The organism is Gilliamella sp. B2969, from assembly GCF_026536195.1.
In the GTDB taxonomy this organism is placed as follows: Bacteria; Pseudomonadota; Gammaproteobacteria; order Enterobacterales; family Orbaceae; genus Gilliamella.
In genome coordinates this window covers 170,101-227,771 of sequence record NZ_JAFNOP010000004.1, presented here as the reverse complement: position 1 = coordinate 227,771, position 57,671 = coordinate 170,101, and the positions used below count along the sequence as shown (strand labels likewise).

51 protein-coding genes (2 of these 51 only partly in view) are annotated in these 57,671 nt (G+C 34.8%); 36 read left to right on the top strand and 15 right to left on the bottom strand.

Annotated features, from left to right (window positions below; genetic code table 11):
• On the bottom strand, window positions 1–287 hold the 5' portion of the coding sequence (locus J3U66_RS05335; protein ID WP_267348279.1) for a DUF4865 family protein. The gene continues 241 nt to the left of window position 1, outside the view; only the first 287 of its 528 coding nucleotides appear in the window; the start codon lies at window positions 285–287; its stop codon lies beyond the left edge, outside the window.
• A 107-nt stretch (window positions 288–394) separates the two neighbouring features.
• Between J3U66_RS05335 and J3U66_RS05330 the strand changes: the two genes are divergently transcribed.
• Window positions 395–1,132, top strand: a complete 738-nt coding sequence (locus tag J3U66_RS05330; RefSeq protein ID WP_267348277.1) for a LysR family transcriptional regulator — start codon at window positions 395–397, stop codon at window positions 1,130–1,132.
• 17 nt (window positions 1,133–1,149) lie between these two features.
• Here the strand turns inward: J3U66_RS05330 and J3U66_RS05325 are convergent, their stop codons facing one another.
• Window positions 1,150–1,968 carry a helix-turn-helix transcriptional regulator gene (locus tag J3U66_RS05325; RefSeq protein ID WP_267348275.1) on the bottom strand — a complete coding sequence of 273 codons (819 nt, stop codon included), beginning with the start codon at window positions 1,966–1,968 and terminating at the stop codon, window positions 1,150–1,152.
• A 303-nt stretch (window positions 1,969–2,271) separates the two neighbouring features.
• On the opposite strand from J3U66_RS05325, the gene fsa reads away from it, so the two are divergent.
• From fsa to J3U66_RS05310, 3 genes are all read left to right on the top strand, one after another.
• Window positions 2,272–2,934, top strand: a complete 663-nt coding sequence (fsa, locus tag J3U66_RS05320) for a fructose-6-phosphate aldolase (RefSeq protein ID WP_267332479.1) — start codon at window positions 2,272–2,274, stop codon at window positions 2,932–2,934.
• 151 nt (window positions 2,935–3,085) lie between these two features.
• Window positions 3,086–3,874, top strand: a complete 789-nt coding sequence (locus J3U66_RS05315) for a siderophore-interacting protein (protein WP_267348274.1) — start codon at window positions 3,086–3,088, stop codon at window positions 3,872–3,874.
• Window positions 3,875–3,891: 17 nt separating this feature from the next.
• On the top strand, window positions 3,892–4,503 hold the full coding sequence (locus J3U66_RS05310) for an ACP phosphodiesterase (RefSeq protein WP_267332481.1): 612 nt from the start codon (window positions 3,892–3,894) through the stop codon (window positions 4,501–4,503).
• A gap of 36 nt (window positions 4,504–4,539) precedes the next feature.
• Here the strand turns inward: J3U66_RS05310 and J3U66_RS05305 are convergent, their stop codons facing one another.
• Entirely contained in the window at window positions 4,540–6,621 is a 2,082-nt protein-coding gene (locus J3U66_RS05305) for a 3-hydroxybutyrate oligomer hydrolase family protein (RefSeq protein WP_267348273.1), read from the bottom strand.
• A 113-nt stretch (window positions 6,622–6,734) separates the two neighbouring features.
• Complete coding sequence (ilvY, locus tag J3U66_RS05300) at window positions 6,735–7,640, bottom strand: HTH-type transcriptional activator IlvY (protein ID WP_267332483.1); 906 nt, start codon at window positions 7,638–7,640, stop codon at window positions 6,735–6,737.
• Between the two features lie 188 nt (window positions 7,641–7,828).
• Between ilvY and prfC the strand changes: the two genes are divergently transcribed.
• The 12 genes from prfC to J3U66_RS05240 all read left to right on the top strand — a co-directional run bounded on the left by prfC (window position 7,829) and on the right by J3U66_RS05240 (window position 23,392).
• Window positions 7,829–9,421, top strand: coding sequence for a peptide chain release factor 3 (gene prfC, locus J3U66_RS05295; RefSeq protein WP_267344851.1), 1,593 nt, complete (start codon window positions 7,829–7,831; stop codon window positions 9,419–9,421).
• A 590-nt stretch (window positions 9,422–10,011) separates the two neighbouring features.
• Complete coding sequence (gene ptrA / locus J3U66_RS05290) at window positions 10,012–12,885, top strand: pitrilysin (RefSeq protein WP_267344852.1); 2,874 nt, start codon at window positions 10,012–10,014, stop codon at window positions 12,883–12,885.
• Between the two features lie 100 nt (window positions 12,886–12,985).
• The gene (locus J3U66_RS05285) at window positions 12,986–13,858 is read left to right on the top strand and encodes a helix-turn-helix domain-containing protein (protein WP_267332486.1); all 873 of its coding nucleotides are present in this window, start codon (window positions 12,986–12,988) and stop codon (window positions 13,856–13,858) included.
• 19 nt (window positions 13,859–13,877) lie between these two features.
• Window positions 13,878–15,161 (top strand): 3-phosphoshikimate 1-carboxyvinyltransferase, encoded by a 1,284-nt coding sequence (gene aroA / locus J3U66_RS05280; RefSeq protein WP_416379533.1) that lies wholly within the window; start codon window positions 13,878–13,880, stop codon window positions 15,159–15,161.
• Window position 15,162: 1 nt separating this feature from the next.
• Window positions 15,163–15,843 carry a (d)CMP kinase gene (gene cmk, locus J3U66_RS05275; protein WP_267332488.1) on the top strand — a complete coding sequence of 227 codons (681 nt, stop codon included), beginning with the start codon at window positions 15,163–15,165 and terminating at the stop codon, window positions 15,841–15,843.
• A 110-nt stretch (window positions 15,844–15,953) separates the two neighbouring features.
• Window positions 15,954–17,636 (top strand): 30S ribosomal protein S1, encoded by a 1,683-nt coding sequence (rpsA, locus tag J3U66_RS05270; RefSeq protein WP_065634839.1) that lies wholly within the window; start codon window positions 15,954–15,956, stop codon window positions 17,634–17,636.
• A gap of 99 nt (window positions 17,637–17,735) precedes the next feature.
• Complete coding sequence (ihfB, locus tag J3U66_RS05265) at window positions 17,736–18,026, top strand: integration host factor subunit beta (RefSeq protein ID WP_065634838.1); 291 nt, start codon at window positions 17,736–17,738, stop codon at window positions 18,024–18,026.
• A gap of 364 nt (window positions 18,027–18,390) precedes the next feature.
• Window positions 18,391–20,634 carry a DNA internalization-related competence protein ComEC/Rec2 gene (locus tag J3U66_RS05260; RefSeq protein ID WP_267348271.1) on the top strand — a complete coding sequence of 748 codons (2,244 nt, stop codon included), beginning with the start codon at window positions 18,391–18,393 and terminating at the stop codon, window positions 20,632–20,634.
• A gap of 82 nt (window positions 20,635–20,716) precedes the next feature.
• The gene (lpxK, locus tag J3U66_RS05255) at window positions 20,717–21,724 is read left to right on the top strand and encodes a tetraacyldisaccharide 4'-kinase (RefSeq protein WP_416379534.1); all 1,008 of its coding nucleotides are present in this window, start codon (window positions 20,717–20,719) and stop codon (window positions 21,722–21,724) included.
• Between the two features lie 3 nt (window positions 21,725–21,727).
• Window positions 21,728–21,913: a Trm112 family protein gene (locus tag J3U66_RS05250; RefSeq protein ID WP_267332491.1), complete on the top strand. Its 186-nt coding sequence runs from the start codon at window positions 21,728–21,730 to the stop codon at window positions 21,911–21,913.
• A gap of 19 nt (window positions 21,914–21,932) precedes the next feature.
• Window positions 21,933–22,700: a 3-deoxy-manno-octulosonate cytidylyltransferase gene (kdsB, locus tag J3U66_RS05245; protein WP_065634835.1), complete on the top strand. Its 768-nt coding sequence runs from the start codon at window positions 21,933–21,935 to the stop codon at window positions 22,698–22,700.
• On the top strand, window positions 22,700–23,392 hold the full coding sequence (locus J3U66_RS05240) for a DUF2461 domain-containing protein (RefSeq protein ID WP_267332492.1): 693 nt from the start codon (window positions 22,700–22,702) through the stop codon (window positions 23,390–23,392). Before kdsB ends, J3U66_RS05240 begins: the two co-directional genes overlap by 1 nt.
• 88 nt (window positions 23,393–23,480) lie before the next feature.
• Here J3U66_RS05240 and J3U66_RS05235 read toward each other — a convergent pair whose 3' ends face one another.
• Both J3U66_RS05235 and J3U66_RS05230 read right to left on the bottom strand, forming a co-directional pair.
• Window positions 23,481–24,143, bottom strand: a complete 663-nt coding sequence (locus tag J3U66_RS05235) for a MarC family NAAT transporter (RefSeq protein ID WP_267332493.1) — start codon at window positions 24,141–24,143, stop codon at window positions 23,481–23,483.
• Between the two features lie 103 nt (window positions 24,144–24,246).
• Window positions 24,247–24,765 carry a single-stranded DNA-binding protein gene (locus J3U66_RS05230; RefSeq protein WP_267332494.1) on the bottom strand — a complete coding sequence of 173 codons (519 nt, stop codon included), beginning with the start codon at window positions 24,763–24,765 and terminating at the stop codon, window positions 24,247–24,249.
• 212 nt (window positions 24,766–24,977) lie between these two features.
• Here J3U66_RS05230 and corA point away from each other — a divergent pair, with 212 nt between their 5' ends.
• From corA to J3U66_RS05210, 4 genes are all read left to right on the top strand, one after another.
• Window positions 24,978–25,919, top strand: coding sequence for a magnesium/cobalt transporter CorA (gene corA, locus J3U66_RS05225; RefSeq protein ID WP_065634831.1), 942 nt, complete (start codon window positions 24,978–24,980; stop codon window positions 25,917–25,919).
• A 556-nt stretch (window positions 25,920–26,475) separates the two neighbouring features.
• Complete coding sequence (locus tag J3U66_RS05220) at window positions 26,476–27,447, top strand: glucokinase (RefSeq protein ID WP_267332495.1); 972 nt, start codon at window positions 26,476–26,478, stop codon at window positions 27,445–27,447.
• Window positions 27,448–27,458: 11 nt separating this feature from the next.
• Complete coding sequence (locus J3U66_RS05215; RefSeq protein ID WP_267348270.1) at window positions 27,459–27,707, top strand: YcgL domain-containing protein; 249 nt, start codon at window positions 27,459–27,461, stop codon at window positions 27,705–27,707.
• Window positions 27,704–28,126 carry a YcgN family cysteine cluster protein gene (locus J3U66_RS05210; RefSeq protein WP_267332496.1) on the top strand — a complete coding sequence of 141 codons (423 nt, stop codon included), beginning with the start codon at window positions 27,704–27,706 and terminating at the stop codon, window positions 28,124–28,126. The genes J3U66_RS05215 and J3U66_RS05210 overlap by 4 nt, the downstream gene beginning before the upstream one ends.
• A 30-nt stretch (window positions 28,127–28,156) precedes the next feature.
• Here the strand turns inward: J3U66_RS05210 and J3U66_RS05205 are convergent, their stop codons facing one another.
• Together J3U66_RS05205 and J3U66_RS05200 are read right to left on the bottom strand one after the other, a co-directional pair.
• Window positions 28,157–28,714: a YggT family protein gene (locus J3U66_RS05205; protein ID WP_267332497.1), complete on the bottom strand. Its 558-nt coding sequence runs from the start codon at window positions 28,712–28,714 to the stop codon at window positions 28,157–28,159.
• A gap of 36 nt (window positions 28,715–28,750) precedes the next feature.
• Entirely contained in the window at window positions 28,751–29,452 is a 702-nt protein-coding gene (locus J3U66_RS05200; protein WP_267344858.1) for a YggS family pyridoxal phosphate-dependent enzyme, read from the bottom strand.
• Window positions 29,453–29,487: 35 nt separating this feature from the next.
• Between J3U66_RS05200 and J3U66_RS05195 the strand changes: the two genes are divergently transcribed.
• The 6 genes from J3U66_RS05195 to J3U66_RS05170 all read left to right on the top strand — a co-directional run bounded on the left by J3U66_RS05195 (window position 29,488) and on the right by J3U66_RS05170 (window position 35,013).
• Window positions 29,488–30,435 carry a type IV pilus twitching motility protein PilT gene (locus J3U66_RS05195; protein WP_267348269.1) on the top strand — a complete coding sequence of 316 codons (948 nt, stop codon included), beginning with the start codon at window positions 29,488–29,490 and terminating at the stop codon, window positions 30,433–30,435.
• 267 nt (window positions 30,436–30,702) lie between these two features.
• On the top strand, window positions 30,703–32,394 hold the full coding sequence (locus J3U66_RS05190) for a hypothetical protein (RefSeq protein WP_267348267.1): 1,692 nt from the start codon (window positions 30,703–30,705) through the stop codon (window positions 32,392–32,394).
• Window positions 32,395–32,627: 233 nt separating this feature from the next.
• Entirely contained in the window at window positions 32,628–33,170 is a 543-nt protein-coding gene (locus J3U66_RS05185; RefSeq protein WP_267348265.1) for a hypothetical protein, read from the top strand.
• Window positions 33,171–33,275: 105 nt separating this feature from the next.
• Window positions 33,276–34,085 carry a pyrroline-5-carboxylate reductase gene (gene proC, locus J3U66_RS05180; RefSeq protein ID WP_267332501.1) on the top strand — a complete coding sequence of 270 codons (810 nt, stop codon included), beginning with the start codon at window positions 33,276–33,278 and terminating at the stop codon, window positions 34,083–34,085.
• A gap of 308 nt (window positions 34,086–34,393) precedes the next feature.
• Window positions 34,394–34,603 carry a cold shock domain-containing protein gene (locus J3U66_RS05175; RefSeq protein WP_267332502.1) on the top strand — a complete coding sequence of 70 codons (210 nt, stop codon included), beginning with the start codon at window positions 34,394–34,396 and terminating at the stop codon, window positions 34,601–34,603.
• A 128-nt stretch (window positions 34,604–34,731) separates the two neighbouring features.
• Window positions 34,732–35,013: a DUF5339 domain-containing protein gene (locus J3U66_RS05170; protein ID WP_267344861.1), complete on the top strand. Its 282-nt coding sequence runs from the start codon at window positions 34,732–34,734 to the stop codon at window positions 35,011–35,013.
• A 15-nt stretch (window positions 35,014–35,028) separates the two neighbouring features.
• On the opposite strand, the gene J3U66_RS05165 is transcribed toward J3U66_RS05170, so the two are convergent.
• The 3 genes from J3U66_RS05165 to J3U66_RS05155 form a co-directional block, all read right to left on the bottom strand.
• Window positions 35,029–35,514: a thermonuclease family protein gene (locus J3U66_RS05165; protein WP_267332504.1), complete on the bottom strand. Its 486-nt coding sequence runs from the start codon at window positions 35,512–35,514 to the stop codon at window positions 35,029–35,031.
• A 240-nt stretch (window positions 35,515–35,754) separates the two neighbouring features.
• Entirely contained in the window at window positions 35,755–36,276 is a 522-nt protein-coding gene (gene fabA / locus J3U66_RS05160) for a bifunctional 3-hydroxydecanoyl-ACP dehydratase/trans-2-decenoyl-ACP isomerase (protein WP_065634819.1), read from the bottom strand.
• Between the two features lie 146 nt (window positions 36,277–36,422).
• The gene (locus J3U66_RS05155; protein WP_416379535.1) at window positions 36,423–38,000 is read right to left on the bottom strand and encodes an AAA family ATPase; all 1,578 of its coding nucleotides are present in this window, start codon (window positions 37,998–38,000) and stop codon (window positions 36,423–36,425) included.
• Between the two features lie 385 nt (window positions 38,001–38,385).
• Here J3U66_RS05155 and J3U66_RS05150 point away from each other — a divergent pair, with 385 nt between their 5' ends.
• A complete protein-coding gene (locus J3U66_RS05150; RefSeq protein ID WP_267348263.1) occupies window positions 38,386–40,158 on the top strand; it encodes a DUF3413 domain-containing protein in 1,773 nt (590 codons plus the stop codon).
• Between the two features lie 20 nt (window positions 40,159–40,178).
• Here the strand turns inward: J3U66_RS05150 and lipA are convergent, their stop codons facing one another.
• Together lipA and lipB are read right to left on the bottom strand one after the other, a co-directional pair.
• Entirely contained in the window at window positions 40,179–41,138 is a 960-nt protein-coding gene (lipA, locus tag J3U66_RS05145; RefSeq protein ID WP_267348262.1) for a lipoyl synthase, read from the bottom strand.
• A gap of 13 nt (window positions 41,139–41,151) precedes the next feature.
• Window positions 41,152–41,769: a lipoyl(octanoyl) transferase LipB gene (gene lipB, locus J3U66_RS05140; RefSeq protein ID WP_267348261.1), complete on the bottom strand. Its 618-nt coding sequence runs from the start codon at window positions 41,767–41,769 to the stop codon at window positions 41,152–41,154.
• 376 nt (window positions 41,770–42,145) lie between these two features.
• Here lipB and aceE point away from each other — a divergent pair, with 376 nt between their 5' ends.
• From aceE to J3U66_RS05115, 5 genes are all read left to right on the top strand, one after another.
• Window positions 42,146–44,812 carry a pyruvate dehydrogenase (acetyl-transferring), homodimeric type gene (gene aceE, locus J3U66_RS05135; RefSeq protein ID WP_267348259.1) on the top strand — a complete coding sequence of 889 codons (2,667 nt, stop codon included), beginning with the start codon at window positions 42,146–42,148 and terminating at the stop codon, window positions 44,810–44,812.
• A gap of 12 nt (window positions 44,813–44,824) precedes the next feature.
• Window positions 44,825–46,405: a pyruvate dehydrogenase complex dihydrolipoyllysine-residue acetyltransferase gene (gene aceF, locus J3U66_RS05130; RefSeq protein WP_416379720.1), complete on the top strand. Its 1,581-nt coding sequence runs from the start codon at window positions 44,825–44,827 to the stop codon at window positions 46,403–46,405.
• 16 nt (window positions 46,406–46,421) lie between these two features.
• Window positions 46,422–47,846: a dihydrolipoyl dehydrogenase gene (lpdA, locus tag J3U66_RS05125; protein ID WP_267332510.1), complete on the top strand. Its 1,425-nt coding sequence runs from the start codon at window positions 46,422–46,424 to the stop codon at window positions 47,844–47,846.
• 1,057 nt (window positions 47,847–48,903) lie between these two features.
• Window positions 48,904–50,304, top strand: a complete 1,401-nt coding sequence (locus J3U66_RS05120) for a hypothetical protein (protein ID WP_267348258.1) — start codon at window positions 48,904–48,906, stop codon at window positions 50,302–50,304.
• Between the two features lie 827 nt (window positions 50,305–51,131).
• Complete coding sequence (locus J3U66_RS05115; protein ID WP_267348257.1) at window positions 51,132–51,323, top strand: hypothetical protein; 192 nt, start codon at window positions 51,132–51,134, stop codon at window positions 51,321–51,323.
• 119 nt (window positions 51,324–51,442) lie between these two features.
• Here J3U66_RS05115 and manA read toward each other — a convergent pair whose 3' ends face one another.
• Together manA and J3U66_RS05105 are read right to left on the bottom strand one after the other, a co-directional pair.
• Window positions 51,443–52,630 carry a mannose-6-phosphate isomerase, class I gene (manA, locus tag J3U66_RS05110; protein WP_267348256.1) on the bottom strand — a complete coding sequence of 396 codons (1,188 nt, stop codon included), beginning with the start codon at window positions 52,628–52,630 and terminating at the stop codon, window positions 51,443–51,445.
• Window positions 52,631–52,768: 138 nt separating this feature from the next.
• Window positions 52,769–53,953, bottom strand: coding sequence for a carbohydrate porin (locus J3U66_RS05105; protein ID WP_267348255.1), 1,185 nt, complete (start codon window positions 53,951–53,953; stop codon window positions 52,769–52,771).
• A gap of 336 nt (window positions 53,954–54,289) precedes the next feature.
• Here J3U66_RS05105 and prfA point away from each other — a divergent pair, with 336 nt between their 5' ends.
• From prfA to J3U66_RS05085, 4 genes are all read left to right on the top strand, one after another.
• A complete protein-coding gene (gene prfA / locus J3U66_RS05100) occupies window positions 54,290–55,375 on the top strand; it encodes a peptide chain release factor 1 (RefSeq protein ID WP_267332515.1) in 1,086 nt (361 codons plus the stop codon).
• Entirely contained in the window at window positions 55,372–56,208 is an 837-nt protein-coding gene (gene prmC / locus J3U66_RS05095) for a peptide chain release factor N(5)-glutamine methyltransferase (RefSeq protein ID WP_065798068.1), read from the top strand. The genes prfA and prmC overlap by 4 nt, the downstream gene beginning before the upstream one ends.
• Before the next feature lie 13 nt (window positions 56,209–56,221).
• Entirely contained in the window at window positions 56,222–57,079 is an 858-nt protein-coding gene (kdsA, locus tag J3U66_RS05090) for a 3-deoxy-8-phosphooctulonate synthase (RefSeq protein WP_267348254.1), read from the top strand.
• A 458-nt stretch (window positions 57,080–57,537) separates the two neighbouring features.
• Window positions 57,538–57,671: the beginning of an OprD family outer membrane porin gene (locus tag J3U66_RS05085; protein WP_267348253.1), read on the top strand. 1,282 nt of this gene lie beyond the right edge of the window; 134 of the gene's 1,416 nt are visible here — the first part of the coding sequence; its start codon is at window positions 57,538–57,540; its stop codon lies off the right edge, out of view.

Genomic DNA, 57,671 nt, shown 5'->3' with positions numbered 1-57,671 from the left:
ATTTGCGCAACTACGCCTATATGAATATTTTGCCAACCAAATGAAGTTAGAATATTGTCATAATAACCGTCAAATATGAACGTTGTCATGCCTTCTGTACGGCGCCAAATATAGAGTGGGCAATAGCTATTGGCAATATTATCGTTATCTTTTTCTGAAATTAAGTAAGCTTTAAATAATAAATCTTTAAAACCATCCGTTTTGTGGCCATTAGTCATAATTCGTTGTTTGATTATTTTCATATCATAATCAGCCGGTAAATTTATTTTATATTGCATTGCTTGCATAATTTGTCTCCTTTCAATGTTTGATTTAGTTTAGAAAAGGAATTGAGATTTGAATAATCCTCATTTATGATTGGGGTATCAAAAAAAGTGATAGGTACTGTTTTTAAATGAATTTTAAAGGATTATTGATTTTTAAAACGGTTTATGAGGTGAATAGTCTTAATAAAGCCGCTAAAATTTTGGGTTATACTCAATCAAACTTGACGGCTCATTTAAAAAAGATAGAGCATGAGTTAGGTGCAAGCTTATTTATTCGTCGATTTGATGGTGTCATACCTACAGAAGAGGGGCAACAGTTTTATCATTTCGCTATTCAAACACTCGATAGATTTGCACAGCTTAAGACATCATTTAAATTTCGCCAACCTACGCTATTAATTTCTGAACTTCTTTTCCAATTTATTGTGATTGAACAACAAAAATATGCAATTGGCTCAACAGAGATTGTTATAAAAAGAACCAGTGAGATGAACCATGTTATTAATGAGCAATTTTTTGATAATGTGATTACGTTTAAAAAATTTAATCATGCTGATTATTGTTTAGTGGCTACAAAATATTTACCTGTTACTTTTTTAAAAAGCCATTCAAATATCACTCATCAACAACTGCCTATTTTGATTAATAATGATGTTGATTGTCCGCTAAGAGCTAAGACTTTAGCTATATACCAACAGACGAGTAATATTATTACCGTTGATTCTTTAAGCCAATTGTTGAACCTTGTCGAAAAAGGGCAGGGAATTGCATTATTGCCGTTATTTTTGCAAAAAGATAATTTTGAAAAATTTAATGATGAACAGTATTTGATTGCATTTTATTGTTATCAACACCAATCGATTTAGTTTTTAAACCTTATTTATTATTTTTGTGATAATTTGCTGTGGTATTGACGGCGGTATTCGGTTGGTGTGCGTTCGGTTTTTTTTCTAAAAATTCGGCAAAAGTAGTTACTATCTTGAAAGCCCGATGCTTGTGCGACTTCTTTGACATTTAAATCATAATTTTTCAATAGTGATTTGGCATATTCTATACGTACATGATTTAAATATTCATTTAAGCCAATTTTGCCTTCGCGTTGAAATAGATGAGATAAATAGTTAGGCGAGATATAAAACATATTGGCTAAAAAGTCGCGGGTGATATCGTCACAAAAATGGGTATCGATATATTGTCGGATCGCTTGAAAAATGCTTGCCGTTTTCGATGCAGTTTCGACATTGACATTGAGCAGATCTAAGGTATTACTCAGTAGACTTTGTATCAAAAAATGCGCGGTTTGATTATTTTCTGCTGGTTGATTATGCCAAGTTAGTTCGGCGAGTGCTTGAATAATAAAAGCACCGACTCGTGGACCGCGCCTTAACGTATTGATTTGACCATAAGAGGTAAATTGGTTGCCATTCCAATGTAGTAAACTGAGGTTAATTTGTTGTTTGGCAAATAAAATGGTTAAAGTGGTGACAGGCTCTTCTAGAATGGGTTTATTCCAACTATGGACCACAGTATATAAGAGATCATGGGCTGAAAGCGTTTTGTGAATAATATTGCCGGCATTATCAGTCAATTGAATTTGTTGTGTACCTTCCAGCACAATCTCTATCTTCGGAAAATCAAGCTGGAATGCTTGCAGTGTTGGTGCATTGCTATTATCGGCAAAGAAGATGTGATTGATCTTCATTTGTCCGTTAACCAGCTTAGTTAGTGTGTTGTTGATGGATATTTTCATGCTATTTAAGTGAGTATGATATCAAGAAATACACGCTGTTTTATAGAGTATATTCCGTGAATGATGAAAGCAAAGAATAATAAAATATCTTTATAATTAAATGTATTAATTATGTGATCAAGATCTCATTTTTATATTTAGCGTACAAAAATCCAGTAAATAGCAAAATCGTCTTCTAGGCTAACAAAACAATATTTTTTACTATGCTAGTGTCTTATCACTTAGATAATTAACCTATATACCAAGGGGCATAGTATGGAATTATATTTAGATACAGCGGATATTTCAGCAATTAAACGCCTTGCTGCAATATTGCCAATTAAAGGTGTCACGACTAATCCAAGTATTGTGGCAAAATCAGAAAAGCCGATTTTTGAATTGTTAGCCGAGTTACAAGATCTGTTAGGTTCGGATAAAGTGCTTTTTGCTCAAGTATTGTCGAACCAGGCTAAAGAGATGATAAAAGAAGCTGAGCAACTAAGAAAAGCCGTGCCAACTATTGTAACTAAAATACCTGTTAATGCCGAAGGTTTAATTGCCATAAAGGAATTGAGCAAACAAGGAATACCAACTTTAGGCACGGCGGTATATGGAGCGGGACAGGGTTTTTTAGGTGCGCTTGCTGGGGCAAAATATATTGCGCCTTATGTTAATCGTATTGATGCGCAAGGCGGCAATAGTAAAGAGACAATTCAAGAGTTACAGACATTATTAGATTTACATTGTCCTGAATCTATGGTGTTAGCGGCCAGTTTTAGAACACCACGACAAGCCTTGGATTGTTTATTAGCAGGATGTCAATCAATTACGTTACCTGTGGATGTGGCTGAACAATTTATTTCTGATCCAGCTGTTGATGCAGCAATAGTAAAGTTTGAGCAAGATTGGTGCCGTGCTTTTGGTTCCCTAACTTACTAAGTCAAACTGTCAATACTATTGCGTGCATTGCTTGTAAAGCTAAGGTTTAATTGCGGTATTGAACGCAAAACGGTTAAATAAAAAGTTGGCTATATTTTGGTTATTTTATTGTATGATAATGCTAATAACATGGAATGAAAGGATCTTAAATATGACAGAACAACATAAAAGAGTGATTGTTAATGCAATATTGACAGTGGTTAAAATTGAAAAAATATCCCATAGTTTTATTCGATTACACTTTACTTGTAGTAAGCCACTCACGATTGATAAGTCTTGGGTTTGTCCACATATTAAATTACTCTTTACTGATCCTGAATCTGGTCAGATTCCTTTTCCACAGTTAGATGAAAATAATAAAATTATTGTCAATGAACGAACTCGCCAATTGGCTCGAACTTATAGTGTGCGTTATTTTGATGAAGCAACACAACAATTGGCAATTGATTTTGCTATTCACCCAGAAGGTTTGGCAACGTTATGGGCACAGCGGGCAACTGTTGGTGATCAAGTTGGTGTAGTTGGGGTTGTATCTAAATTAAACGTTGATGTTCAGCAGTTAGTTTTTATGGGCGATATCGCTGCCGTGCCTACTATTAGTTACGCTATTGAGCACTTGCCTGATTATCAAAAAGTCAATGCGTTTATTGAAGTTAATCATCCAACCGATGTATTACCCTTACCCGTTCGTGACAACCAACAAATTCATTGGTTAGTCCGTGACAAAGGACAACCAAGTCAACTGATTGATAGCATACTGGCGACAGATTTTACGGATAATCCACCACTCCTTTTTTGGGGGGGAATGGAGGCATCGCTAGCACAGCAGCTGCGTCGAGCGCTAAAAGACAAATATAGTAATTTGCCAGCCGACGCATTCCAAATTACCAGCTATTGGCGTGAAGGATTAGCTGAAGGGCAATTTAAACACCGTGAATAATTAATTATTCTTATTGTATGAATATTCTTGCACATTTACATTTGGCAACATTGGCAAACAGTTCCTTGATTGGGAATAGTGTTGCCGATTTTGTGAAAGGTGATCCCTATTTAGCTTATCCACAAACTATTGCAGATGGCATTATGCTTCACCGAAGAATCGATAGCCTAATCGATTCTTTACCCGAAGTGAAGCAAGCTAAACAGTTATTTAGAAAAACTCACCAGCGAGTGGCGCCTATTGCATTAGATATTGTTTGGGATCATTTTTTGTCTAAATACTGGTCAGAGTATGGTATAAAATCTTATGCTGCCGTAGCTGAATTTAACCAGTTGACTAAAGAGCAAATTGCCCCTTTTATTACTGATTATCCACCCGATTATCAATATTTTATGCAGTCAATGTGGCAAGGTAAATGGCTTGAAAATTATGCTGATATCGAATTTATTGAAAAAGTACTTAAAGGTATGGCCGCGCGAAGACCTAGACTCAGTTTATTAAAAGAGACAATTGTTGATATTAAGCTACATTATTCAGCGCTTGAATCACTTTTTTTTAAGTTATATCCCCAAATGGTAAAATTTGTTAGTTCCAATCATTTTCAAGAAAACAGGCGATTATCGAAATAAGTTTAGTTAATCAACTTACCCGATAATCTTTAGTTGTTAATTTGGAATAGTAAGTTTACCGTTTTCTTTCTTAATGACATTGTTACGATTTGGTGATTGTGAAATCGGCACTAAGTTTTTAATGGTAGCATCAAGGGTAATGTCATTATTACTTGCTCGTGGTTTTGTATGAACAACTTGGCTTTCAGGCAGGGTTGCTTTATTCGTTAGATTTGCCCATAACCACTCCATTGCATCTTCACCATAATAATCTATAGGAAGTAAAATGTTTTCAAATGGCGGTTTACCATCTAAATAGCTAGTGTTTTCAACTTCTATGTAACGTAATTGTGAATTTTTACCTTCAACTTGGCTATTTAATGCGACATAAGCTCGTGATGTGTAATCCGGTAATTGTTTGACATTATTACGGCCATGTACAATATAGGTTTTAATTCCATTTAAATTAGCCGAAGCAATGATCTGACCCATACCATATTGAACGCGCGGATCGTTTATTTTTTTATATAAACACATAGCCCCTTTACTATTATAATCAATGTTTTCTTTGCTTTCAGAGCTAGAATAGAAATCCCTTCTAGGTGAAATCACATCTTCATTATTGACCAATGCTAATGCAGTTGAATCATTACCAATCCATACAGGTAAATGTCCATCAGATAATCCCCAAAGTTGTTCAAAGGCGACTTCCTTTAATGGTGCAACTTTACCGGTATAGTAAATGGGATTTTGTTGTGTGCTAGCAACTGAATAGTTGCACATTCTTTCGGTGATGTCGTAGTGTCCGTAAGCGCTAATGTATTGATAAGGTAAACTGACCGTTTCTTTAAAATAAAAATAGGGTAATTGGATATCCATTTCAGGCGTCCACCCATATTTATGTAGCTTTTCAAGCGCTTCTTCAGGTGTGCCTTCTTTTAATAGTTTTGCTTGTTTTAAGTCATTACAGCGGTTTTGTGAAAAAACATATTTATCGGCAAAAGGAATATACTTATCTTTATTGTTTTCGATAATTGCTGGCACAGCACAAGGGATATAAAGTGAAGCGTATGCGCTGTATTCTGCTATCGATTGATATTGAATTTTAACAGGTGTATTTTTACCGAATTGTACGCTAGCGGCTATTTTTTTGGAATAAGGTACAATTTGTGGGTTAACTGCAACGATTCCTTTTATAATGTTATTTTTGTCAAGCTCGCCCGCTTTGAGTGCTGCGCCGCCACCATCACTCGCTCCATAGACTAATACTAATGTATTGTCTTTGTTGTATTTGATTGTTTTATCCGGTGAATATAATGTGTTGATTTGATAAAATGCAAATTCAATGGATTGTAAAACAAATTCCCCCCAACGCTGCTCTGAATTCTGTCTTGAATGCAGTTGTTTTATGGCGTAGCGGTTGGGATAAGCTTTAACATACCTTTCTCGATTGTTAATATCTGGTTTAAAAAGAAGATTATCTGTTTGTGTTTTACCATCAATGGCAAATCCACGCTGGTTAGTGATATCATAAATACCGTTGCCTAATCCTTTATCATTGTAAACAACTGCACAGTTGTGACGTAATCCCCATAATCCTCTAATTTGTACATCGTGGGCATTAAATAATCCATCGGAATCGGTGGCAGGCACCGCAACAATACAAGGTTTGTTTTTATCAAAATCCAAGGGGATTTGTAATAATAAACCGACAGTTTCTTCTTTATTTTTAAGGGTAGCTAAAACCTCAGTACCTGCCACTTTGCCATCAAATAATGGGGTTAAGGTTTTACGCTGATAACCAAAAAGAGTACCTTCTCCCGTTTTAGTATCAATAAATCGGTTAAGTTTTAATTGCCTTAGTTCTTGAGTTGTTGGTTGCGTAGGGTTAGCCTGCTTAAGATTGATTTTAGTTGTTGATAGCGGTGTAAAGCCTAAACCCGCTGTGGCTAAGTCATCGCTATCACCATCATAATAGTTTGTACTTTCGATGGTTAACCATTGAGGTTTTACAATAGTATTATTCTCTTCACGGTTAATATTTAAACGTGTATTACCTTTGGCCTGTACTGTAAAAGCAATCGTAGTTGTAGTAAGCAGAATTAATGATGTTAATATTTTTATAGTTCTTGTGTTCATGAAAATATTTCCTTTTTTAACAACCAAGCTTGTCGTCAAATTATTTTTTATGTTGCTTGCAGTATTAATAATGTAACTATTTTCTAGGTAAATGATTATACACGATATTTTGTTTATTGGGATTGGTTTGGTAAATTAAGATTGCATAATCCCCAAAACGCCGCGATAATTTTTTCTGATAAACGTCTTTTTTGAACACAGATCCCAACGTCAAACGGTTCCATTAAATTGGTTGACCATTCAGTAATTCTTTCCCGAATTCTTTCAGGGCTATTTTCCATAACAACTTTAGGTAATAAGGCTACACCGCAACCTAGTGCAACCATAGAAACAATTGCCTCGTGACCTGCAACTGTTGCATAAATTTTGGGGCTCATAATTTTTTGCTGTTTAAACCACAAATCAATGCGGTGCCGGCTTGGGCCATGTTCCGGCAAAATAAAGGGTATATTATGCCAATCCGGTTTTTTTTGGTGTAATTTATCACTAAATGAGCTATTGAGCTTGGGTATGAGTAACACCATCTCTATTTCACCAAATTTTAAAAATTCGACTCCTGAAGGTAATTGTTTTGGTTTGCCTGCAATGGCTAAATCGACTTGATTGGACTGGATTTTTTCAACCGCATCTGCCGCATCGCCGGTTGAGAGTTTAATTTCTACAAGAGGATAATTAATTCGAAAGCGGTCAAGTATTTCAGGTAAATGGCTGTAAGCGGCTGTTACTGAACAAAATAGGGTTAATTCGCCAACTAATTGTTGATTGGATTGATCTAATTCTTGGCGCACTTGCTGATGCAAACTGATTACTTGCTGGGCAAAACGTTTTACCTTTTCCCCTTCTTGCGTTATTTGTACTTGGCGATTATCACGAATAAAAAGGGCATGACCAAAATGTTCTTCTAAGCGTTGTATTTGTCTGGATAACGTCGAAGGGCTTACATGCATAGCATCGGCGGTCATACCAAAATGGCATGTTTCGCATAAATGTAAGAACAATTTTAAATCACGAATATTCATAACAAAATCCAATTTATACTGAAAGCTAGGTTTTTTTGCAAACTTGCAAAACAGCACCTAATCAATACTAGTTTATGCAAACATTATGCATAGATAAACCAATAACGCAAATAACTGCAATGGTAAAAATTAACAAGTTCTGTTAAAATGCCCGATTATTTTTGTGCAGGATAATTATCGTTAATTTTATGACAGAACAAGCTTATTTAGATGAAGTAAATGCGCGTCGCACTTTTGCTATTATTTCACATCCCGATGCTGGTAAAACAACCATTACAGAAAAAGTGTTGCTATTTGGTCATGCCATTCAAACAGCTGGAACGGTAAAAGGTCGAGGCGCGAATGCCCAACACGCTAAATCCGACTGGATGGAGATGGAAAAGCAGCGTGGTATTTCGATTACAACTTCTGTCATGCAGTTTCCTTATAATCAATGTCTAGTCAATTTACTTGATACCCCAGGGCATGAAGACTTCTCAGAAGATACTTATCGAACTTTAACGGCCGTTGATAGTTGTTTAATGGTGATTGATGCAGCAAAAGGGGTTGAAGATCGTACGCGTAAATTAATGGAAGTAACGCGTTTACGTAATACGCCGATTTTGACTTTTATGAATAAGTTAGATCGTGATATTCGTGATCCTTTAGAATTACTCGATGAAGTTGAGAACGAGCTCAATATTATGTGTGCACCGATTACTTGGCCTATTGGTTGTGGCAAGTTATTTAAAGGTGTGTACCATTTAGCCAAAGATGAAACTTATCTATATCAAACAGGTCAAGGACATACCATTCAAGAAGTCCGTGTTATTAAAGGGTTAACTAATCCTGAATTGGATAAAACTGTTGGCGATGATTTAGCCGCTCAGCTTCGTGAAGAGCTTGAATTAGTGCAAGGCGCATCGAATGAGTTCGATTTACAAGCATTTTTATCCGGTGATTTAACCCCCGTCTTTTTTGGTACTGCATTAGGTAATTTTGGTGTTGATCATATGTTAGATGGCTTAACGGCTTGGGCTCCGCCACCGCAAGCTCGTCAAACGGATAAGCGAAAAGTCGAATCTAGCGAAGAAAAATTTAGTGGTTTTGTCTTTAAGATTCAAGCCAATATGGATCCAAAACACCGAGACCGCGTGGCATTTATGCGCATTGTGTCGGGTAAATATGAAAAAGGCATGAAATTGCGCCATGTTCGTCTTGCTAAAGATGTCAATATTTCTGATGCATTAACCTTTATGGCCGGCGATCGTGAACATGTAGAAGAGGCTTATGCGGGTGATATTATCGGATTACATAATCATGGTACTATTCAAATTGGTGACACCTTTACCCAAGGTGAAGATCTTAAGTTTACCGGTATTCCTAACTTTGCCCCGGAACTATTTCGCCGAATTCGTTTAAAAGATCCGCTAAAACAAAAGCAATTATTAAAAGGATTAGTGCAATTGTCTGAAGAGGGTGCTGTGCAGGTATTTCGACCATTAGCCAACAATGACTTAATTGTCGGGGCAGTTGGTGTACTTCAGTTTGATGTGGTCGTTGCTCGATTAAAATCTGAATATAATGTTGAAGCCATTTATGAACCGGTAAATGTGACCACCGCACGCTGGGTAGAATGTAGTGACGCGAAGAAATTCGAAGAGTTTAAACGCAAATGTGAGCAAAATTTAGCGTTAGATGGCGGTGATAATTTATCCTATATTGCGCCAAGTATGGTTAACTTAAATCTAACTCAAGAACGTTATCCAGATGTCGAATTTAGAAAAACACGGGAACATTAATTGTTATTATTTCTCCATTGTTGTTTAAAAAAATAAAGAGCTGGGTTTTCCCAGCTTTTTTATATTGTAGAGAAATTGAAACAATATAAAATAAAAGCGACTGTCAGTTCTAGTATTGGTACTTTGATGACTCAATTTATTGCAATAACATGGCTGACCAGTTGACTGTCAACATTTACGACAAGATTTAAAGTGCCTGATTTTTAGATAAATAGTCGACCAAGAAAATCAAGATCGATTACGTTGTAATTGACTCGTTTTTCTATCTCAATCCAATATTGTTATTGAACGCAACTTTTGACTTAGTTGATGACTTACATTTAACCAAACCGTTTTTAATCTAGTCATGTCGTCAAAAATGTGGTGAGTAAATTGCCCTAATAGATTAGTGATACATTGTGCTTTCATATTATGAATTACTAGATTATCTTTTAGTTAAGATAGATAATAGAAAACTTACACCTCAATTTTTAATCAGATAAATTTATAGGATTAAATTTTTGAAAAAATTACTAGAAACTGCTGTCAGTTTTCTTTTTTAGTAATTTATTAAATTCATCATAGAATATGACATTTTAGGCGGAGAATATATGCATAAGATAAAAATAACGCTCTTAATTGTGCTAGCTTTTTTTTACTTCAATTCCTCTTTTGCGATTGAAAATAAACTTTCACATCCCGTTTTATTAGAAAAGGTTCAACAAAGTGATCGCGATAATCGCCAATACGAAGTCATCGAACTAGCCAATAAAATGCGTGTATTATTAGTATCCGATCCTAAAGCTGTGAAATCATTAGCCTCGCTCGCCTTACCTGTTGGCTCTTTACAAGATCCTGCCGATCAACAAGGTTTAGCTCACTATACCGAACATATGGTCTTGATGGGGTCTAAAAAGTATCCTGAACCCGCTAGTTTTTCTCAATTCTTAAATCGCCATGCGGGTAGTTATAATGCGAGTACTGCTTCATATAGAACTGCATTTTATTTTGAGGTGGAAAATGGCGCATTTAATCATGCGTTAGATTATTTAGCTCAAGCGATTGCTAATCCTGTTTTAGATCCAAAATTTGCAGATAAAGAGCGAAATGCCGTTAATGCTGAACTGACAATGGCCAGATCGAATGATGGTTTTCGTATTGGACAAGTTGATTCTGAAACAATTAATCAAAAGCACCCTGCGTCACAATTTTCAGGGGGAAATTTAGAAACGCTAAGTGATAAATCAACGAGTAAATTACACGATGCGTTAGTTAATTTTCATAATAATTATTACTCAGCTAACATTATGGTCGGGGTTGTTTATAGCAATCAATCTATTAATAAATTGGCAAAACTTGCTGAAACTACTTTTGGTCAAATTCCTAATAAAAATATTCAAGCCCCAAAAGTTGATCAAACCGCTATGCCAAGTGACGTATTAGCTAAACAAATTACTATGTTACCCGCTCAGCCTAAAAAATTGATGCTTTTACAATTTCCAATTGAAAATAATTTAGTTAAATTTGCCGATAAAAGTGATGAATATATTGCTTATTTAATTAGCAATCGTAGTCAAAACACATTGTCAGAACAATTACAAAAGCAAGGATTGATTGAAAACATTAGTGCATCAAGCGATCCTATTCGTTATGGTAATAGTGGTGTTTTGAGCATTAATGTAAGTTTGACTGATGACGGCCTTGCTCAAAAAGATAAAGTGATAGCGGCTATTTTCAATTACTTACAATTAATACAAAAAGATGGGGTAAAGGATACTTATTACGAAGAACTTAAAAAAGTATTAGCACTTGAATTTAAATACCAAGATATTGAACGAGATATGTCTTATGTTGAATGGCTATCAGATCAGATGTTGCTTTATCCAATCCAAAATATTTTAAACGCTGACTTTATTGCATCGCATTTTGATAAAGATGCGATAGTAAACCGTTTAAAGAGCCTAACGCCAGATAATGCTAGAATTTGGACCATTGCACCAAATCAACCTACCGATAAAGTTGCCTATTTTGTTGAAGCACCTTATAAAATTGATGCTATAACTAGTGAACAAAAATCAAATTGGTCGAATTTAGCAAAAAGCTTTTCGTTTACTTTACCTGAACTCAATCCTTATATTCCAGATGATTTTACGATTGTTAACCCAAATAGCAATCAATCTGAGCCTTTAGAATTTAATAAGCGCGGTAATCATATCCATTTTGTTAGCCAATATTTTGGTCAAGAACCTAAAGCCGCAATTGTCGTTTCATTACGTAATGATCAAGCTTTTAGTGATGCTAAATCTCAAGTTGCGTTTGATTTGCTCGATTATCTTGTTAGTCGTAATCTAGCACAACTTCAATTCCAAGCTAATGTGGCTGGTATTGAATTGTCGACTAGCCGTGATAATGGTTTGATGGTGACAGCTGATGGTTTTAATCAGCACCTTCCCGAAATGGTATTAGCGGTACTTAATCGGTATCAGCAAATAATTGTTGATGAACAAAGTTTAGCCTTAGCTAAATCGTGGTATATCCAAAAATTAGATGCAATTGAGCATGCGAATAGTTATCAGTTAGCCGCCAATCCTGTCAATGCATTGTCTGTATTACCTCACTACTATGAACGTAATTTAAGAAGACAAATCACAGCAGATATCAGTGTTAACGATATTGTAGCTTATCGTGATGCGCTAATGACGCATTCAGTTCCTTATATGCTAAGTTTAGGTAATTTATCGAATCAACGCTCGTTAGATCTTTATCATAAAATTCAAGAAAAATTTGCGTCTAACGCTCAATTTACACCAATTGATAACCTTAAAATAAATGCACCATTAACAGCACGCATTACTCAAACGGCGAAAGCAACTGATAATGCTTTAATGATGAGCTATATTCCGACTAATTATGATCGAAATTCGAGCCGCATCTTGAGTTATACGCTTTCGAAGATTATATCGCCTTGGTTTTTCGATCAATTACGATCTAATGAACAGTTAGGTTATGCCGTTTTTGCTGTATCAATGTCAGTAGGCGATTCTTCAGGTATTAGCTTTATTATACAAAGTAATCAATACGACCCAGCCTATTTGCTAGGACGTTATCAGCATTTCTATCCAATTATGCTGCAAAAATTACAAGCATTATCCAAAAATGATATAGAGCAATATAAAAAGGCGGTGCTTGAGGAATTGACAATGCCACCTCAAACGTTAAATGAAGAATTAGAACGCTATCTGGCTGATTATCGTTTATCGAATTTTTCGTTTGATTCACGCGATAAGAAAATAGCCGAAGTGAAAAAAATTGATAAGCAAGACTTAATTGATTTTTATAATAACGCTATTGTTAAACAAAAAGGTTTGGTGTTTGCTTCGCAAGTATTAGGGCAAGCGTCACAAGCTTCGAAAAAACCTGAAGCGATTACTGAATATACTGAATTTGCAGATGCATCAAACTTACAAGATGTTTTGCTAAAATAGTTGACTAAAATGTGGATGTTACCTTAAACATTTTTAGCGAAAATTGGCATTGTTATCACCTTGTGATACACTGCCAAGATTCGAATATTTTGAGTCAATTATGATTAGTGAAGCAATTGATTATTTGGCAATAGGGCAGCGATTACGCGCTTATCGTATTGCCGCCTCACTTAAAGCCGAAGATGTAGCTGAGAGTTTAAGAATTTCAAGAGCTGCAGTTTATCGCTTAGAAAAAGGTGAAATCGTTAAAATTGAAACATTAGAGCGATTAGCACTATTGTTAGACACTTCTTTAGCGAGCCTACTTGGTATTGATACGGAATATTATTCAAGTGGCGAAGGGTTTTTTGAACGTATGCGTCAGTTGGAAGAACAATCAACCCATATTTATTCACACTTTGATCCCTTCTCTTTTTTGCTAACTTCACCACACTATTTATCGCATTTGGCCATGATGCTTGAGGAGTCTGGTGAAGCGATTGATTCAGATAAATATGCGGTGAGTTTATCAATTTTGAAACATCGTAAAACGCAATTTTATCAGTCTGTTCCTAAAGTGATTAATTTAATTAGTTTACGCAATGTTGAGCGTTTTTTGCATATTGGTTTAGTCGGTAATTTAACCATTTCGCCGGGGAAAAAATCGGAAAGAATGTTATTAGCACGTCAAGAAGTTTATCATTTAATTGAACTTTTAGAACACCAATCTTATGCGCCAACAATTGCTATTACTGAGCAGGCTATTCCGTCAATAGCTTTTCAAATCTTTTATCAAGATCAAAATCCGATCTCTTTAGCGATGAGTCCATTTCGTTTGGGGGAATTACCCAATGTGACAACGGGTATTGCTTCAATTACTTCATCATTTGATGCAATCAAGCGATATCGTTCTTTATTTGATAAATTATGGCAAAATAGTGCTAAAGATAAGCAAGCTATAGATTTGTTAAAAGCGACGCTAGAAAAATTTTAAAAAATATTTATAGAGAGTGATTATGTTATCTATAACATTACAACCGATAAAAAAAATTAATGGGACAATCAATTTACCTGGGTCAAAAAGTGTCTCTAATCGAGCATTACTATTATCCGCACTGAGTAAAGGTAATACCCGTTTGACCAATTTGCTTGATAGTGATGATGTCCGTTACATGCTTGATGCTTTAAAGGCTTTAGGTATTAAATATCAACTATCTGATGATCGTACTATTTGTGATATTCAGGGCATCGGTCGTCACTTGCAAGTGACTTACCCTTTGGAATTGTTTCTGGGAAATGCTGGCACAGCGATGCGTCCATTAACAGCGGCATTATGTTTGGGTAACAATAATATTATATTAACAGGCGAACCTCGTATGAAAGAGCGCCCAATAGGGCATTTAGTGGATGCTTTACGTCAAGGTGGTGCTAAAATTGACTATCTTGAAAACGAAGGTTACCCGCCACTGCATATTCATGGTGGTTTTAGCGGGGGTAATATCAACGTTGATGGAACGGTTTCAAGTCAGTTTTTAACCGCTTTATTAATGACTGCACCGCTAGCGGATAAAGATACCGAAATTACCATTATTGGTGATTTAGTTTCGAAACCTTATATTGATATTACAATCAAAATGATGGCAATTTTTGGTGTCACAGTTACCAATCATGATTATCAAAAATTTACCATTAAAGCCAAACAATGTTATCAATCTCCTGGCAATTATTTAGTCGAAGGTGATGCTTCGTCCGCTTCTTATTTTTTAGCCGCAGCGGCAATTAAAGGCGGTACGGTGCGTGTTACCGGTATAGGTAAAAAAAGTTTACAAGGCGACACCCAATTTGCACATGTACTTGAAAAAATGGGTGCTAAAGTGATTTGGGCAGATGATTATATTGAATGTACTCGGGGGGAATTAAACGGTATTGATATGGACATGAACCATATTCCCGATGCAGCAATGACTATTGCCACGACTGCTTTATTTGCCAAAGGATCGACGACAATTCGTAATATTTACAATTGGCGAGTGAAAGAAACCGATCGCTTATATGCGATGGCAACTGAACTGCGGAAGGTTGGAGCTACGGTTGAAGAGGGACCTGATTATATTACTATCGTTCCGCCTGCAAAATTAACGCATGCTAAAATCGAAACCTATAACGATCATCGCATTGCAATGTGTTTTTCGTTAGTTGCACTATCCGATACGCCGGTGACCATATTAGATCCTAAATGCACTATGAAAACTTTTCCAGACTACTTTGAACAATTTGAACGATTAAGCGAATATTAATATGATTAAAACTGTTCCCGTCATTGCCATTGATGGACCTAGTGGCGTAGGTAAAGGCACATTATGCCAAGCATTAGCTAATCATTTTAATTGGCACCTTTTAGATTCGGGGGCTATTTATCGAGTATTGGCATTTTCAGCCTTGCAACAAAACATCGCACTTGATGATGAAAGTCAGCTTGTTAAATTGGCGTTAAATCTGCCTTTAACCTTCGATTCTACGGGGGCTGAAGTAAAAGTTTTATTACAGAATAACGATGTCACTAACGCTATCCGTACTGAACAAACAGGCGGAGCCGCATCAAAAGTCGCTTCGTTAAGTCAAGTGAGAGTTGCATTATTACAACGACAACGAGATTTTAAACAGGCTCCGGGCTTGATTGCTGATGGTCGCGATATGGGAACTGTCGTATTCCCAGATGCACCAGTCAAAATCTTTCTCGATGCCAGTGCGCAATCTCGAGCAGAAAGAAGAATGAAACAGTTGCAAGATAAGCAAAATCATGCTAAATTCGCCGAAATTTTGCAGGAAATAACAGCGCGTGATGAGCGTGATCGCAATCGAGCCGTTGCGCCGTTAAAACCTGCTGTTGATGCACTTATAATTGATACCACATCACTTTCTATTCAAGATGTTTTTAATCAATCTATTAAGTATATAAACCAAAAACTCGGGCAATAAATTTATTTATTGCTTGAACCAAGCTCCACAAAAGGATAGGTGGAGTTCCGTAAACAACCCCACAAGACATGATGTAATGTGGACGTTAATATTAATTTAAGTATATAAATATGACTGAATCTTTTGCTCAACTCTTTGAAGAGTCTTTAAATCAACTAGACACTCGTTCTGGTAATATGATCCGTGGTACTGTCGTTGCAATCGACAAAGATGTCGTTTTAGTTGATGCTGGTTTAAAATCTGAATCAGCAATTCCAGTAGAGCAGTTTAAAAATGCCCAAGGCGAATTAGAAGTTCAAGTCGGTGACGTTGTTGACGTTGTGCTTGACTCAATTGAAGATGGCTTTGGTGAAACAATCTTATCTCGTGAAAAAGCTAAACGTCATGAAGCGTGGCTGACACTAGAAAAAGCAGTTGAAGATGCTGCAACAGTTTTAGGTGTTATCAATGGTAAAGTTAAAGGTGGCTTTACGGTTGATCTTAATGGCGTGCGTGCGTTCCTTCCTGGTTCACTTGTTGACGTTCGCCCATTACGCGATACTTCACATATTGAAAATCGCGAAATTGAATTAAAAGTTATTAAATTAGATCAAAAACGTAACAACGTTGTTGTTTCACGTCGTGCCGTTATCGAATCTGAAAATAGCGCAGAAAGAGAACAACTTCTTGAAAATCTACAAGAAGGTTCAGAAGTTAAAGGTATCATTAAGAATCTTACTGATTACGGTGCATTCGTTGATCTTGGTGGGGTTGATGGTTTACTTCACATCACTGATATGGCTTGGAAACGTGTTAAACATCCAAGTGAAGTGGTTGAAGTGGGTCAAGAATTACTTGTTAAAGTGCTTAAATTCGATAAAGATCGTTCACGTGTTTCTCTTGGCTTAAAACAATTAGGCGAAGATCCATGGGTTTCAATCGCTAAACGTTACCCAGAAGGAACAAAAGTAACAGGTAAAGTAACTAACTTAACTGATTACGGTTGTTTTGTTGAAATTGAAACAGGTGTTGAAGGTTTAGTACACGTTTCTGAAATGGATTGGACAAACAAAAACATTCACCCATCTAAAGTGGTTAGCTTAGGTGATGTGGTTGAAGTTGTTGTTCTTGAAATTGATGAAGAACGTCGTCGTATCTCTTTAGGTCTTAAACAATGTAAACCAAACCCATGGTTACAATTTGCTGAATCACACAATAAAGGTGATAAAGTTAGCGGTAAGATCAAATCAATCACTGACTTTGGTATCTTCATTGGTTTAGATGGCGGTATTGATGGTTTAGTTCATCTTTCAGATATCTCTTGGAATATGCCTGGCGAAGAAGCGGTTAAAGCTTATAAGAAAGGTGACGATATCGAAGCGGTTGTGTTACAAGTTGACGCAGAGCGCGAACGTATTTCTTTAGGTATTAAACAATTAGAAGATGATCCTTTCAATAATTTTGCTGCAAACTATAAAAAAGGCACTATTGTTAAAGGTAAAGTAACTGCTGTCGATGCTAAAGGTGCAACTATCGAAATTGCTGATGGTATTGAAGGTTACTTAAAAGCTCAAGATATTGCTCGTGAACGTATTGAAGATGCAACTACTGCACTGAAAGTTGGTGACGAAGTTGAAGCTAAGATTGTTAATATCGATCGTAAGTCTCGTGCGATTTCATTATCAGTACGCGCTAAAGATGAAGCTGATGAAAAAGAAGCACTTGCTGCTGTAAATAATACTGCAACTCAAGAAGAAGCATCATTTACTAATGCAATGGCTGAAGCTTTCAAAGCTGCTTCAAAAACTGAGTAAAAATTGTTTATGTAAAGAGTAAAGAGGGCTTGCCCTCTTTTTCTTTTGTGGTATAAAATAAATCAGTTATTTACCACACAAAATAAATTAGGAGTGACCATGAACAGATCAGATTTAGCCGAAAAGATAGTTAACTGGCGGACACACCTTCCTGTACAACTAGTTGATGATGCTGTAAGAGATATTATCGAACAGATCGCTTTAGCTATGGAAAGTAATGATCGTGTTGAAATTCGAGGTTTTGGTAGTTTTAGTTTGAACTATCGCGCCCCACGTAAAGCGAGAAATCCTAGAACAGGTGGTAATGTTGAAGTTAAACATAAATATATCCCTCATTTCAAACCGGGTAAAGAATTACGTGAACGAGTTAATAATGCTGCCAAAGCATAAGTTTGCATAATATTACAAAAAAACCTTTGACTAAAATCAAAGGTTTTTTTATTTATAACAATTCGGATATTTATCAATCAATGCTTGCAGCACCATTCTAGATTATCGACACCTCCTCTTTAGCTGTGATTCGTATTAACGTAAAAAATAAGTTTAGCTGAAAATCAGTTTAGTTTTGTAAAAGTTTTTCAACTAATTAATAAAATGGAAGCAACCTCTAGAAATTAGCAAATGGAATATTTTGAGAAAACAGTTATGTGATAGTTTGATAGCTAATCAAAATTAACCCTATCCAAAATCAATGCGGCAACTTTTTTCACTGGATCTATTAGCAATAATTTTTTCTTTAGGTTGTTTGCCACTTATGTTTTTACCTTCATTACCTTCTTATGAACAGTGGTATATGCTGGCTATTGTTCTTATTACTTTTATTTTGATTGTTCCATCAACGTTTTATCGCTTTACAATAATGATTGCGGTATTAATCCTTAGCTTTTTATGGTCTACTGCTTATAGTCATCAATATTTATCAAATGTTGAACCTTATATCGATAAGACCTTGATTGTGCAAGCTAAAGTCGAAACAATTGATGTTCAAGCCGACAATATAACAGAACCGTATTACATAAAATTTGCCCTAATCAATTCTGACCAGCATTATTTGTCTTTTAATCCAACTATTTCAGTCTATTGGGATCAGCCAATTATTCCTAAGGCCGGTCAAATTTGGCAACTTACGTTGAAAACCAAAGTTAGCCAAGGTTATTTGAATGAAGGGGGTTTTGATAGTCAACGCTTTGCAATTGCCAATAGGCGCCTGTTATCAGCAAAATTAAAACAAGCTAAATTACTTGATGATAAGCGTAATGTTAGACAAGTTATAGCAGATTACGCTTTACCCTATATTAATCTATGTGTTTACCGAGGAATCCTGATTGCGCTTGCTTTTGGCGAACGCACACAAATAAGTGGTGAAGATCGCCTAATAATGATGCAAACCGGTATAGCTCATTTAATGGCAATATCCGGTATGCATATTCTGTTAGTTTTTTATTTTTGCTGCTTTATTGTTAAAACAAGTCTGTTTTTACTTCCAAATCGTTATATACATTATTTTGTACCAATCATAGTTGGTTGGCTAAGTGCATTATTTTATGCTTGGTTAACAGGATTTAATCCGCCAACACTGCGTGCGATATTCGCACTATCAATATGGATATACTTACGCTATCAAAGTTATCATTTAAGTGCTTGGCAAAAAATAAACCGAATTATTGCAATATTACTCTTATTTGATCCGTTGATGATTTTATCAGAAAGTTTTTGGTTATCTTGCTACGCGGTTATCAGTTTACTCTTTCTATCCCAATGGATGCCTTTACCAAACCGTTTTAAACAAAAAAAACGTTGGTATTTAATACGGTTATTGCATCTACAATTTGGCTTAACGTTATTATTATTACCTATACAATTTTTTATTTTTCACGGGATAAGTACTGTTGCATTATTCACGAATTTAATAGCAATTCCACTTATCACACTATGTACCTTTCCTGCTATTTTATTGGCACTATTATTTAGTTTGGTACATTGTTTTTATTTATCCTTGTGGTTTTGCTTTGTTGCAGATAGTTCTCTTAAAGGATTATTTTTATGTTTAAAAGCAATGAATGTATTGTGGTTGACATTACCGGCTAATTTTTATCTACTAAGTTTAATTGGTTGGTTGATGATTATTGTTATTCATACTGAACTTTGGCGTCATTTTTTCGTGACTATATTGTCTATTTTATGCTTAATGATTTCACCTTTTTTTGTCGTTCTTGATTATGTTTGGCGAGTAGACATGTTAGATGTTGGTCATGGACTGGCTATTGTGATTCATAATGGAAAGTCAGCTATTTTGTATGATACGGGTGCTAAATGGGATAAAAATTCAGTAGCAGAGCAGGTCATTATACCGTTTTTATTGCAGCATAATTTAACAGTTGAAGGCATTATCATTAGTCACCAACATAATGATCATATTGGTGGGCTGAATATTTTAAAGCGTACCTATCCAAATGCGTGGTTGATGAGTTCATCATCATCATTGAATAATGATTATTTATGTTTAGCGGGAAATCACATTAGTTGGAACCAGCTTTCATTTAATATTTTATGGCCTAAAAAGCTGGTTAATTATGCGCAAAATAAAGACTCATGTGTGATACAAATAACGGATGGTCGATTCTCGGTATTGTTAACAGGGGATTTAGAACGAACGCAAGAGTATCAGTTAATTGAACAATATGGAGTTAAATTATCTTCAACATTTTTACAAGTTCCCCATCATGGTAGTATGAGCTCATCAAGCTATGCCTTTATAAATCGGGTAAAACCGAAAAGTGCATTGGTGTCGACTTCGCGCTATAATGCTTGGAACTTACCCGCAGATAAGATTACTTTACGTTATCATGAACTTAACTTAGATTATCATGTTACTGCAAGGACAGGTCAAATTAGTCTATTTTTTAATAAATTAACGTGGAATATCAAAACAATGCGGGAACAAGTTCGTCCTAGGTGGTATCATGATTGGCTTGGGTGTTTACCTATTTATGAGTAAAATAATAGCCAATATCGCAATATTTATATTACGTCAAATATAGCAGTAATGGTAACAAAACATAATCAAGTGATAATAAATGATGATTGAAAAATTATGGTATGGTAAAAATAGATTATATTGGTTACTTATTCCTTTTTCTTTGTTGTATGGTTTGATTGTTTTTATTCGTCGCCAGTTATATCGATTCGGTCTTTTAAAATCATGGCATTCACCTGTTCCGATTGTTGTTGTTGGCAATTTATCCGTCGGCGGTAATGGTAAAACCCCTTTCACGATTGGTTTGATTCAAGCTTTACAAGCTAAAGGGTTCCATGTTGGTGTCGTTTCACGGGGATATGGCGGTAACGCTGATTCTTATCCCTTAATTTTAGATAACAATACAACAACAGCCCAAGCGGGTGATGAACCGGTTCTGATTTATCAACGCACTCAGGCGCCTGTTGCGGTAGCACCGAAACGAGTTGATGCGGTCAAAGCTTTATTAAAACACTATCAGTTAGATGTTATTTTGACTGATGATGGCTTACAACATTATGCGCTAGCTCGTAACATAGAAGTTGTTGTAGTCGATGGTAAACGTCAATTTGGCAATGGGTGGTGGATTCCTGCTGGTCCAATGCGAGAGCGACAAAACCGTTTAAGATCAGTCGATGTGATCATCATTAATGGTGATAGCGATAGTCTGTTACCTGAGAAATATCCCAATAAAACTTATACTATGCAATTGGCTCCCAACTGTGCCATTAATTTGCTTACTCAAGAAAAAAAGCCATTATCTTCGTTACAAAATATCTGTGCTATTGCTGGAATTAGCAATCCTAAACGTTTTTTTGATATGTTAACAATGATGAATGCGGATTTAATTAAAACGGTATCCTTTGCTGATCATCAACAATTTACTTTGCCATTGTTAGCAGATATTGCAACTGATCAACAAATCATTTTAATGACAGAAAAAGATGCAGTAAAATGTCAGCAATTTGCATTACCAAATTGGTGGTATCTACCTGTAGATGCCATTATACCTATGCCAGCAATTAACCATATCTGTTCATTATTAGCGGATATAACATCACATAGAGAATAAAATATGAAAGCGCTTCTTCTTAATGCTATTGCATGCCCTAAATGTCACGGCAAATTGCAATATGATAAAGAACATAATCAGCTAATTTGTCAAACTGATAAATTAGTTTTTCCTGTAAAGGATGGTATTCCCGTATTACTTGAAACCGAGGCGATGGCACTGACTCAAGTAAAATTTAATCAAGAATAGAACATTACAAGGATTAGTTATGAATTTTTCTGTTATTATTCCCGCAAGATATGCATCAAGCCGTTTACCTGCAAAACCTTTAGCAGATATACACGGTAAACCGATGATCGTACGAGTGATGGAACAAGCAAAAAAGTCATCGGCAAATCGAGTCATTGTTGCAACCGATCATCAGCAAGTTTTCGAGGTGGTAAAAAAGCATGGTGGAGAAGTGATTCTAACCAGTGATAAACATAACTCGGGGACTGAGCGTCTGGCCGAAGTCATTAATACCTTTCAATTTGCCGATGATGAAGTGATTGTTAATGTTCAAGGTGATGAGCCACTGATTCCCCCTATTATTATTGATCAAGTCGCTGAAAATTTAGTCAAATATAAAACAGGTATGGCTACTTTAGCTGTACCTATTGAGTCGGTTGAAGAAGCGTTTAATACTGGCGCTGTTAAAGTTGTGATGGATAAAGATGGTTATGCGCTCTATTTTTCTCGAGCGACTATTCCTTGGGAGCGAGATCGCTTCGCGAAAGCTAGCAATTTATTCAATCAATCCAGTATTGGTGATTTTTACCTTCGCCACATTGGTATTTATGCTTATCGAGCAGGTTTTATTCGTCAGTATATCAACTGGGCACCTTCTTCACTTGAGCAAATTGAAATGCTTGAACAGCTTAGAGTTCTTTGGTATGGTGAAAAAATTCATGTTGCAGTTGCTAAAGAGTCACCCGCCATTGGTGTTGATACGCAACAAGATTTAGAAAAAGTCAGAGAGTTATTTAAGGAGCAATAATGGCCATATTTAACGGCTTTTCTCAAGCGGGGCTAAATTTTTTACAAGATGCTTGGATTAACAATAGTAAAACCTGGTTTGATGAACATCGTTCTATTTATGATAACGATTTAGTTAAACCATTTAAGTTATTGGTTGAACAATTAACCCCAGAAATGTTAAAAATCGATGAGTGGTTTGAAACCAAGCCAGCGATAGGTAAAACCATATCACGCATTCATCGTGATACTCGATTTTCCAAAGATAAGACATTATATCGAAGTCGATTGTGGCTAACATTTAAACGACCAAATAAGGACTGGAAAGAAGCGCCAGCTTATTTTTTTGAAATTAGTCCGGATAGTTATCAATATGGTTTAGGTTATTATTGTGCATCAAAACAAACTATGGATATTTTTCGAGAAGAGATTGCTAATGATACTGCTAAGTTTTTAGAGATGATTCGTTGCGTCAAAAAACCTTTTGAGTTGGTTGGTGAAAGTTATAAACGACCGCTGGTTAAAGATCAAGATGAAAAGATAGCAACATGGTATAACCGTAAAAGCTTAGCTGTTATGGTAACCAATAATCATATAGCTGATGTATTAGATAGTGATCTGCCAAATAAATTGATAAAAGGATTTAAAAAAATCGTCCCTCTATATGATTATTTAATGCGGGTTGAAATGATCAAAAATATACCTAAACTTTAATTGATGTCAGAACAGTAGGGCATCAACGTGCCCTATGTCTCATTATTCGTCAGTGCTTGGGTTAACTATCTGTATATTATTTAATATGTTAAATATTGGGGAAATTTAATACCAGCTCTTTTACGCCGTTAATGATAAATTGGGTACCGACACAAACTAATAAAAATCCCATAATTCTAGAAGTTGCTTCAATACCACTTTTCCCCATAAATCGCATGATACTGCCAGCACTACGCATACAAAACCATAAAATAATACACAATAATAATGGTACCATTATTGAAGTGGTATAAACAACCCAAGTCGATACGTTGTAACCACCACCTTTAACCGTTGAAGCCATACTAATAATCATCGCAATCGTACCCGGACCAGCAGTACTGGGCATTGCTAATGGGACAAACGCGATATTATTTGATGTTTCTCGTTTTTTTGCATCGGCTTCTAACGTTTTATGAGATGGTTGCTGGGGGAATAGCATTCTAAAACCGATAATACCGACTATCATTCCACCCGCAATACGCAATCCAGGAATTGATATACCAAAAGTATTCATCACTAATTGCCCACCATAAAACGAGACAACCATGATAATAAACACGTAAATACAAGTCATTTTAGACTGATAGTTACGCTCTTCATTGGTCATATCACCGGATAAACCTAATAGTAACACAACAGTCGTTAATGGATTAGTTAATGGTATGAAAAGAATTAGACCAAAGCCAATAGTTTGTATAAGTTCCAGCATATCAATTTCAAGACTTAATAAAAAACATTAAGATAAGTATAATTGAAATTGATAAGATATGATACATGGGCGTAATAAAACGCCCAAAAAATCATTTGGTTGATTAGAAAGGGATATCGTCATCAAAATCCATTGGTGGTTCAGGGGCTTTAGGTTGTGGTGCTGGCGCACTTTGAGCTGCTTGTCGGGTCGACGCTGGCGCTGACGAAAAATTATTTGCGCTTTGTCCCCAATTTTGTGAGCCATCATCAAAGCCTTCGTTACTCGCGCCACGCGATCCCAAAATTTGTAAGGTACCCCCCATAGTATTGATAACTACCTCAGTGGTATACCGATCTGTTCCCGATTGATCTTGCCATTTTCGAGTTTGCAATTGTCCTTCAAGATAAACTTGCGTTCCTTTTCTAATGTATTCGCCAGCAATTTCAGCTAATTTACCAAACACGACAACTCGATGCCATTCAGTGCGATCACGGTTTTCACCGGTTTGTTTATCCTTCCATGATTCTGATGTTGCAACACTAAAATTAGCGACAGCATTACCATTTGGCATGTAACGGACTTCAGGATCTTGTCCTAAATTACCAACTAAAATGACTTTGTTTATTCCTCGATTTGCCATTATAAACTCCTAAAAATTGCATAAAGATTTAATTTCGATATTGTAGCATGAGACAGAAGTAACATCACCGTATTTAATTCAATTATGCGAGCTATTATCCATTTTTAAACATTGAGAAAGATTTGTCTCACCATAGGAATTTCTTATTATAACAGGTATAATGCCACACATTTGTTGTGTAGTGTTCTAAACATATTTTTACTGGAGGCCTTATGATTAATGCGTTTGGACTAAAAAACAAACAGTTAGTGAAAATTAATGAAGGCGATATAAATAATGCGACTTGGGTTGATTTAATTGAGCCAGAAGAAGCCGATCGTGATTTTGTTTTAACCCATTTAGGACAAAACTTAGCAACGAGTATAGAGTTAGATGATATTGAGGCGTCAGCCCGTTTTTTTGAAGATAATGAAGGATTACATGTGCACTCGTTCTTTTTTTATGAAGATGCAGAAGATCGAGCAGGTAATTCTACTGTTGCATTTACAGTCCATAATGGACGTCTTTTTACCTTAAGAGAACGTGATCTTCCTGCGTTTCGTTTATATCGAATGCGGTCACGATATCAGAGCATGATAGACGGTAACCCTTGGGAAGTATTACTCGATCTATTTGAAGTTAAAGTTGAGCAGTTAGCCGATCAGATTGAAAATATCTATAGTGAATTAGAGGAGTTGAGTCTAATTATTATGGATCGCTCTTCACAAGAACATTATGATGAAGCGATTACCTCTTTAGCTGAGTTAGAAGATACCGCATGGAAGGTAAGACTTTGCTTAATGGATAGCCAAAGAGCGGTGAACTACTTAGTTCGACGAGCAAAAATGCCAGTTGATCAGCTAGAACAAGCACGTGAAGTTATTCGTGATATTGAGTCGCTTGTTCCACATAATGAATCCTTGTTCCAAAAAGTAAACTTTTTAATGCAAGCTGCAACTAGCTTTATTAATATAGAACAAAGCCGGATTATCAAGATTTTCTCAGTTGTATCTGTTGTATTTTTACCGCCAACGGTAGTTGCTTCGGCTTACGGAATGAACTTTGAAAACATGCCTGAATTAAAATGGGAATATGGTTATCCATTCTCATTAATATTAATGTTACTTGCTGGCGTTGCACCTTATATCTATTTTAAATTAAAAAAATGGTTATAGATAAAGCATATTGGATATAGTTGGTAATTATTAACTATATTGATTTATTCTCGAGTTATCGCCTTGATGTTAATCAAGGTGAACTAGTTATGCATATACCGATAGTAGAAAGTGTTCATTTTGATGCTTATTATCTATCATTACCGTTCAAACTGTTGGTATGCTTTGACTAAGTTTATGAGTAAAGATTATCAATTAATTTGAAATCAAATAGAGTAAAGGATCACAATTAGTTTATTAGTACTACTTGATAAATAGTATGACCAGTGTTAAACAAGAACGGTCATTTGTACAATGGCTACATTTGAATAACGCCGAATAAAGCGAAATTCAAACAGTTCTTGCTTACTTTTTTAGGCGTACAATAAAATTGCATCGGTAAGAAGCAGCGCATCTTAAAATAACGTTATGTTTCACGCCAAAAATCATTGCTAGCGGTGAGATTTTTAACTTATTTGACTTGCCTTGTAACGAGTAGCTCAAAAATGTTTTAAATACCGATGATTTTGTACGCAGCAATAGGATTTAAACACAATTTGTAATAGAAGGGAATAACATGAGTCAATATGCTTTAGTCACTGATATTGGTGGAACCAATGCCCGTTTTGCGTTGTACGATTTAACCACTAACAAATTATCTGCTATCACAAAAATTCTGATTTCAAAAGATGATGATCTATTAGTTTTGATTAAAAACTATCTTGCTAATCAATCAATCAGTGTCGATATGGCCTGTATTGCAATTGCTTGCCCTATTGATGATACAGATATGGTGAATATGACCAATAATAATTTGTCGTTTTCACGTTCAGCGTTGATTAAAGCATTAAACTTAAAACAACTTGAAGTAATTAATGATTTTACTGCTGTATCGACTTCTATTCCACAATTAACCGATAAAGATTTAGTAAAAATCGGCGGGGATGACGCCGATTTAAATTACCCAATTGCGATTTATGGTGCTGGAACTGGTCTTGGTGTGTCGCATTTAATAAAAGTTAATCAACATTGGATCAGCTTGTCTGGAGAAGGTGGGCATACTGAATTACCAATGACCAATGAGAAAGAAGATCGTCTTTTAGCTGAGTTACGCAAAAAGTTTGGACGCGTATCGTCTGAGCGTTTTTTATCTGGAAATGGTATTGTAAATATATACCAAGCATTATTAAACATTAATAATCAACCTATAGAAGAGATTACGCCAGATGTAATTGTCAAAAAAGCGTTGTCCAATAGTTGTCCACTTTGTTTAGAAACGCTAACCTATTTTTGTACTTTTATGGGACGATTTGGTGGCAATTTAGCATTAACACTGAACACACAAGGTGGCGTTTACATTGCTGGTGGCATCGTACCACGTTTTATCGAGTTTTTTAAATCTTCACCTTTTCGGCATGCTTTTGAAAACAAAGGACGAATGTCGTACTTGGTTAAAAAAATCCCTGTTTATGTCATTACTCATGAAGATCCCGGTCTATTAGGTGCAGGTGTTTATTTACAAAATAGTCTTAATAAAATGAAGGAGTAGGTTCATCGGTTATGATGTGGTGTTATATTTATCGAAGTCCAAAAAAAGAAAATTGTTATTTATATCTGGAAAAGGAGAATGATTTTTCTACTATTCCTGGAAAAGTAATGTCAATTTTTGGTTCACCTGTATTGGTGATGAAAGTATTATTAGACGGTAAACGCCGTTTTGTTGTTGGTACTTCGGATGAAATAGAAGAAAAAATAAAAGCAGATGGTTTTTTCTTACAAATGTTAAAAGAAGATGATTTTAAAGTATGACAGAGCGATTTTGGGAATCTAAAACGTTAGATCAATTAACTGATGCACAATGGGAACAGTTGTGTGACGGCTGTGGTCAGTGCTGTCTTAATAAGTTGATGGATGAGGACACCGAAGAAATCTTGTACACCAATGTTGCTTGTAACTTGCTTGATTCTAATACGTGTCGTTGTAAGCATTATCACAATCGTTTTAAATATGAGCCTGATTGTATTAAGTTAACGCGTGAAAATCTTCTTACGATTGAATGGTTACCGTTAACTTGTTCTTATCGTTACTTTTTACAAACAGGGCAGCTACCCGAATGGCATCCACTCATTACCGGTGATAAAAAGCTTATGCATAAGCTGAAAATATCAGTTAGAAAACGTATTGTGTATGAAAAAGATGTAATTTGTTGGGAAGATCATATTCTATAAAAGGGAGTATACTCCCTTTTTTAAAAGCTTTTATAATATTAGCCAAATACTCCCGACCATATCGATGGCAAATAAATTCAAGAACATTAGAATAAAAATAAAAATCATAAATGAAATATCAATCATGCCAATAGGGGGAACAATGCGTCGAATGGGTGCGATAAAGGGTTCAGTCAACTCTGCCAGTAGCTCATCAGCAACCGATTGTCCACGGCTTACCCAACTTAGGATAGCTCTAAATAACAGTAACCAAAATAATAAATGACCAAAGGCGTGTATCATAGCAGCAACGGCATATGCTAAATACTCAGGGCTCCAAACTGGCGCATTAATCATGGCAAAATGTAAAATAAAAATAATTTTAACTAGCGCGACCAGATAGAAAATTAACCAGGTTGCACTATCAACTCTTCCTATTGACGGAATTACTTTACGTAATGGTCCAATAATGGGTTGAGAAATGCGAACTATAAATTGAGTAAATGGATTATGAAAATTAACTCTTACACTCTGCATCCATAGACGTAAAATGATCACATACAGACAAACAGTTAAAACAGCTCTTCCCAAGAAGATCAGTGATATCATTTAACACTCCTAAAAATTTTATAAGTTTGCAATATATCATAAATACTGCCTTGCGCCAAAGATCGCCGAGCCAATTCTAACCATAGTACTGCCTGCAACGATTGCTGCTTGCATATCAGCAGACATGCCCATAGATAATGTATCAAGAAATGGATAATCTATTTGTAGTGATTTTAAAAGTTGTTGCATCTGCTTAAATACATCTAATTGCTTGTTAAAATCATTCTCGATTTCAGGAATAGCCATCAAACCACGTAAATTCAAATTGGGTAATGCTATAACTTGCTTAACTAAGTCAGCGACTTGATTGGGTGCAATACCAGACTTGCTCGCTTCTTGACTTATATTTACTTGAATTAATACATTAAGTTTATTCATATTGGCAGGCCTTTGCTCATTTAATCGCTGAGCGATTTTAAAACGATCAATTGTGTGCATCCAATCAAAATTTTCTGCCACTAATTTTGTTTTGTTTGATTGTAATGGGCCAATAAAATGCCAAATTAAAGGGGCATTGGGCATATTTTGTTTAAAAAATTGAATTTTTTCGACGCCTTCTTGAACATAGTTTTCGCCAAAGGCAAACTGACCTGCGCTAATAGCTTGTTCGATTAATGTCACAGGTTTTGTTTTACTGACGGCAATTAGTTCAATGCTATTGGGATCTCTTTCGCATTCTAACGCAATATTTTTAATTTTGTTTTTAATGGTGAGTATATTGTCATGTACTGTATTCATGTGAATCCCGAATCAAAGTTAGTTGGAATAATTGAATGTTAAATTCATTTTTGGCTCTTAGTGTAACGCAAAATGCCTCTGATTTGCACCTTTCAAGTGGTGAAGCTGCCTGTATTCGAATCAATGGGCAATTACAATTTTTATCAGAACACAGGTTATCACCAATAAGTTTAGAGACTGAACTATTATCATTATTAACTGGCGATCAAAAACAACAATTATATCAAAATAAGCAAATTGACTTCGCTTATCAGGTAAATGACTTAGGCAGATTTAGAGTGAATATTTTTTATCAATATCGGGGAATCTCAGCCGTTTTTCGTATAATTAAACAACACATTCCGACCCTTGCCGAGATAAAGGCGCCTGAAATTTTTAAACAACTTATCAATTATGAAAGTGGTATTATTTTAATTACCGGTTCAACAGGGAGTGGTAAGTCAACCACACTAGCATCTTTAATTAATCACATTAATTTTAATCAATCAAAGCACATATTAACCTTAGAAGATCCGATTGAATTTATTTATCATAATCAAAAATCATTAATCCAACAAAGAGAGTTAACAAATTTGGATCAGACTGTTGATAGCCTTTTAAGGCAAGATCCTGACATAATATTGCTTGGGGAATTACGTAACAAAAAAGCTATCCAAACCGCATTAACAGTAGCTGAAACAGGACATTTAGTTTTTGCTACGTTGCATACAAATTCTGCTATTGAGACTATTAATCGTATTATTGATGTATTTGAAGACAGTTCACGAGATTTTATTCGTACTCAATTATCACATAGTTTAAAGGCAATAATAAGTCAGAAACTAGTCACCACCGATAATGGACGTAAAGCTTTATTTGAAGTACTGATTAACAACCCTGCTGTCAGTAATTTAATCAAAGAAGGCAAAGTTAAACACATTTATTCTTTAATGCAAACTGGACAACAATATGGCATGCAAATTATGCCCAAGCAGTTTGAATAGTTTAAAAAATTTACAAAAAATAGTATGTTACCAATTTAAAACTAAAATAGTTATCGGTTTATTGAGTTGATCATTTTTATAATTTTTATATTCTTTGCTAAGAAAATTATACAATTATATTATGATATATTTAAAAATATCTGGTATCATTTGCGAGCACTTAATTACTTAATCTAATTGAGTTTTATTAATTAAAAATCAACCTATTGAATTTTATGAAAAAAATTAAGTAAATCGCTACAGGGAGTGGCAAAAATATGTTAAAATGTGGTCTTAATCGGGCATCGGGCATCGGGCATCGGGCATCGGGCATCGGGCATCGGGCATCGGGATTTATTAGCGCATCAAGTCGTTAGCGGTCAGCATACTTTTCGATTTTTATTATCGAACTCATCACCCGTTCCTTTTATAATTTCTTTTTCTATTTATCTACTAACTATTTCAGTTTTATTGCCGCAGCAACTTACTAAAGCGACATTGTTTTATGCAAAACAATCATTATTAAGTAGATGGTTAATAAAAATAGTAATAACCAGCCCTCTACTTTCTTGTTTACTATTATTGTTATTAGTTGATACGGTGTTAATAAATTTGGCTTATGGTCTAACAACACAAACAGCGCAGGTAATAAATGGAAAAGGTCCTTATTTAAGTTTTGATAACGGAAAGACCGAGTCAAATACAGTTTTGCCATTATTATCGTTGACCTTACCAAATAACAAAGTGATATTGGCATCTGAAGATAATTCAAGTATGACTAATCCTATTTTAATGGATGGCGGCTCTGTCACATTTAATGATATAAAAACAAGCATACCTTTCACTAGTTACCCTTCAACCACGTTAGCGAATGTCATTGTGAAAAACAATTATTGGCGGGATGAGGATGGTGATAAACTTTTAACCATAACGGGGAATTTGAAGGTAAAGTGGGAAACAGCTAATGGTGATGATGTGACAAATTATGTCAAGTCAAATCCAAATTATCAGCTAAATGCGTGTCAATCACCGTATAAAATGACAATGAGTGCCGATAGTGGATCGTTAGTCACGACTTTTGGCTTACCAAGTATAAGTATATTCAGTGGTGGAAGCCATAGTTACTATCTAGATTATAACGTTCCGAAAGCATGTTTTGCTAAACCGAGTGTTATCAATGGTAGTGGTTTTTTTGCTGGTCCTTCAGAGCAATGGGATCCAACCAACGGTTTTAAATTACAGGATTTAAATCAACCCGAGTCTAATTTTCCAACGACGGGTTCAAATGGTTTGAATTTTTCATTAATAGTTGAGGGGATTTCTGCACAAGCAGTTATTTCAGCTAATGGTTCAGTGGTTAAACCAGAAGCAGGGGTAGGGGTAACTTTACAATTAACGCCTAAAAGTAGTAATTTGATTGATGTTACACTTATTGGCCCCAATAAAGATTCCGCAAGTAAGTGGTTTTCTCCAACTACATTTAAAATTTATGCGGATAATAAAAAGCAACTACTGTTGTATTCATTCAAGATATCCCGTTGGTTTATTGCTGATCCAAGTGGTGCTAGTGGGTTAGGGCAAGTTGATAGTGACTATGATAAAACCAAAAGTTTTTGCAATGGTTTATTATATTATCGAATACCAAGTGTTCGCGATTATACCAATGGCAATGGTAATGATTGGTATGGTGGTTTACCTAATTTCACTTATTTAGATTATCAAAGAAGAATTAGTTATAAAGATAGCTCAGCAAAATGGGTTGGTGGAATATTTAGTGAATGGGGTATGACTTATACTGATGAAGGCGAATATGCTGCTAGTGATTGGCGTTATTGGCATGGCTACTGGACCAGCGATATTTACAGTGATGGTAATCCATTTTATGTTGATCCTAGTTTGGTTGGTGGTGGTTCTGGTGTTAGCCATAAATTTCCTCAAAGTTATATTAATATTAGGGCAGCTTGTGTGAATAATTACTAATAACACTAGATCACTAATATTATTTATTTCAGCAGCTAACGGATTTAGATATAAAACATAATAAAACAATTAATCTTATGCTTGTAGTGCGAAGCACACCAAGCAAGTTGAAAAAAGGTTAATATGGCATAAGAACCTTATTGCGCAAAGCGCGGTAAGGTTCTAAAAATTTGAATAAATTTTAGTCATTAGCTGTTTTCAAATTCCAATGAATTATTAAAATTAGATATCAAATGAATACTCAAGAGAAAATCAATTTAACAGAAAATTGTTCAGCTGTGTGCTTTATTAAAGATAGTGGTTTATTTTGTAGACTTTATAATCAGTCAGCTTACATTGTTACTCAATTGCTTAAGCGTTCTTTAAAATTACAAGTTAAACAAATAAAAAAGCTAGATAATCAGTATGTGATTAGTTGTGGTTTACCAATAAAAAGTGTTTTTACTTATTTTCCTCAAGTCAATAAAACAGATTGGGGATATCAATTGAATGGCGAGTTTGATACCCATGCTTATCCAAAATGGCGGGCTGAGCAAATATTATTAGCAGAGAATAAAATTAAACAACAAAATATTGCTTTAATACCTGAGGATGTTATATCGCAAACTCATTTTAATTTATTAAATTTGTCTCAAACTTTCCGATTAACATCACATCAAATAGCTTATTTAATCAATCGCCCAATAACTAAATATCCGAGCTATACAGATAATCAGTTTTTGAACGAATTAAGACGTTGTTTAATCGGTAACTCTATTGAACAACAAAATGAATGATTTATTGATCAATCTAAAATAAACATAATCATAAAGTTTTGAACTTCAACTAAAAAGTACTCTATAATAATTAGATAAATCTTTCTTTGGTAGGAGTATAAGTAAATGGAACAAAAAATTGGATTTATCGGTTTAGGAAATATGGGGAATGCCATTTTACAAGGGATTTTATTAAGTAATATTGTTCCTGGATCTCAGCTTTATGTTTATGACCATCATCCAGAAAAAGGGCAACTCCTTAATCAAGAATATGCTGTTAATAATCTTAATTCTGAGCGTGAAGTTGCGCGTGAATCAGATATTGTTATTATTGCGGTTAAACCTAATGTCATTGTAGATGTATTGAACGATATTCAAAAAGAGTTAAAAAAGAATACAATTGTTATCTCAATTGCAGCCGGTGTAACTATTAAAACTATTGCTAAAAGCGTTGGTTATGAGCAAAAGATTATTCGAGTGATGCCAAATACGCCGGCATTAGTAAATGCGGCAATGTGCTCAATTACCCCTAACACTGAAGTGACAGACGATGAGTTAGCAATCGTGCAGTCGTTATTGAATTGTATTGGTGAAACCGAAGTTGTGCCTGAATATTTAATTGATGCGGTTGTTGGCGCTAGTGGATCTTCACCTGCATTTGTATTTATGTTTATTGAAGCGATTGCTGATGGCGCTGTTAAAGGTGGTTTGTCGAGAAAACAAGCTTATAAATTTGCAGCACAGACGGTGTTAGGATCGGCAAAACTGTTACTTAAAACCGGTAAACATCCAGGTGAATTAAAAGATATGGTTTGCTCGCCTGCTGGAACAACTATCGAAGGTGTACAAGTTCTTGAAGAAAAAGGATTTCGAGCGGCAGTAATCGATGCCGTAGAAGCAACAATCAAAAAATCGAAAGATCTGTCCGAAAAATAAATTGTTAAGTGTGACATATTACTCTAATAGAAATTCATTTTGTATTCCTTCCTGTTAGAGTAATGAAATGTTAAAAGTAAAACATTTCTTGCATTAAATCGGAATTTATGCGTTAATAGTTACCAGCATATAACATGCAGATTTATTTTGTAACATTTAGATATTCGCAGTTTGTAGTTTACTTTATATCAGGGATTCGTATTAGTTTTCTTCAGTCTCCTCTTCTTAGTGTTAATAAGTAGTCTAGGTTTTATGTTTTAAAGATGGCCGTCATCGGCTAAGATTAATTTATTTATAGGAAGATTGTTATGTCTAAGAAAACTGGTCAAGTTAAATGGTTTAATGAAAGTAAAGGTTTTGGTTTTATTTCGCCTGCAGATGGCAGCAAAGATGTATTTGTACACTTTTCAGCGATTTCTGGTGATGGCTTTAAAACGCTAGCTGAAGGTCAACAAGTAGAATTTTCTATCCAAGATAGTCCTCGTGGTCCAGCTGCTGCTGACGTTATTCTAATTTAAATACCTCCCATCATATCCTATCTTATCAGCAACTATTTGCTGGTAAGATCACAAGCAAAATAATTCTACATATACACTTTTAAAAAAAATCTTATAACATATCAATAGTAAAATAATATGAGGAAAAAATGAAAAAATTACTACTTACAATCTCATTACTGGGAATATCTTCTTTTGCCATGGCAGACCTATCAGCGTCTTGTAAAACTTATTTTGATAAAGTGGATAATTTAATTAAAGCCATTCCAGATAATGCAGCGACTAAACAACAAACGGATATGTTGAAACAAAATCTAGAATTGGGTAAAAAGCAAGTTATTGCAATGTCTCAAGCTGATCAAGAAAATGCTTGTAAGAAAGGATTAGAGGCATTAAAACAAGCAGAAGCTGCATTATCTTCTAAAAAATAATGCGCTAAAGTTGATTTATCGTTTATTACGATGTCGAAAATCCCAAGGGGCTATAGGATTTTTATCTTTCCAAAGCCCTTTTTTGTTTTGTTTGGCTTGCGTTTCTAATCTTACCATTTCTTGATTATTTGCTATCCCTTTATAACGGTAAGCCCAAGCATAGCCACTTTCAACCATCTTAGCATTGATATTTATCTTATTGGAAAATACAGTACCTAACGTTCGTTGATAGATATCTTTTTTACTCTCTTTTATAAAAACAGCTTTACCCGCAACAAGTGACGCTAAATATTTTCTCGACACATTGCCATAAGCTTGTTTTTTTTCGGGCGCATCGATATCTAACAATCTAACTCGAATTTTTTGTTTAGTGTTGGTTAATACATCAATTGTATCGCCATCAATCACTTTGACTACTTTGCCTGCAAAATCAGCATAAACAAAAGAACTGAATAAAAAAGAAAAAACAATAATAATAAAAAAACGTTTTAACAAAATCATATTTAAAAACTTAAAAAATAAACTTATTATGGCGATGACCAACAAATGATGAACTAGTTTATATTGTTATAAGGAATGTCATTTGATCATAGGCACAATAGATAACTAGGTTGAGCTGCAATGACAAATAGCAAAAACATGTTGTTATTAATGATACTCAATCAACCACTGTTGTCTAATAAATCGTTATTTTAGCCTTACAACTAGTGCGTTATAAGGCTAAGTAACCTTTATTATGAATTAAAATTCGCTGGTATCTTTAAATAATCCAACTTTTAAATCAGTTGCTTCATAAATTAATTTACCATCAACATAAACTTCGCCATCCCCAATTCCCATAATTAATTTACGGTTAATGACGCGTTTAAAATGAATTTTATAAGTCACTTTTTTATTTTTTGGCAGGATCTGACCTTTTAATTTTAATTCGCCAACACCCAGTGCGCGTCCTTTACCTTTACCACCAATCCAACCAAGATAAAAGCCGACTAATTGCCATAATGCATCTAAGCCTAAACAACCAGGCATCACAGGATCGTTTTTAAAGTGACATTTAAAGAACCATAAATCAGGATTGATATCGAATTCTGCTTCAACATAACCTTTACTATAGTTACCGCCATCTTCATTCATTTCAATCACACGATCCATCATTAACATTAGATCAGAAGGTAAAGGAGGACCATCATGACCAAATAATTCACTATTGCCTGATTTAATCAAATCTGCTTTATCATACGAAGATTTACGTTCAAATGTCATAAAAAAACCTTTTATTTGTTGTTATTACTTCATGGTCAAAATAACGGTATTATTCATATCCATGTTATAAAAATAGATAGTGTTTAAACAGTATCAGTTTAACTCATTAATTAATGAGATTTTGCTTTAAAGTGTATTGGTTATTATTATTTTTTGCAATATTTTTGCCATCTACTCAACCAACTGTCGTGTTTTTTATCTTGCACTAACAGTGACTGCATGCGTGCCTGAATCAATTTGTATAAGCTAATACCATGCTCATCTTTATAGGGAATACCCGTTAGTAAATACAAGGCATCGGCAATATGCTCAACTGCCCAAATTGAAAATTTATTTTCTATCACTGCATTAATCACTTCATCGCTTAAACTCAAATGGCGTTGGTTACTGGCGGGAATAATGACTCCTTGTTGGCCAGTTAAGCCTTGATGCTGACAAACGGCAAAAAAACCTTCTATTTTTTCATTTACCCCACCAATTGACTGTACATGACCAAACTGATCAACCGAACCGGTAACAGCTAATTGTTGATCGATAGGTTGATTGGATAATGCACTAATGAGTGCACAAAATCCAGCCAGTGAAGCACTATCACCATCGATTTCACTATAAGATTGTTCGAACACTAAAGATGTTGAAAAAGGTAATTGATGATTTATCGCAAATTCTGACATCATAAATGCTTGCATTATCATCATTCCTTTAGAATGAATGTTACCTGCAAGGTCAGTTTTACGTTCAATATCAATCAATTCACCATCACCAAAATGAATAATGCAGCTTAAACGAGAGGGTTCCCCTATGGCTCTTGGATAACCCGGATATTCAATGACAGATAACCCATTTATTTGCCCAACAACCTGATCTTTGGTATTAATCATTATCTGGTTGGTAAATATTTCATCATAAAACCGCTCAGTTAAATAACTTTCGCGCCAAAGTTTTTGCTTGATTGACTTGATTATAGCTGACTCATCAATGACACTATTTTCCATATAATGGGCTGCATTAACTAATAGGGTGTAAACCCAATCAACTGCCATAGGAAGATAAAATTGATCACCGGTATAACGTGTTGCCTCTTTATATAACTTAGTGAATGCTGATTTATCAATATGTGGTAAGTTTTGATTCTCAGCTATAAATTCTAAGTAACTAAACCACTGTTCTATCTGTAAAGAGGCGTTAACGGCTAATTCGTTTTCAAACTCACTATAAATTGAAGTGGAGTAAAACTCGGGATCGAGATCTTGTAATTCGGTTAAGCTTAATCTATCACCGACTAAAATAATGCGTAAATCAAGAGGCATTTTTGGAATAGCAATAGGCAATGGGTGTAATTCATCGGCAGAAAACCATTCAAACTCTTGTTTTATCACCATCTGTTTTAATTTAAACCACATAGATGGTTGGGCAAGTAACGAGCGGAGTCCTAAAATCAAAAAACCGCCATTGGCTTGATGAACTAAACCTGCTTGTAATTTGATAGGATCATTTTCCGGTTGTCGAACGCAGCCTAATAGCATTTCACTATCGAAAGATAGGGCTGTTAAACACGTATCTTGAACAGCAAAGTTATCTTGTTTACTTTTGGCTTTTGTTAGCGTGATTTTGTTATCATTGATATAGTAACTAAAGCCTAAAATAGAGGTTGAAATACTAGGTTTAATTGCTTGTTTAAATAGACGAAAAAACAGTTCGCTTTCTGTCCCTTTTAGGAGCATAAACCGAGGGGTATAAGCTTGCTTTTGCTTTGGGCACAATAGTGAAAAGGCATCGGCAATTCGTGGTTGCCATGTTAATAAATTATTTACCTCTTTAGTGGCTAAATCAGTAGGTATCTTTTTATTATTAACGATGATTTCGATTTGTTTTAAATCTGGTTGAAGCTGTTGTGCTTCGAGTTGTTTGATTGCCAAAATGAGTATCTTTTTTGTTAGCCAAATAAATCTATAAATTATAGCAAGTATCGATTGTAACGCCAACAAATTACCGAGATCTTTATGCTAACAAATAAAAAATTTACAGAAAGATTTTTCAAAATCAGGTAAACTATGCCGTAAATTAATAGTTACTAATCATTGTTATCATCATTGCCAACAATTAAATATGCTCAAACTTAAAAATAATCATTTTAAAGATGAACAAGTTTCACAAATTGTGAGCTGGGGACACTGGTTTACATTATTTAATATTTTTGTCGTAATTATTCTTGGTAGTCAATACTTGATGATTGCGGATTGGCCTCGCACATTTATGGGAAGATTTTATGCTATTATTAGTGCGATTGGGCATTTTAGTTTTTTGACTTTTATTGCTTACTTGATTTTACTTTTTCCATTAAGCTTTTTTATTTATTCATCAAGGTGGCAACGCATCATTGCAACAATTACAGCTACCTTAGGTATTACCTTACTTTTAATTGATATTGACGTTTTTTCGCATTTTCGAATGCATCTTAATTTATCGATTTGGCAATTGCTAACTACGCAAAAGGCTTCTTTTTTAAGTACTGCATTTATTCTTATTCCGTTTATCCTCTTTATTGAGATTTTATTTGCAATCTGGAGCTGGAAAAAGTTACGTAGCCTTACTAAACGTAAACGATTTGCAAAGCCAGTTGTCCTTATATTTATTCTTTGCTTTATTTCTTCCCATCTTATTCATATTTGGGCTGATGCTAATTTTTATCGACCAATAACCATGCAGCGTTCAAGCTTGCCGCTGTCTTATCCGCTTACCGCGAGGCATTTTCTTGAGCGTTATGGTTTTATTGAGCAAAATGATTATCGTAATCGGGTTATTCAAGAAGGTAATCCATTCGCGCTTGCAATTGAGTATCCACTTGGGCGTATCACATTTGATACCGAACAACAGATGAAAAATGTGGTAATGATTGCTATAGATGGATGGAATTATGATTTGCTTGATGACACTATGCCTGCGTTAAATAAATTTGCGCAAAACAGCCTCTTTTTTACTAATCATTATGGTGCAAGCAATCAGTCATATTTAAATGATTTTTCACTGTTTTATGGGTTAGATCCCAATTATTACAACAGTATTTTAGCGAGTCACAAAACTTCGGCTTTAATTGATGCAGTAATAAAACAACATTATAATTTAGGTTTATTTTCGGCCGATGGTTTTGCCGAACCTCTTTATCGTTATGCATTACTCTCTAATTTTACCTTACCTGAACCTAAAAAACAGACTAATCGACAAGTCACTGATAACTGGATGGCATGGCATGACAAACAAAACGAATTGGACAACCATGCACCTTTATTTTCTGTCATTCAATATTCACTGGGTTCTAAAAATAAAAACGTACCGATAACTGAATTAAAAACTGAGGCAAAAAAATTAGATCAGTATTTAGAATCGATAATTAGTTACTTAAAATTATCAAATTCATTTGATAATACGATTATTGTTATCACTGGATCGAATGACATTAAGATTAATGAAAATTTGAAAATTGCATTACGTGATAATACAAAGAGTTTTAGTCGGGAATCACTAAAAGTACCATTAATTATTTCTTGGCCAAATAAAGAGGCCAAACAAATAAGTGATGTAACTACGCAAACTGATATTTTAAGTACATTAATGCAAGAAGCATTCAATGTTACCACACCACCTCAACAATATAGTCAAGGTAAAAACTTATTTGATCAAAAATCTAGACAATGGATCATTGCTGGCAATGAAAGCGAAATAGCCGCGCTTTATAGTGATAAAACCGTTGTTCTTGATGAATTTGGGCGCTCAAAAATTTATGATTTAAACGATAAATTAGAAAAAGATCAGAAGATAAGTTTACCAATATTCTTACAAATTGTAACCGAGAATCGCCGGTTTATGGTTTTTGATGATTAAGAGTAAAAAAAGGGTGAAGATTACTTCACCTCTTTCCCCATTGCTTGTAAATCGGCATGATAAGATGAACGAACGAATGGACCACTCGCCGCATGGGTAAATCCCATATTTAATGCGATTTGTTTTAACTCATCAAATTCTTCCGGTGGCACATAACGCTCAACCGGTAGATGATATTTGCTTGGTTGTAGATATTGACCTAACGTTAGCATAGTTACGCCATGGGTACGAAGGTCTTTTAATACTTGAATCAGTTCTTCATTAGTTTCACCAAGTCCTACCATTAAACCAGATTTTGTGGGTATTTCAGGATGTCTTTCTTTAAAAGCGGCTAATAATTTTAGTGAACCTTGATAACTGGCACCAGGACGAATTTTTTTATAAAGGCGTGGAATATTTTCTAAATTATGATTAAACACATCTGGTGGATTTTCACTTAACACCTTAACCGCTTCATCAATGCAACCACGAAAATCTGGGGTCAAAGTTTCAACTTTAATATTAGGGCTTAATGCTCTAATTTCTTTGGTACACGAAGCAAAATGGCTCGCGCCGCCATCTTTAAGATCATCACGATCTACCGAGGTAATTACTACATAACGCAGTCTCATTTCTTCTATAGTTTTAGCTAATTTTATGGGTTCTTCACGATCTGGCGGTAAAGGTCGTCCGTGTGCAACGTCGCAAAATGGGCAACGACGAGTACAAATATCGCCTAAAATCATAAAAGTCGCCGTTCCATGATTAAAGCACTCAGCTAAGTTAGGACAAGAAGCCTCTTCACAAACTGAATGTAAACCATGTTTGCGCATGGTATTTTTAATATGCGAAATGTTATCAGAATGAACTGGTAATTTGATTTTCATCCATTCCGGTTTTTTTAGTGGCGCAGCGTCTTGTATTGTAATAGTTGGGATTAATCGTGTTTTATCAGCATCACGATATTTTGAGCTTCTAATTATTGTTTCATTATTTTGCATAATTTATATCTTATTAGTTTGTTAACTGCTTGATGAAATTATTGGTTAACAATTGTTTTATTTTTTTACGATCAATTGGCGAGACATATTCTTTTAATTGTGTCATTTGTAATCCGGCATAACCACAAGGATTGATATTTTTAAACGGTCCAAGGTCCATATCAATATTTAATGCAAGCCCATGTAATGTGCAACCTTTTTTAATATGTAACCCGAGTGAACAGATTTTCTTGTTATTGATATACACGCCCGGCGCATCGGCTTTAGCGTAAGCTATAATACCATAGTGTTGCAAAGTATCGATGACACTCTTTTCCAAATAACTGACAATATCACGAATACCGATCTTACGTCGTTTCAAATCAAATAATATATACATAATCTGCTGACCAGGTGCGTGATAGGTAATTTGTCCGCCGCGATCAGTTTGTACAATCGGAATATCTGTTTTGCATAACAAATGTTCTGGCTTACCAACTTTTCCTTGTGTAAAAACAGGGTAGTGCTCAACTAACCAAATTTCATCCAATGTTTGTTCATTGCGATTAAGCGTAAATTCATGCATGGCTTGATAAGTTTGCAGGTAGGGCTGTATATCTAAATCCTGAATAATAATATCTTCTGCTTTCATCTTCACTGTAGCGTTTATCTGCCATTTTTATCAAAATCTTACATCTATATATCAGATTTTACTATAACTTGACAATACATAGCTAATCACGGTATAACCAATCCCATTAATTCAGATAAATTAATTTTTATTAAATTTGATTTATATCAATTGATTATGGGTTTATTTAAATTAATAATTGAAATGGTTGATTAATTTGATAGGAATTAACATTCTTTTCTAAACTATGGTTTGCTTTACTTTTTCTTTGAAAATGGCAGACTTATACTAAATAAGCTCCGTAATGCAGAGTAGAAGGTTATAAGTTAGTTATGGCTTAAGTTATAGCTAAGGATAGCAAAAGCTGCATTTTTTTTAACAAAAAAGAGGTTTTTATATGTCGGACATGCAAGTGAATGATATCGATCCTATTGAAACACAAGATTGGCTAAAAAGTCTTGATTCAATTATTCGTGAAGAAGGCATCGAACGTGCACAATATATTATTGAACAAATAGTCAATAAAGCCAAAGATGGTGGTGTTCCTTTACTTTTTGGTTCTTCAACCAGTAATTATATCAATACCATCCCTGTAGAAGAGGAGCCAGCATATCCGGGGGATTGGGAAATTGAAAGACGCATTCGTTCAATTGTTCGTTGGAATGCTATTATGATGGTACTTAGAGCGTCTAAAAAGGATTTAGAGCTTGGCGGTCATATGGCATCATTTCAGTCTGCTGCTACATTTTATGAAGTTTGTTTTAACCACTTTTTCCGTGCCAGAAATGAGAAAGATGGTGGTGACTTAATTTATTTCCAAGGTCATATCTCACCGGGAATTTATTCACGTGCATTTATTGAAGGTCGTTTGACTGAAGAACAATTAGATAATTTCCGTCAAGAAGTTCATGGTAAAGGCCTATCATCTTATCCTCATCCAAAATTAATGCCTGAATTCTGGCAATTCCCAACTGTTTCTATGGGATTAGGTCCGGTTAGTGCGATTTTCCAAGCTCGATTCTTAAAATATCTAAACCATCGTGGGCTTAAAGATACTTCAGAACAAACTGTCTATGCATTTTTAGGTGATGGTGAAATGGATGAGCCAGAATCAAAAGGGGCAATCACAGTTGCAACCCGTGAAAAACTAGACAATTTAGTTTTTGTTATCAACTGTAATTTACAACGCTTAGATGGTCCTGTTACTGGTAATGGTAAAATTATCAATGAACTCGAAGGTGTATTTGCTGGTGCGGGTTGGAATGTTATTAAAGTGCTTTGGGGTGATCGTTGGGATAAATTATTACAAAAAGATAAATCAGGTAAATTAATCCGTCTAATGAACGAAACACTTGATGGTGATTACCAAACATTAAAATCTAAAGATGGTGCTTATGTTCGTGAACACTTCTTTGGTAAATACCCTGAAACCGCAGCCTTAGTTAAAGATATGTCTGATGAAGAGATCTTTAGATTAAATCGAGGTGGTCAAGATCCATCTAAAATGTTTGCTGCATTTATGCGAGCAAAACAGACTAAAGATCGACCAACTGTAATTTTAGCTCATACTATTAAAGGTTATGGTATGGGTGAAGCGGCTGAAGCGAAAAATATTGCTCACCAAGTTAAAAAAATGAATATGGATGGTGTTCGTCATGTTCGTGATTTCTTTAATATTCCTGTGACTGACGATGCACTTGAAAAATTACCTTATATTAAATTTGAAGAACATACACCTGAATACAAATATATCCATGAACGTCGTAATGCGCTGCATGGCTATGTTCCGTCAAGATTAACTAAGTTCTCTGGAACAGTTTCTATTCCACCATTAAGTGAGTTTGCGCCATTACTTGAAGCACAAACTAAAGAAATTTCAACAACAATTGCGTTTGTTCGTGCTCTTAACATCATGCTTAAGGACAAAGAGTTAGCACCACGTTTAGTGCCAATTCTCGCTGATGAAGCACGTACTTTTGGTATGGAAGGCTTATTCCGTCAAATTGGTATCTATAATCCACATGGACAACAATATACCCCACAAGATAGAGAACAAGTCGCTTACTATCGTGAAGATGAAAAAGGTCAGATTTTACAAGAAGGAATCAATGAATGTGGTGCGACAGCTTCTTGGATTGCTGCTGCAACTTCATATAGTACTAATGATTTCCCAATGATTCCATTCTATATTTATTACTCAATGTTTGGTTTCCAACGCATTGGTGATTTAATGTGGGCAGCTGGCGATCAACAAGCTCGCGGATTTATGATCGGTGGTACATCTGGACGCACAACCCTAAATGGGGAAGGCTTACAACACCAAGATGGTCATAGCCATATTCAAGCTTTAACTATCCCGAATTGTATCTCTTATGATCCTGCATATGCTTATGAAGTCGCTGTTATAATGCAAGATGGCTTACGTCGTATGTATGGCGAACAAGAAAATGTTTACTACTACATCACAACTCTTAACGAAAATTATGCGCAACCAGCGATGCCAGAAGGTGCAGAAGAGGGGATCCGTCGAGGTATTTATAAACTTGATACCGTTGCAGGTCAAGCAGGCAAACCAACTGTTCAGTTATTAGGTTCAGGCTCTATATTACGCCATGTTCGTGATGCGGCTGATATCCTAGCGAAAGATTATGGAGTTAACTCAGAAGTTTACAGTGTAACATCATTTACCGAGCTTGCTCGCGATGGACAAGATTGTGAACGTTACAATATGTTACATCCAAGTGAAACACCAAAAGTGCCTTATGTTGCACAGGTGATGAATAATAATCCAGCGGTTGTGTCAACTGACTATATGAAACTGTTTGCTGAACAAATCCGCGGTTTTGTTCCTGCCGAAAGCTACCGAGTATTAGGTACTGATGGCTTTGGTCGCAGTGATAGTCGAGAAAACTTGCGCCATCATTTTGAGGTAGATGCATCTTATGTTGTTGTTGCTGCATTGGGTGAACTTGCTAAACGTGGTGATATTCAAGCTAGTGTGGTTGAAGAAGCCATCAAAAAATTTGAAATCAACCCAGATAAACTCAACCCACGTATTGCATAAGAGGTAAAAAGAATGAGTATAGAAATAAAATTACCCGACATTGGTGGTGATGAAGTTGAAGTAACCGAAATTTTGGTCAAAGTCGGTGATAAAGTTGCTGTTGACGATAATATTATGACTGTTGAAGGTGATAAAGCGTCAATGGAAATTCCTGCACCACAAGCAGGCGTTGTAAAATCTATCATTGTGAAAGTTGGTGACAAAGTAAAAACTGGCGTTGCAATTATGGAATTTGATGAAGATGGTGCAAGTGCACCAGCTACCAAAGAAGAGCCAAAATCAGCGCCTGCTGCTCCAGCCGCAAGTCAAATTGTTGATGTCAATGTACCTGATATTGGTGGTGATGAGGTTGAAGTCACTGAAATTTCGGTTAAAGTTGGTGATAGCGTAGCAATCGATGATAACATCATCACTGTTGAAGGCGATAAAGCATCAATGGAAGTGCCTGCAACCGTTGCTGGTGTTGTTAAAAACATTGTTGTTAAAGTTGGCGATAAAGTTAAAACTGGTTCTAAAATAATGGAATTTGAAACGGCAGCATCGACTGCACCAGCGAAAGCTGAAAGTTCAGCGCCAGTATCAACACCAGCTCAAGTAGCTCCGGCGCCTGCAACAGTAGCTGAGCCGGCTAAGGCATCAGCTCCAGCAACCACGGGCAATGATTTTGTTGAAAATGATGCTTATGCACATGCAACACCATCGGTTCGTCGTTTAGCTCGCGAATTTGGCGTTAATCTTGCTAAAGTGACACCAACAGGTCCTAAACATCGTATTTTACGTGAAGATATTCAAGCTTATGTTAAAAATGCGGTTAAACAAGTTGAAAGTGGCAATGCAGGTGGTGCATTACCTGGCTTACTACCATGGCCAAAAGTTGATTTCAGTAAATTTGGTGAAGTAGAATCATTACCATTAACTAAGATTCAAAAAGTATCAGGTGCTAATTTACATCGCAACTGGGTCATGATTCCGCATGTTACTGAATTTGATGAAACAGATATTACTGATCTAGAAGCATTTCGTAAGCAACAAAATGCTGAAGCTGATAAGAAAAAACTTGATCTTAAGATCACACCACTTGTATTTATTATGAAGGCGGTAGCAAGTGCGTTAACGGCTTACCCACGCTTTAACAGTTCATTATCTGAAGATGCACAAACCTTAATCATTAAAAAATACATTAATATTGGGGTAGCGGTTGATACGCCAAATGGTTTAGTAGTGCCGGTATTTAAAGATGTGAATAAAAAAGGTATTGTTGAACTTTCACGTGAACTGGCTGAAATTTCTAAAAAAGCGCGTGACGGTAAATTAACAGGTTCAGACATGCAAGGTGGTTGTTTTACTATTTCTAGCCTAGGTGGAATTGGTACCACTTCATTTACTCCAATTGTAAATGCGCCTGAAGTCGGAATTTTAGGGGTATCACGCTCTACTATGAAACCTGTTTGGAATGGTAAAGAGTTTACACCACGCTTAATGTTACCATTGTCATTATCATTTGATCACCGTGTGATTGATGGTGCTGACGGTGCACGCTTCTTAAGCCATATTGTTAACGTATTATCCGACTTACGTCGTTTAGTGATGTAGTGGAGGAAAATAGATTATGAGTCAAGAAGTTAAAACACAACTTGTAGTTTTAGGTGCAGGGCCAGCGGGATATTCCGCTGCGTTCCGCGCAGCCGATCTTGGTTTAGATGTCACCTTAGTTGAACGTTACTCAACGCTAGGTGGGGTGTGTCTGAACGTCGGTTGTATTCCTTCCAAAGCATTACTGCATGTTGCTAAAGTAATGGATGAAGCCAAATCATTAACTGAGCATGGTATTCATTTTGGTACCCCAAAACTTGAATTAGATAAAGTACGCGGTTGGAAAGAGAAAGTTATTAATCAGCTCACTAATGGATTAGCGGGTATGGCTAAAATGCGTAAAGTGAACGTAATTCAAGGTGAAGCGCAATTTACTGGCAGTCATACTATGGATGTGACATCGTCAAAAGGCATTACCAAAATTACCTTTGATAATGCGATTATTGCTGCTGGTTCTCGCCCAATTACATTACCATTCATTCCTCATGAAGATCCGCGTATTTGGGATTCAACCGATGCATTAGCATTAACCACCATTCCTAAAAAATTATTATTAATGGGTGGGGGAATTATTGGACTTGAAATGGGTACTGTTTATCATGCCCTAGGTTCAGAAGTGGATGTGGTTGAAATGTTTGACCAAGTGATTCCTGCGGCTGATAAGGATGTGGTTAAAGTCTTCACTAAACAAATCCAGAAGAAGTTTACCCTAAGACTGGAAACTAAAGTCACTACCGTTGAAGCAAAACATGATGCCATTTATGTCACCATGGAGAAAAAAGACGGAACGACCGAAACGCATACCTATGATGCTGTGTTAGTCGCAATTGGACGTACACCAAATGGTAAACTAATTGGCGCTGAAAAAGCTGGCGTAAATGTTACCGATCGTGGCTTTATCGAAGTTGACAAACAAATGCGCACTAATGTACCGCATATTTATGCGATAGGTGACGTAGTGGGTCAACCAATGCTTGCGCATAAAGGTGTGCATGAAGGGCATGTTGCTGCTGAAGTAATTGCCGGTAAAAAACACTTCTTCGATCCAAAAACTATTCCTTCAATTGCATACACTGAACCTGAAGTAGCTTGGGTTGGTTTAACTGAAAAAGAAGCAAAAGCTAAAGGTATTGATTACGAAGTAGCAATCTTCCCATGGTCAGCATCAGGACGCGCGATTGCTTCTGATTGTTCAGAGGGTATGACAAAACTGATCTTCAATAAAGCTGATAATCGCTTACTTGGTGGAGCAGTTGTCGGTGTGAATGGTGGAGAGTTGCTAGGTGAAATCACTTTAGCTGTTGAAATGGGATGTGATGCAGAAGATATTGCATTAACTATTCATGCTCATCCGACATTACATGAATCGATCGGTTTAGCGTCCGAAATTTATGAAGGATCGGTAACCGATCTACCGAATGTAAAAGCGAAGAAAAAATAGTTTTATTTTGATGTTTTTGTATCTAAATTTATGCCGTTAGATAGCTAACGGCATTTTTTTGCAAAAACTTATGAAAATATTGGCTAAAGTAAAAATAATATCGATATTTCACATCTAAACTTCAATTAAGTTTGTAAAAAAATTTTTAAAGAGCTTCGGATTCTACATACTCAAAACTCAATAATTACTATAATTTTTCACAACAAAATTAATTACGTTATTTTATATAATTGAGACTATACTGATTCAGTATGCTGACAGCGGAGCATATAAGGTGAGTAAAGCCGCTTTGTTCAAATAAAACTTTCATAGAACATTACCACTTTAAAATCAATAAGAAATCTTACAAGTTCACTAGTTATTTATGTGATTTTGAAACTGAAATGTTTTCCAAATCCAGTATATTAGAATTGCATGCAAAAATTTCAATAAATTTTTTAAAATTGTAGTTGGAATAAGAGTTAATCTAGGTATTTTTTTTCGAAATAGAATAATAAACTGGTATTTTTTATTCAAACAACACTTTTAGTGATACAAAGGCCTATATGCTAATAATAATTAAACATAATAATTTAATGGTTAAATGTATATATATATATCAATCGACTGTTGAAGAATTTCATACAAGTTACCTATACTTATTGTGGACATCGGCTAATTGTTGAAGATGGATAAGATGCAATTAAAAATTATAGTGATAAATACAAGCTTGCCATAGCAAAATAAGAATAAAGAGTACTATTTTAAACAAAAACAGATTTTTCGACGTATGGCGAATGAAGAAAACTCAAAAAGTTTTATTGGGTTATATATTATGTGATTCTCATGGCAATATTATTTTGTATGATAAGAGTACATTTTTATGTGACTTTACAAGCGATCTAATATAATTAGCTTCATTTTTATTGTATTAAGAATAAGAAATTGATACATTAATGAAATAACAGTATTTAATTTAAAACTATCAGATATGTATGGACATAGAGTACATTATTTATACACATTACTATCAGTTTTATTTTTAGTGTTTTTATGTGTTTTTAGATTTTATCCTGTATTGGATGCTAAATTTGCATTTTTTGCTCAAGGTCCAGATGATATTGATTATTCATCACTTTTAAATGAAAATCAGAATAGTTATCAGTCTAAGTTAATCATAGTAGATAATGAGTTTTTTTTATTATCAAAAGATTACAAGGGTGAAGAGTCGATAGATAGTGATGATCTTGGTTTTAAAGTTAATAATTATTCCATATTTGATAATAATAAAGATGGAATGAATATATTTGGTTCCTCAGATTCTGGTGTCTATTTTTTATCCAAATTGAACAGTGACATACAATTTAAAGTTATTTTGAGTAATGATTACCCCATACGTGTGATTCCATCTCCTACACTTCAACATTTATTAATTGAAACACAAATTGATGATGCATCTTCTACTCGTTATAATAACACGAAAGATGTATTTTTAAATTCAAATGATAAAGGTACAACTTGGCATCAAGTAAGTAGTAATTTAAATGTGGGTAGAAACTTTTTAAATAGAACTATCCCTTTCTTTGTAAATGAACAAGAGGTTTGGTTAATTAATAGAACACATATTATTGAAGATCCTGAACTGGAAGAACTTAATAGATTGTTTTTGTCAAATAATGCAGGATACAATCATCATGAAATTGAACAGCTTTTTGATTCTATTTATCATGCTAATTATTTTGAACTTAATTTTACACAAATTGAACCTCGTAATAAGAATGACTTTATCGCTAATCTCAAATCACTTTTGGAAGTAAATTATCCTAAAAAGTCTATTAAAAATGTTGAGAAAAGTTCAATGTCAGAGCAAGAAAATCAAATATTGCTATATCCGCTTTTTGACAATACCGTTTTAGTTTGGAAACGATTGCCATTGATAGAAAACAACGAAGAATCTTCTATTACAATTCAATTTAAATTAAAAAAAGAAAACGATTTTTGGATTGCTGATGATTGTACCTTGTTAGAAAATGGGATTATCAATATTCGTGGCTATCAAGATAATATTTATGCATCCTTTAAAAAAGCTTCAAAAGCTAGTATCGATTTGGCAAAATTGAATACGGACAATTACAAATGGGATAGTTTGCCTTCGATTCCATCTATTTTTGGTATATTGTCCTTTGATTCTTTAGTATTGAATGATTTTGATGTTACTAAAAATGCTATTTTAATCTCCACATCACAATACAAACACTTCAACGATCCATTATCGACTTTAGGATTAAAAGAGCCTTTTTATATCTATGGAGTTCGAATTTTTTATTTACTGCATAATAGCGAAGAGTGGAAAGCTTTAAAAACAAAATCGTCAAATCTTGGTGGCACTAATAAAGAAAAAAACATCTATTACCATAATAATAAACCTTTATACTCAAATGATAGAAAGCATGTTATTGATTCTTATCATTTAAATTAAATAATATAAATAAATATGGGTTTAAAAATAAAAAGTGTCAGAAATAAATTTTTACAACTATATTGCTATATTTTTATCGAAAATGTTTAGTTACCAAGTTAAAAAGATAATTACTGTAGTTAACAATGATAGGTTCTTTCTATTGCAGCCTATAATAATCTAAAAAATAATATATAAATATTGAATATATATTTGAAACTCATCACGATAAATTTAAATAGGTATTTAACCTTGGTAAAACAACAAGTTATTTATAATAGTCATACAATTCAAGTCAACGAAAGTAATACCCTAAAAAACTGATAACCAGATGTTAAAAATAAAAAAAACAATAAGTTATTCGAAAAAATAAAAAACGAATAAATTATGTTTAAATAAAAATATTCCACCAACTGATGAAGTGATTAAATAGAAAGGAGCAGCTTAAGTAAGAAATCTGAGATTATAATGGAAATAGCGAAAACGTATATTTTTTAAACATTAGATTAATCTATTACTCAATCTATAGCGCATTTATTTTTATTTTGCGATATGGCATTGTTAGTTGGGAGCTTAAATTCCTTAGTTCACCATTTGAAGTTGTTGGAAAAGATTTAGGTAAACTAGTATCAATGGCTGGATTCTCTGTATTTAAAATTGGTTAAATTTTAGGGATATTGTTAGCAGATTATGTTTCGATTAAAATCTTTAAAATTTCAAGCCGCTAACCAATGTTATGTTTTTATTCATTACCATTGTTTTATTAGTCATATATTGGCAAATATCAGCAGGTATTGAAAATCAAATATATAATTAGATTATATTGATTTTAATCGGACTTTCTATTTATGGCCTCTTATGTTCTGTGTTATCCTCATGCAATTAAGCCAAAAAATGTTGTAGGGGCTGCTTCAGGTATATCTGGTGCATTTTCTTCTATTTTTGGATCAATTATTGCCACTTTAAGCATGGGAATTATTGTGGATGGGCGTTACATCCAAAGTGTTAATTGTTTTCGGCTATGGATAGGATTATTTTAAGTTTATTAGCTCGTAACAAATTTCTCGAATTTAAATAACAGAAAATAAAATACCTATGGCCAAATTAATTTTCTCATCCAATATTATTAATTTGGTTGTAATAATAAGCATTAAAAAGGTTAATTAGAAACTGTAGCCAAAATCCCTTCTCCTGTATAACAATACGCTTTAGCTTGATAAGCAATAAAAGCTGATTCTCCTTTGCTAAGGACTACTGATTCAAATTCTGTGGTCAAGCAAATCTTTCCTTCAAGGCATAATACTATTTGTGCGCTAGTTACCTTTTGTTCTTGTTGTTGATCATTACTGTATATAATTTCGAAATTAAAATCGTCAACTGGAACCGGAAAAGAGGTTCTATTAGCTTTGATTATTGGTTTTATTAGTAAATTATTTAAACTTAAGCTATCAAAACTTGTATTGTTTACTAACTGCTGTATATCAATGTGTTTGTGCGTTAAGCCTGCTCTAAGCACATTATCTGAGTTTGCCATTACTTCAAGCCCTGTTCCTTTGATATAAGCATGAGGTGTTTGCGCATCTAAAAACATAGCTTGCCCGGGTTGTAGTTCAATAACATTTAAAATTAATGGCATAAATATACCGATATCATTTGGATATTCTTGAGCAAGCATCTTGATTGTTGAAAAAGGCTCAATTTCTATATCGTTTATGCTATTTAGTAATTGATTAATTAATTGTAATTTTTCTTTTTCCGAAAGATTCAATAATGCTGTAAAAAACAGTTTCAATTGCTGAGGTGTACGATTATTTTTCAATTTTAAGATTTCATTTTCAAGTATCGAAACGTTAATTTTTGCAAACAGCATAAGTATTTCATCGATAGGTCGAAATGATCGCATCGCTTTAAAGGGGGTTAAGGCGTAAATTAATTCTGGTTTATGATTAGGATCTTTATAATTTCGCTTTGGATCGTTAAGGGCAATGCCTAATTGATTTTCTTTTTCAAAACCACATTTAGCCGCGGTTTTTGTTGGATGAACCTGTATTGATAAGGCTTTATTCGCGGAAAGTATTTTAAAAAGATAAGGTAAACCAGCAAATTTTTTGTATGTATCTTCACCTAAAATAGCTTGCGGGTTATCATTGATCAATTTATCAAGTTTGACTTTGTGATTGTCAATTTCAATGGCTGTTGAACAGCCGATTGGATGCGCTCCCATCCAAATTTCCGCCATTGGTTTTTGACTGGGATTACTGATCCCCAAAATTTTTGTTATCTGATCCATACTACCCCAATCAAAGTGTTTAATTGGGTTTTCGAGTTTCCATATTGTTTGTTTCATCGTTTTTACCATTAACAATAAAAAATTGGTGTTGAAATCACTAAGTAATTGTAGGTAACTATACCCTTGATAAAAAAACTTGCAAACTAATAAATATAAGCCAGCAAATTAAATAACTAAACTGGCTTTTATTACTAATTAATAGAAATATTTAAACCTTACACGTGCACCATAGCGATCATCGGTATTATCACCATGAGATTTACTTCTATCCAATAGTGAATAATAGGTACCTAAATAAATATTAAAATTGTCCATATCTAATACGTTATTAATTAAGTAAGAAGCATTAACTGTATGGATTTTATATTTTCCTTTATTATTGATATGACCGTCTTTGATACGATTTTCTAGGTTAAATTTTTTAATATCATTATTGGCAAAAATGTACCCAAATCCAATTTGTTCCCAAACTAGATTGGTACCTATAGTCATATCTTTTTCATCTTTGGCATTCATATATGCAAAGCTAGTATTGATTTTAAGTCCTTTATTCGATGCGTTCCAGTCACCTTCGCTATTCCATGAGAATGTTGCGCCATAGCCTGTTCGTTTAGATTGATCTCGAAATTTTTCATCATTGTCATAGTAACCATAAGCATTTTTAACAACATTGGTTTCGGCTGCAATTGCTGTTGATACACTATCATTTTTCCAAGATAAAACAGGACGAACATACGCAACATTTTTCTTTTTGTCGATGTTATAGCCATGATAAGTTGATTTGTTGAACATCTTCTCACCATTGTTAATTAATCCATTTAATTCGAAATTAAAATTAGTTAAAAAGGGTTTATTTAATTGAATACTCCCGCCATTTTTGCTCCTACCTCGACCTTCTTTCATCATATAAATATATCCAAAACCGTCTTCATAAAGATCATTGGCGGTATTGCCTGAATATTCGATAAACGTATCTTGACCCAGTGGAAACATGTCATAAGCTTCGTAACGACCAATTTTAATATTCCACTCCTTTTTTTGCCCAAAGTAAAAAGCTGCATCATCAAGGTTCATATCACCACTTAAATCAGCAAGAGGTTGTACTGTAAAACCAGCATAATTAGAATGGTTGATTTCTCGATAACCATCTAAACCAATCAAAATTCGCCCATTGATATCCCAGCGATCTTTGTCGGCAGGTTGATTTTTTTTATCAGCGGTTTGTTTTAATGAACTTAGTTGTTGTTTACTGCTTGCTGCATCGGTATTGAATTCAACATCACCATATAATTTTAATTTTCCTTGTTGTGTATCCCATTGAATTGCAGCATTGGCAATAGAACTTAATCCCAATAAACTTAATACAAAAAATTTTTTCATGATTGCGACTCCTTAAATAGTTTAAAATTAGTTTATGTATACGATAACATTAAATTATTATATGATTTATTTGTTATTATTTTTTATGTTTGCAAAATAAATGATAACGTTTACATTTATATGTTATGAGGTGATTCAATTTTTTAAAACTTGAAAAAGCGATTTATGTGACATGTGCAACATTTTTAGTAGATTGATTTTTTATAGATTAATTTTTTCCGATTTTTATCAAGGTTATTTAACTAAGCAGACAACAAGCTGAAACTGTATTTTGCATACAATAAAGTATATAATGCCCAGCAAATTTAATTATTTATCGTTAAAATTATACTTTTTATGAAATCTTCTATTATCAGCAAGTTAGAAACCCTGCAAGAGCGCTATGAAGAAGTTCAAGCATTATTATCTGATGCTTCGGTTATTGCCGATCAAAATCGTTTTCGTACGCTTTCTAAAGAATACTCTCAATTATCTGGCGTGGTTAAATGTTTTACGAGTTGGAAGCAAACACAAGAAAACATTGAAACCGCTAAAATGATGTTGTCAGATCCTGAAATGAGTGAAATGGCTCAAGAAGAACTCGATGAAGCATTAGGTCAAGTTGAAGAACAAGAAAGACAATTACAAGTTCTATTATTACCTAAAGACCCTAATGATGATTACAACTGCTTTGTTGAAGTTAGAGCAGGGACTGGAGGTGATGAAGCGGCCATTTTTGCTGGGGATTTGGCAAGAATGTATACTCGCTATGCTGAATCAAAAAATTGGCGAGTTGAAATCATGAGCTCAAATGATGGTGAACATGGCGGTTATAAAGAAGTGATTATGCTGGTTAGTGGTGATGGTGTATACGGTAACTTGAAATTTGAATCAGGTGGCCATCGTGTTCAACGTGTACCAGAAACCGAATCGCAAGGTCGAATTCATACTTCAGCGTGTACAGTTGCAGTATTACCTGAAATTCCCGAAGCGGAAATGCCAGAAATTAACCCAGCAGACTTAAAAATTGATACTTATCGTTCCTCAGGGGCGGGTGGTCAGCACGTTAATACCACTGATTCAGCTATTCGTATTACCCATATTCCAACCGGTATTGTCGTTGAGTGTCAAGATGAGCGTTCACAACATAAAAATAAAGCTAAGGCGATGTCTGTATTAGCTGCACGTATTCAAGATGCAGAAACGCGAAAACGACAACAAGAAGAAGCTTCAACCAGACGTAATTTATTAGGTTCAGGTGATCGTTCAGATAGAATTAGAACGTACAATTACCCACAGGGTCGAGTTACTGATCACCGTATTAACCTGACTATTTATCGCCTAGATGAAGTGATGGAAGGTAAATTAGAAATGTTAATTGATCCAATCGTTCAAGAGTATCAAGCAGATCAACTCGCGGCATTATCGGAACAGGATGAATGACTTATTTAGAATGGCTAAAATCAGCATCACAAACGCTCACTGAAAGTGAGAGCCCTAAACGTGATGCTGAAATTTTATTGAGCTTTGTTACGCATAAAACACGCACATTTTTGATGGCTTTTAGTGAAACATTACTTAATGATGATGAGCTAATTGCCTTAGATGGATATCTTAAAAGACGTCAAGCTGGCGAACCGATTGCCTATATCACGGGTGAAAAGGAATTTTGGTCTTTAAAGTTTCATGTCTCAAATGCCACATTGATTCCAAGACCCGACACTGAAAAATTAGTTGAATTAGGTTTGGAATATTTATCTAAAATACCTTGCGAAGTCCTAGACTTGGGAACAGGGACAGGTGCTATTGCTATTGCAATGGCAACAGAGCGCCCAGATTGTTTATTTACCGCAGTAGAAAAAAATAAAGATGCATTAATTTTAGCTCAAGAAAATGCTAATCAAATTGGGGTTAATAACGTTTATTTTTTACAAGGTGATTGGTATAAGCCGATTAAGAATCGTAAATTTTCAATGATTACCAGTAATCCGCCATACATCGAACCAACCGATATACATCTATCGCATGGTGATGTGCGATATGAACCAAGAACAGCACTGGTTTCGGAAGACGAGGGGCTGGCAGATATTAAATTAATTGTACAGGGTGCAACTAAACACCTTCATCAATATGGTTGGTTGCTAATTGAACACGGCTGGAAACAAGGTTTGGCCGTTCAAACAATTTTCAAACAACATGGATTTCAATTAGTCGAAACCGTCGCTGACTATAGTGGTAACGATAGGGTTACGCTTGGTCGATGGTTTAAACCTTAACTAGGAATATTTTATGAAGCAACAAAAAAGAGTTAAAGTTGGCGATATTACTGTCGCTAATGATTTACCATTTGTGTTATTTGGTGGTATGAATGTTCTTGAATCACGTGATTTAGCCATGAAAATCTGTGAACATTATGTTACCGTGACAAATAAATTGAATATCCCTTATATTTTCAAAGCCTCTTTTGATAAGGCAAATCGTTCTTCAGTACACTCTTATCGTGGACCAGGTTTGGAAGAAGGCTTGAAAATTTTTGAAGAACTAAAAAAGCAATTTGGTATAAAAGTGATTACCGATGTGCATACCGAAGCGCAATGCCAGCCAGTTGCAGATGTAGTTGATGTAATTCAATTGCCTGCATTTTTAGCAAGGCAAACAGATCTGGTTGTTGCAATGGCTAAAACTGGTGCGGTGATTAATGTTAAAAAACCACAATTTGTAAGCCCAGGTCAAATGGGGAATATTGTCGAAAAGTTTGAAGAAGCCGGTAACGATCAAATTATTCTTTGTGATCGTGGTAGCTGTTTTGGTTATGATAATTTAGTCGTTGATATGCTGGGTTTTAATATTATGAAAAAAGCCAGTCATGGTTCACCTGTTATTTTTGATGTCACCCATGCTTTACAATGTCGAGATCCAATGGGCGCAGCGTCTGGCGGTCGACGGGGGCAAGTGACTGAGCTTGCTCGTTCAGGTATGGCTGTAGGTATTGCAGGGTTATTTTTAGAATCTCATCCAGATCCTAGTCATGCAAAATGTGATGGTCCATCAGCGTTACCATTAGCAAAACTAGAACCATTCTTAAAACAGATTAAAGCAATTGATGAGTTAGTAAAAAGTTTTGACGAAATCGATACGGAAAACTAATACTAATAAAATCTGTTATTAACGGCAAATCAAATAAAGAGAAATGTGAATCGTTTCTCTTTTTTTTGTTCGATACTTTCTAAATATTGCTCATATTGATAATAATTCAATATATTCAATTTATTACTTTACCTATCACACTACTGTTTAGGTTTTAAAGATCGCTTAAATAATTATTTTTTTATCTGAAAAAAGTCGGCTTTTATTTAATAAAAATAGTATTAATTTCTATTTTTTGGTGATTTTGATCACGATTTAAGATCATTTAATTTGCGAACTAAAATATGTTTATGCATTATAAAAATACTTATTTATCTGTTATCTGATGTAAATCGCTTGCTAAAATAGGCGTTAATTGTCATTTACATGAAAATAAGTTAGTGATTTAACTTTGCAAAAAATTTTTAAAGTGAGGCTGTGACTTGTTGTATAAATAAAATAATTTTAGGGAAACAAACATGAATCTAAATACGCTTGCTGTTGTACCATCCCGTTTTCATTTTCTAACAAAATATATTTTATCCTTCTCTTTTTTTTATAGTATTAATCCTGTGTATGCCGTTTATGAAAATAATTTTGTTGATGATTCATC

Excerpts from the sequence above, each read along its gene's own strand:
- J3U66_RS05250 (WP_267332491.1), top strand. The coding sequence starts at position 21,728 with ATGAAAGCGCTTCTTCTTAATGCTATTGCATGCCCTAAATGTCACGGC.
- lipA (WP_267348262.1), bottom strand. The coding sequence starts at position 41,138 with ATGCAAAATAATGAAACAATAATTAGAAGCTCAAAATATCGTGATGCT.
- J3U66_RS05165 (WP_267332504.1), bottom strand. The coding sequence starts at position 35,514 with ATGATTTTGTTAAAACGTTTTTTTATTATTATTGTTTTTTCTTTTTTA.
- J3U66_RS05330 (WP_267348277.1), top strand. The coding sequence starts at position 395 with ATGAATTTTAAAGGATTATTGATTTTTAAAACGGTTTATGAGGTGAAT.
- J3U66_RS05230 (WP_267332494.1), bottom strand. The coding sequence starts at position 24,765 with ATGGCAAATCGAGGAATAAACAAAGTCATTTTAGTTGGTAATTTAGGA.
- aceF (WP_416379720.1), top strand. The coding sequence starts at position 44,825 with ATGAGTATAGAAATAAAATTACCCGACATTGGTGGTGATGAAGTTGAA.
- J3U66_RS05175 (WP_267332502.1), top strand. The coding sequence starts at position 34,394 with ATGTCTAAGAAAACTGGTCAAGTTAAATGGTTTAATGAAAGTAAAGGT.
- J3U66_RS05150 (WP_267348263.1), top strand. The coding sequence starts at position 38,386 with ATGCTCAAACTTAAAAATAATCATTTTAAAGATGAACAAGTTTCACAA.
- J3U66_RS05220 (WP_267332495.1), top strand. The coding sequence starts at position 26,476 with ATGAGTCAATATGCTTTAGTCACTGATATTGGTGGAACCAATGCCCGT.
- fabA (WP_065634819.1), bottom strand. The coding sequence starts at position 36,276 with ATGACATTTGAACGTAAATCTTCGTATGATAAAGCAGATTTGATTAAA.
- ilvY (WP_267332483.1), bottom strand. The coding sequence starts at position 7,640 with ATGAATATTCGTGATTTAAAATTGTTCTTACATTTATGCGAAACATGC.
- prfC (WP_267344851.1), top strand. The coding sequence starts at position 7,829 with ATGACAGAACAAGCTTATTTAGATGAAGTAAATGCGCGTCGCACTTTT.
- lipB (WP_267348261.1), bottom strand. The coding sequence starts at position 41,769 with ATGAAAGCAGAAGATATTATTATTCAGGATTTAGATATACAGCCCTAC.
- J3U66_RS05200 (WP_267344858.1), bottom strand. The coding sequence starts at position 29,452 with ATGAATACAGTACATGACAATATACTCACCATTAAAAACAAAATTAAA.
- J3U66_RS05215 (WP_267348270.1), top strand. The coding sequence starts at position 27,459 with ATGATGTGGTGTTATATTTATCGAAGTCCAAAAAAAGAAAATTGTTAT.
- aceE (WP_267348259.1), top strand. The coding sequence starts at position 42,146 with ATGTCGGACATGCAAGTGAATGATATCGATCCTATTGAAACACAAGAT.
- fsa (WP_267332479.1), top strand. The coding sequence starts at position 2,272 with ATGGAATTATATTTAGATACAGCGGATATTTCAGCAATTAAACGCCTT.
- J3U66_RS05285 (WP_267332486.1), top strand. The coding sequence starts at position 12,986 with ATGATTAGTGAAGCAATTGATTATTTGGCAATAGGGCAGCGATTACGC.
- J3U66_RS05205 (WP_267332497.1), bottom strand. The coding sequence starts at position 28,714 with ATGATATCACTGATCTTCTTGGGAAGAGCTGTTTTAACTGTTTGTCTG.
- prfA (WP_267332515.1), top strand. The coding sequence starts at position 54,290 with ATGAAATCTTCTATTATCAGCAAGTTAGAAACCCTGCAAGAGCGCTAT.
- J3U66_RS05240 (WP_267332492.1), top strand. The coding sequence starts at position 22,700 with ATGGCCATATTTAACGGCTTTTCTCAAGCGGGGCTAAATTTTTTACAA.
- J3U66_RS05105 (WP_267348255.1), bottom strand. The coding sequence starts at position 53,953 with ATGAAAAAATTTTTTGTATTAAGTTTATTGGGATTAAGTTCTATTGCC.
- ptrA (WP_267344852.1), top strand. The coding sequence starts at position 10,012 with ATGCATAAGATAAAAATAACGCTCTTAATTGTGCTAGCTTTTTTTTAC.
- corA (WP_065634831.1), top strand. The coding sequence starts at position 24,978 with ATGATTAATGCGTTTGGACTAAAAAACAAACAGTTAGTGAAAATTAAT.
- J3U66_RS05155 (WP_416379535.1), bottom strand. The coding sequence starts at position 38,000 with ATGCTCCTAAAAGGGACAGAAAGCGAACTGTTTTTTCGTCTATTTAAA.
- J3U66_RS05315 (WP_267348274.1), top strand. The coding sequence starts at position 3,086 with ATGACAGAACAACATAAAAGAGTGATTGTTAATGCAATATTGACAGTG.
- J3U66_RS05235 (WP_267332493.1), bottom strand. The coding sequence starts at position 24,143 with ATGCTGGAACTTATACAAACTATTGGCTTTGGTCTAATTCTTTTCATA.
- prmC (WP_065798068.1), top strand. The coding sequence starts at position 55,372 with ATGACTTATTTAGAATGGCTAAAATCAGCATCACAAACGCTCACTGAA.
- lpdA (WP_267332510.1), top strand. The coding sequence starts at position 46,422 with ATGAGTCAAGAAGTTAAAACACAACTTGTAGTTTTAGGTGCAGGGCCA.
- J3U66_RS05170 (WP_267344861.1), top strand. The coding sequence starts at position 34,732 with ATGAAAAAATTACTACTTACAATCTCATTACTGGGAATATCTTCTTTT.
- J3U66_RS05195 (WP_267348269.1), top strand. The coding sequence starts at position 29,488 with ATGTTAAATTCATTTTTGGCTCTTAGTGTAACGCAAAATGCCTCTGAT.
- rpsA (WP_065634839.1), top strand. The coding sequence starts at position 15,954 with ATGACTGAATCTTTTGCTCAACTCTTTGAAGAGTCTTTAAATCAACTA.
- J3U66_RS05310 (WP_267332481.1), top strand. The coding sequence starts at position 3,892 with ATGAATATTCTTGCACATTTACATTTGGCAACATTGGCAAACAGTTCC.
- J3U66_RS05260 (WP_267348271.1), top strand. The coding sequence starts at position 18,391 with ATGTTTTTACCTTCATTACCTTCTTATGAACAGTGGTATATGCTGGCT.
- lpxK (WP_416379534.1), top strand. The coding sequence starts at position 20,717 with ATGATTGAAAAATTATGGTATGGTAAAAATAGATTATATTGGTTACTT.
- J3U66_RS05210 (WP_267332496.1), top strand. The coding sequence starts at position 27,704 with ATGACAGAGCGATTTTGGGAATCTAAAACGTTAGATCAATTAACTGAT.
- J3U66_RS05115 (WP_267348257.1), top strand. The coding sequence starts at position 51,132 with ATGGCCTCTTATGTTCTGTGTTATCCTCATGCAATTAAGCCAAAAAAT.
- kdsA (WP_267348254.1), top strand. The coding sequence starts at position 56,222 with ATGAAGCAACAAAAAAGAGTTAAAGTTGGCGATATTACTGTCGCTAAT.
- manA (WP_267348256.1), bottom strand. The coding sequence starts at position 52,630 with ATGAAACAAACAATATGGAAACTCGAAAACCCAATTAAACACTTTGAT.
- proC (WP_267332501.1), top strand. The coding sequence starts at position 33,276 with ATGGAACAAAAAATTGGATTTATCGGTTTAGGAAATATGGGGAATGCC.
- J3U66_RS05185 (WP_267348265.1), top strand. The coding sequence starts at position 32,628 with ATGAATACTCAAGAGAAAATCAATTTAACAGAAAATTGTTCAGCTGTG.
- J3U66_RS05305 (WP_267348273.1), bottom strand. The coding sequence starts at position 6,621 with ATGAACACAAGAACTATAAAAATATTAACATCATTAATTCTGCTTACT.
- cmk (WP_267332488.1), top strand. The coding sequence starts at position 15,163 with ATGATTAAAACTGTTCCCGTCATTGCCATTGATGGACCTAGTGGCGTA.
- ihfB (WP_065634838.1), top strand. The coding sequence starts at position 17,736 with ATGAACAGATCAGATTTAGCCGAAAAGATAGTTAACTGGCGGACACAC.
- J3U66_RS05325 (WP_267348275.1), bottom strand. The coding sequence starts at position 1,968 with ATGAAGATCAATCACATCTTCTTTGCCGATAATAGCAATGCACCAACA.
- kdsB (WP_065634835.1), top strand. The coding sequence starts at position 21,933 with ATGAATTTTTCTGTTATTATTCCCGCAAGATATGCATCAAGCCGTTTA.